This is a genomic window from uncultured Pseudokineococcus sp., assembly GCF_947499845.1.
GTDB lineage: Bacteria > Actinomycetota > Actinomycetes > Actinomycetales > Quadrisphaeraceae > Pseudokineococcus.
In genome coordinates, this window is sequence record NZ_CANMPM010000005.1 from 56,691 (window position 1) to 112,203 (window position 55,513).

59 protein-coding genes and 2 pseudogenes (2 of these 61 only partly in view) are annotated in these 55,513 nt (G+C 76.8%); 30 read left to right on the forward strand and 31 right to left on the reverse strand.

Going from position 1 to position 55,513, the window contains the following annotated elements:
* The 3 genes from Q0789_RS06725 to Q0789_RS06735 form a co-directional block, all read left to right on the forward strand.
* On the forward strand, positions 1 to 1,054 hold the 3' portion of the coding sequence (locus tag Q0789_RS06725) for a hypothetical protein (protein WP_298803422.1). Its footprint begins 530 nt before the window's first position; 1,054 of the gene's 1,584 nt are visible here — the last part of the coding sequence; the start codon falls outside the window, past its left edge; it ends in the stop codon at positions 1,052 to 1,054.
* 20 nt (positions 1,055 to 1,074) lie between these two features.
* Positions 1,075 to 1,266 (forward strand): hypothetical protein, encoded by a 192-nt coding sequence (locus Q0789_RS06730; protein ID WP_298803424.1) that lies wholly within the window; start codon positions 1,075 to 1,077, stop codon positions 1,264 to 1,266.
* A gap of 190 nt (positions 1,267 to 1,456) precedes the next feature.
* Positions 1,457 to 1,951, forward strand: a complete 495-nt coding sequence (locus tag Q0789_RS06735) for a hypothetical protein (RefSeq protein WP_298803426.1) — start codon at positions 1,457 to 1,459, stop codon at positions 1,949 to 1,951.
* A gap of 144 nt (positions 1,952 to 2,095) precedes the next feature.
* Here the strand turns inward: Q0789_RS06735 and Q0789_RS06740 are convergent, their stop codons facing one another.
* A complete protein-coding gene (locus Q0789_RS06740; RefSeq protein ID WP_298803428.1) occupies positions 2,096 to 2,383 on the reverse strand; it encodes a hypothetical protein in 288 nt (95 codons plus the stop codon).
* Positions 2,384 to 2,433: 50 nt separating this feature from the next.
* Positions 2,434 to 3,357: a hypothetical protein gene (locus Q0789_RS06745; protein WP_298803432.1), complete on the reverse strand. Its 924-nt coding sequence runs from the start codon at positions 3,355 to 3,357 to the stop codon at positions 2,434 to 2,436.
* A gap of 234 nt (positions 3,358 to 3,591) precedes the next feature.
* Here Q0789_RS06745 and Q0789_RS06750 point away from each other — a divergent pair, with 234 nt between their 5' ends.
* Entirely contained in the window at positions 3,592 to 4,755 is a 1,164-nt protein-coding gene (locus tag Q0789_RS06750) for a hypothetical protein (protein ID WP_298803434.1), read from the forward strand.
* Positions 4,756 to 4,795: 40 nt separating this feature from the next.
* On the opposite strand, the gene Q0789_RS06755 is transcribed toward Q0789_RS06750, so the two are convergent.
* On the reverse strand, positions 4,796 to 5,848 hold the full coding sequence (locus Q0789_RS06755; RefSeq protein ID WP_298803437.1) for a sigma-70 family RNA polymerase sigma factor: 1,053 nt from the start codon (positions 5,846 to 5,848) through the stop codon (positions 4,796 to 4,798).
* 273 nt (positions 5,849 to 6,121) lie between these two features.
* On the opposite strand from Q0789_RS06755, the gene Q0789_RS06760 reads away from it, so the two are divergent.
* A complete protein-coding gene (locus Q0789_RS06760; RefSeq protein ID WP_298803439.1) occupies positions 6,122 to 7,423 on the forward strand; it encodes a PP2C family protein-serine/threonine phosphatase in 1,302 nt (433 codons plus the stop codon).
* Positions 7,424 to 7,533: 110 nt separating this feature from the next.
* Positions 7,534 to 8,532 carry an endonuclease/exonuclease/phosphatase family protein gene (locus tag Q0789_RS06765; RefSeq protein WP_298803441.1) on the forward strand — a complete coding sequence of 333 codons (999 nt, stop codon included), beginning with the start codon at positions 7,534 to 7,536 and terminating at the stop codon, positions 8,530 to 8,532.
* A 66-nt stretch (positions 8,533 to 8,598) separates the two neighbouring features.
* Here Q0789_RS06765 and Q0789_RS06770 read toward each other — a convergent pair whose 3' ends face one another.
* Together Q0789_RS06770 and Q0789_RS06775 are read right to left on the reverse strand one after the other, a co-directional pair.
* Entirely contained in the window at positions 8,599 to 9,831 is a 1,233-nt protein-coding gene (locus Q0789_RS06770; RefSeq protein WP_366917668.1) for an ATP-binding protein, read from the reverse strand.
* A 212-nt stretch (positions 9,832 to 10,043) separates the two neighbouring features.
* Positions 10,044 to 11,750 (reverse strand): putative PEP-binding protein, encoded by a 1,707-nt coding sequence (locus Q0789_RS06775; RefSeq protein ID WP_366917670.1) that lies wholly within the window; start codon positions 11,748 to 11,750, stop codon positions 10,044 to 10,046.
* Between the two features lie 383 nt (positions 11,751 to 12,133).
* Between Q0789_RS06775 and Q0789_RS06780 the strand changes: the two genes are divergently transcribed.
* The 4 genes from Q0789_RS06780 to Q0789_RS06795 all read left to right on the forward strand — a co-directional run bounded on the left by Q0789_RS06780 (position 12,134) and on the right by Q0789_RS06795 (position 16,615).
* Entirely contained in the window at positions 12,134 to 12,928 is a 795-nt protein-coding gene (locus Q0789_RS06780; protein ID WP_298803448.1) for a DeoR/GlpR family DNA-binding transcription regulator, read from the forward strand.
* The gene (locus tag Q0789_RS06785) at positions 12,925 to 13,956 is read left to right on the forward strand and encodes a 1-phosphofructokinase family hexose kinase (protein WP_298803450.1); all 1,032 of its coding nucleotides are present in this window, start codon (positions 12,925 to 12,927) and stop codon (positions 13,954 to 13,956) included. Before Q0789_RS06780 ends, Q0789_RS06785 begins: the two co-directional genes overlap by 4 nt.
* A gap of 112 nt (positions 13,957 to 14,068) precedes the next feature.
* Positions 14,069 to 16,228 (forward strand): fructose-specific PTS transporter subunit EIIC, encoded by a 2,160-nt coding sequence (locus Q0789_RS06790; protein WP_298803452.1) that lies wholly within the window; start codon positions 14,069 to 14,071, stop codon positions 16,226 to 16,228.
* A 129-nt stretch (positions 16,229 to 16,357) separates the two neighbouring features.
* Entirely contained in the window at positions 16,358 to 16,615 is a 258-nt protein-coding gene (locus Q0789_RS06795) for an HPr family phosphocarrier protein (protein WP_298803453.1), read from the forward strand.
* Positions 16,616 to 16,703: 88 nt separating this feature from the next.
* Here the strand turns inward: Q0789_RS06795 and Q0789_RS06800 are convergent, their stop codons facing one another.
* The 8 genes from Q0789_RS06800 to Q0789_RS06835 form a co-directional block, all read right to left on the reverse strand.
* Positions 16,704 to 17,177 (reverse strand): Fur family transcriptional regulator, encoded by a 474-nt coding sequence (locus Q0789_RS06800; protein ID WP_298803455.1) that lies wholly within the window; start codon positions 17,175 to 17,177, stop codon positions 16,704 to 16,706.
* A gap of 65 nt (positions 17,178 to 17,242) precedes the next feature.
* A complete protein-coding gene (locus Q0789_RS06805) occupies positions 17,243 to 17,524 on the reverse strand; it encodes a ferredoxin (RefSeq protein WP_298803457.1) in 282 nt (93 codons plus the stop codon).
* Positions 17,521 to 18,738 (reverse strand): NADH-ubiquinone oxidoreductase-F iron-sulfur binding region domain-containing protein, encoded by a 1,218-nt coding sequence (locus Q0789_RS06810; RefSeq protein ID WP_298803459.1) that lies wholly within the window; start codon positions 18,736 to 18,738, stop codon positions 17,521 to 17,523. Before Q0789_RS06810 ends, Q0789_RS06805 begins: the two co-directional genes overlap by 4 nt.
* Positions 18,735 to 19,334, reverse strand: coding sequence for a ferric reductase-like transmembrane domain-containing protein (locus Q0789_RS06815; protein ID WP_298803461.1), 600 nt, complete (start codon positions 19,332 to 19,334; stop codon positions 18,735 to 18,737). The genes Q0789_RS06810 and Q0789_RS06815 overlap by 4 nt, the downstream gene beginning before the upstream one ends.
* Positions 19,325 to 20,374 (reverse strand): FAD:protein FMN transferase, encoded by a 1,050-nt coding sequence (locus Q0789_RS06820; protein ID WP_298803463.1) that lies wholly within the window; start codon positions 20,372 to 20,374, stop codon positions 19,325 to 19,327. The genes Q0789_RS06815 and Q0789_RS06820 overlap by 10 nt, the downstream gene beginning before the upstream one ends.
* On the reverse strand, positions 20,374 to 20,727 hold the full coding sequence (locus Q0789_RS06825; RefSeq protein ID WP_298803465.1) for a hypothetical protein: 354 nt from the start codon (positions 20,725 to 20,727) through the stop codon (positions 20,374 to 20,376). Before Q0789_RS06825 ends, Q0789_RS06820 begins: the two co-directional genes overlap by 1 nt.
* Before the next feature lie 131 nt (positions 20,728 to 20,858).
* On the reverse strand, positions 20,859 to 21,149 hold the full coding sequence (locus tag Q0789_RS06830; protein WP_298803467.1) for a type II toxin-antitoxin system RelE/ParE family toxin: 291 nt from the start codon (positions 21,147 to 21,149) through the stop codon (positions 20,859 to 20,861).
* The gene (locus Q0789_RS06835) at positions 21,146 to 21,430 is read right to left on the reverse strand and encodes a type II toxin-antitoxin system Phd/YefM family antitoxin (protein ID WP_298803469.1); all 285 of its coding nucleotides are present in this window, start codon (positions 21,428 to 21,430) and stop codon (positions 21,146 to 21,148) included. The genes Q0789_RS06830 and Q0789_RS06835 overlap by 4 nt, the downstream gene beginning before the upstream one ends.
* A gap of 121 nt (positions 21,431 to 21,551) precedes the next feature.
* Here Q0789_RS06835 and Q0789_RS06840 point away from each other — a divergent pair, with 121 nt between their 5' ends.
* From Q0789_RS06840 to Q0789_RS06850, 3 genes are all read left to right on the forward strand, one after another.
* Entirely contained in the window at positions 21,552 to 22,583 is a 1,032-nt protein-coding gene (locus Q0789_RS06840) for an energy-coupling factor ABC transporter permease (RefSeq protein ID WP_298803471.1), read from the forward strand.
* Positions 22,584 to 22,717: 134 nt separating this feature from the next.
* On the forward strand, positions 22,718 to 23,431 hold the full coding sequence (cbiQ, locus tag Q0789_RS06845) for a cobalt ECF transporter T component CbiQ (protein ID WP_298803473.1): 714 nt from the start codon (positions 22,718 to 22,720) through the stop codon (positions 23,429 to 23,431).
* Between the two features lie 32 nt (positions 23,432 to 23,463).
* The gene (locus Q0789_RS06850; protein WP_298803475.1) at positions 23,464 to 24,243 is read left to right on the forward strand and encodes an energy-coupling factor ABC transporter ATP-binding protein; all 780 of its coding nucleotides are present in this window, start codon (positions 23,464 to 23,466) and stop codon (positions 24,241 to 24,243) included.
* Positions 24,244 to 24,396: 153 nt separating this feature from the next.
* On the opposite strand, the gene Q0789_RS06855 is transcribed toward Q0789_RS06850, so the two are convergent.
* The 4 genes from Q0789_RS06855 to Q0789_RS06870 all read right to left on the reverse strand — a co-directional run bounded on the left by Q0789_RS06855 (position 24,397) and on the right by Q0789_RS06870 (position 26,836).
* On the reverse strand, positions 24,397 to 25,182 hold the full coding sequence (locus tag Q0789_RS06855; protein ID WP_298803477.1) for a YafY family protein: 786 nt from the start codon (positions 25,180 to 25,182) through the stop codon (positions 24,397 to 24,399).
* Positions 25,183 to 25,225: 43 nt separating this feature from the next.
* The gene (locus tag Q0789_RS06860) at positions 25,226 to 25,627 is read right to left on the reverse strand and encodes a nuclear transport factor 2 family protein (protein WP_298803479.1); all 402 of its coding nucleotides are present in this window, start codon (positions 25,625 to 25,627) and stop codon (positions 25,226 to 25,228) included.
* Positions 25,628 to 25,692: 65 nt separating this feature from the next.
* The gene (locus tag Q0789_RS06865) at positions 25,693 to 26,436 is read right to left on the reverse strand and encodes an aminoglycoside phosphotransferase family protein (protein WP_363326101.1); all 744 of its coding nucleotides are present in this window, start codon (positions 26,434 to 26,436) and stop codon (positions 25,693 to 25,695) included.
* Positions 26,437 to 26,482: 46 nt separating this feature from the next.
* The gene (locus Q0789_RS06870; RefSeq protein ID WP_298803484.1) at positions 26,483 to 26,836 is read right to left on the reverse strand and encodes a hypothetical protein; all 354 of its coding nucleotides are present in this window, start codon (positions 26,834 to 26,836) and stop codon (positions 26,483 to 26,485) included.
* A gap of 87 nt (positions 26,837 to 26,923) precedes the next feature.
* Here Q0789_RS06870 and Q0789_RS06875 point away from each other — a divergent pair, with 87 nt between their 5' ends.
* Together Q0789_RS06875 and Q0789_RS06880 are read left to right on the forward strand one after the other, a co-directional pair.
* Positions 26,924 to 27,100, forward strand: coding sequence for a hypothetical protein (locus Q0789_RS06875; protein ID WP_298803486.1), 177 nt, complete (start codon positions 26,924 to 26,926; stop codon positions 27,098 to 27,100).
* Between the two features lie 170 nt (positions 27,101 to 27,270).
* Entirely contained in the window at positions 27,271 to 27,504 is a 234-nt protein-coding gene (locus Q0789_RS06880) for a hypothetical protein (protein WP_298803488.1), read from the forward strand.
* A 43-nt stretch (positions 27,505 to 27,547) separates the two neighbouring features.
* Here the strand turns inward: Q0789_RS06880 and Q0789_RS06885 are convergent, their stop codons facing one another.
* From Q0789_RS06885 to Q0789_RS06905, 5 genes are all read right to left on the reverse strand, one after another.
* Positions 27,548 to 28,108, reverse strand: a complete 561-nt coding sequence (locus Q0789_RS06885) for a dihydrofolate reductase family protein (RefSeq protein WP_298803490.1) — start codon at positions 28,106 to 28,108, stop codon at positions 27,548 to 27,550.
* Positions 28,105 to 28,560 (reverse strand): SRPBCC family protein, encoded by a 456-nt coding sequence (locus Q0789_RS06890; RefSeq protein ID WP_298803492.1) that lies wholly within the window; start codon positions 28,558 to 28,560, stop codon positions 28,105 to 28,107. The genes Q0789_RS06885 and Q0789_RS06890 overlap by 4 nt, the downstream gene beginning before the upstream one ends.
* Positions 28,561 to 28,684: 124 nt before the next feature.
* Entirely contained in the window at positions 28,685 to 29,299 is a 615-nt protein-coding gene (locus Q0789_RS06895) for a hypothetical protein (protein WP_298803494.1), read from the reverse strand.
* Entirely contained in the window at positions 29,296 to 31,110 is a 1,815-nt protein-coding gene (locus Q0789_RS06900) for a PHP domain-containing protein (RefSeq protein WP_298803496.1), read from the reverse strand. The genes Q0789_RS06895 and Q0789_RS06900 overlap by 4 nt, the downstream gene beginning before the upstream one ends.
* 217 nt (positions 31,111 to 31,327) lie before the next feature.
* Positions 31,328 to 31,684: a metalloregulator ArsR/SmtB family transcription factor gene (locus Q0789_RS06905; RefSeq protein ID WP_298803498.1), complete on the reverse strand. Its 357-nt coding sequence runs from the start codon at positions 31,682 to 31,684 to the stop codon at positions 31,328 to 31,330.
* Positions 31,685 to 31,825: 141 nt separating this feature from the next.
* Here Q0789_RS06905 and arsB point away from each other — a divergent pair, with 141 nt between their 5' ends.
* On the forward strand, positions 31,826 to 32,965 hold the full coding sequence (gene arsB, locus Q0789_RS06910; RefSeq protein ID WP_298803500.1) for an ACR3 family arsenite efflux transporter: 1,140 nt from the start codon (positions 31,826 to 31,828) through the stop codon (positions 32,963 to 32,965).
* A pseudogene (locus Q0789_RS06915) lies at positions 32,962 to 33,360 on the forward strand (arsenate reductase ArsC); the annotation flags it as partial. The gene arsB and the pseudogene Q0789_RS06915, both read left to right, overlap by 4 nt.
* Before the next feature lie 268 nt (positions 33,361 to 33,628).
* Here Q0789_RS06915 and Q0789_RS06920 read toward each other — a convergent pair.
* A complete protein-coding gene (locus Q0789_RS06920; RefSeq protein ID WP_298803504.1) occupies positions 33,629 to 34,225 on the reverse strand; it encodes a biotin transporter BioY in 597 nt (198 codons plus the stop codon).
* 233 nt (positions 34,226 to 34,458) lie between these two features.
* Entirely contained in the window at positions 34,459 to 36,270 is a 1,812-nt protein-coding gene (locus tag Q0789_RS06925) for a choice-of-anchor I family protein (RefSeq protein ID WP_298803506.1), read from the reverse strand.
* A 144-nt stretch (positions 36,271 to 36,414) separates the two neighbouring features.
* Here Q0789_RS06925 and Q0789_RS06930 point away from each other — a divergent pair, with 144 nt between their 5' ends.
* Both Q0789_RS06930 and Q0789_RS06935 read left to right on the forward strand, forming a co-directional pair.
* Positions 36,415 to 37,236 (forward strand): HAD family hydrolase, encoded by an 822-nt coding sequence (locus Q0789_RS06930; RefSeq protein WP_298803508.1) that lies wholly within the window; start codon positions 36,415 to 36,417, stop codon positions 37,234 to 37,236.
* 159 nt (positions 37,237 to 37,395) lie between these two features.
* Complete coding sequence (locus Q0789_RS06935; RefSeq protein ID WP_298803510.1) at positions 37,396 to 40,467, forward strand: hypothetical protein; 3,072 nt, start codon at positions 37,396 to 37,398, stop codon at positions 40,465 to 40,467.
* A gap of 183 nt (positions 40,468 to 40,650) precedes the next feature.
* Here Q0789_RS06935 and Q0789_RS06940 read toward each other — a convergent pair whose 3' ends face one another.
* Positions 40,651 to 41,559, reverse strand: a complete 909-nt coding sequence (locus tag Q0789_RS06940; RefSeq protein ID WP_298803512.1) for an SDR family oxidoreductase — start codon at positions 41,557 to 41,559, stop codon at positions 40,651 to 40,653.
* Between the two features lie 78 nt (positions 41,560 to 41,637).
* Between Q0789_RS06940 and Q0789_RS06945 the strand changes: the two genes are divergently transcribed.
* A complete protein-coding gene (locus tag Q0789_RS06945; protein WP_298803514.1) occupies positions 41,638 to 42,474 on the forward strand; it encodes an HAD family hydrolase in 837 nt (278 codons plus the stop codon).
* 201 nt (positions 42,475 to 42,675) lie between these two features.
* The gene (locus tag Q0789_RS06950; protein WP_171201367.1) at positions 42,676 to 42,888 is read left to right on the forward strand and encodes a hypothetical protein; all 213 of its coding nucleotides are present in this window, start codon (positions 42,676 to 42,678) and stop codon (positions 42,886 to 42,888) included.
* 164 nt (positions 42,889 to 43,052) lie between these two features.
* Here the strand turns inward: Q0789_RS06950 and Q0789_RS06955 are convergent, their stop codons facing one another.
* The 5 genes from Q0789_RS06955 to Q0789_RS06975 all read right to left on the reverse strand — a co-directional run bounded on the left by Q0789_RS06955 (position 43,053) and on the right by Q0789_RS06975 (position 46,989).
* The gene (locus tag Q0789_RS06955) at positions 43,053 to 43,601 is read right to left on the reverse strand and encodes a hypothetical protein (RefSeq protein WP_298803522.1); all 549 of its coding nucleotides are present in this window, start codon (positions 43,599 to 43,601) and stop codon (positions 43,053 to 43,055) included.
* A 65-nt stretch (positions 43,602 to 43,666) separates the two neighbouring features.
* Positions 43,667 to 44,179, reverse strand: a complete 513-nt coding sequence (locus Q0789_RS06960; protein WP_366917671.1) for a bacterial proteasome activator family protein — start codon at positions 44,177 to 44,179, stop codon at positions 43,667 to 43,669.
* Positions 44,180 to 44,273: 94 nt separating this feature from the next.
* Complete coding sequence (locus tag Q0789_RS06965) at positions 44,274 to 45,335, reverse strand: NAD(P)H-quinone oxidoreductase (protein WP_298803525.1); 1,062 nt, start codon at positions 45,333 to 45,335, stop codon at positions 44,274 to 44,276.
* 46 nt (positions 45,336 to 45,381) lie between these two features.
* Positions 45,382 to 45,972: a molybdenum cofactor guanylyltransferase gene (locus Q0789_RS06970; protein ID WP_298803527.1), complete on the reverse strand. Its 591-nt coding sequence runs from the start codon at positions 45,970 to 45,972 to the stop codon at positions 45,382 to 45,384.
* A gap of 171 nt (positions 45,973 to 46,143) precedes the next feature.
* Positions 46,144 to 46,989 (reverse strand): aldo/keto reductase, encoded by an 846-nt coding sequence (locus tag Q0789_RS06975; protein ID WP_298803529.1) that lies wholly within the window; start codon positions 46,987 to 46,989, stop codon positions 46,144 to 46,146.
* Positions 46,990 to 47,330: 341 nt separating this feature from the next.
* On the opposite strand from Q0789_RS06975, the gene cysK reads away from it, so the two are divergent.
* The 7 genes and pseudogenes from cysK to Q0789_RS07005 all read left to right on the forward strand — a co-directional run bounded on the left by cysK (position 47,331) and on the right by Q0789_RS07005 (position 53,090).
* Positions 47,331 to 48,260, forward strand: coding sequence for a cysteine synthase A (cysK, locus tag Q0789_RS06980; protein WP_298803531.1), 930 nt, complete (start codon positions 47,331 to 47,333; stop codon positions 48,258 to 48,260).
* 125 nt (positions 48,261 to 48,385) lie between these two features.
* Positions 48,386 to 48,937 (forward strand): serine O-acetyltransferase EpsC, encoded by a 552-nt coding sequence (gene epsC, locus Q0789_RS06985; RefSeq protein ID WP_363326062.1) that lies wholly within the window; start codon positions 48,386 to 48,388, stop codon positions 48,935 to 48,937.
* A gap of 323 nt (positions 48,938 to 49,260) precedes the next feature.
* Positions 49,261 to 49,905 (forward strand): recombinase family protein, encoded by a 645-nt coding sequence (locus tag Q0789_RS06990; RefSeq protein ID WP_298803535.1) that lies wholly within the window; start codon positions 49,261 to 49,263, stop codon positions 49,903 to 49,905.
* A gap of 60 nt (positions 49,906 to 49,965) precedes the next feature.
* Entirely contained in the window at positions 49,966 to 50,811 is an 846-nt protein-coding gene (locus Q0789_RS06995; RefSeq protein WP_298803537.1) for a hypothetical protein, read from the forward strand.
* Between the two features lie 147 nt (positions 50,812 to 50,958).
* Positions 50,959 to 51,084, forward strand: a pseudogene (locus Q0789_RS16720) (AAA family ATPase); the annotation flags it as partial.
* Positions 51,085 to 51,495: 411 nt separating this feature from the next.
* Complete coding sequence (locus Q0789_RS07000) at positions 51,496 to 52,662, forward strand: ATP/GTP-binding protein (RefSeq protein ID WP_298803540.1); 1,167 nt, start codon at positions 51,496 to 51,498, stop codon at positions 52,660 to 52,662.
* 191 nt (positions 52,663 to 52,853) lie between these two features.
* On the forward strand, positions 52,854 to 53,090 hold the full coding sequence (locus tag Q0789_RS07005) for a hypothetical protein (RefSeq protein WP_298803542.1): 237 nt from the start codon (positions 52,854 to 52,856) through the stop codon (positions 53,088 to 53,090).
* Positions 53,091 to 53,308: 218 nt separating this feature from the next.
* Here Q0789_RS07005 and Q0789_RS07010 read toward each other — a convergent pair whose 3' ends face one another.
* A complete protein-coding gene (locus tag Q0789_RS07010) occupies positions 53,309 to 53,758 on the reverse strand; it encodes a MarR family winged helix-turn-helix transcriptional regulator (protein ID WP_298803544.1) in 450 nt (149 codons plus the stop codon).
* Positions 53,759 to 53,888: 130 nt separating this feature from the next.
* Here Q0789_RS07010 and Q0789_RS07015 point away from each other — a divergent pair, with 130 nt between their 5' ends.
* Positions 53,889 to 54,725: an alpha/beta hydrolase gene (locus Q0789_RS07015; RefSeq protein WP_298803546.1), complete on the forward strand. Its 837-nt coding sequence runs from the start codon at positions 53,889 to 53,891 to the stop codon at positions 54,723 to 54,725.
* 158 nt (positions 54,726 to 54,883) lie between these two features.
* Positions 54,884 to 55,513 carry the 5' portion of a response regulator transcription factor gene (locus Q0789_RS07020; RefSeq protein WP_298803548.1) on the forward strand. 57 nt of this gene lie beyond the right edge of the window, so 630 of the gene's 687 nt are visible here — the first part of the coding sequence; the start codon lies at positions 54,884 to 54,886; the stop codon falls past the right edge of the window.

The following is a 55,513-nucleotide window of genomic DNA, read 5'->3' on the forward strand; positions in this document are numbered from 1 at the left end:
CGTCTCGTGGGTGCTGCTGTCCGCGCTGCAGCCGCCGATGGAGCGGCTGCTTCCGGTGCCGCAGTGGTGGTTGGTGCTCGTGTGGCTCGCCCTCGTGCCGGCGCTCGCGGGCGTCGGCGCCCTCCTCGGGCGCCGCGGCGCGGACGTGCGCCCCGACCCGGTCGGCTGGTCGCGCGCCCCGGCGCGGGTGCCCTCGCGGGCGCTCGTCGCCGGCGCGGGTGCCGTCGCCGCGGCGGTCACCACCGGGACGCTGCTGTGGCTCGCCACCGGCGGGGGCGGGGGTGCGGGGCCCGACTGGGCCGTCAGCGCCCTCCTCTTCGTCGTGCTGCTGGCGCTCGCCGTCTGCGTCGCCAGCGCCGTCGCCCGGGCGTCTGCCCGTCCGCTGAGAGGCGCCGCCGCGGATGAGCTCGGGGATGTCGGGGCGTCGGGCGCCGCCGGGGGGCGACGCAGCGCGAGCCTCGCCCGCCGGGTGCGCGGGGACGCCGCGGTGGCGCTCCTCGCCGCTGCGCAGCGCCGCGGGGACCCCCTCGCGACGGGCACGGTCGCGGCCGTCCTCGCCGTCGCCGGGGTAGCCGTCGGCGTCGCCGTCGCCCTCTCCGTCTCGGTCCTGCGCGAGAGCACCTACGACGAGCTCGACGCAGCGTTCTACGTCGGCGGGGCGGCGCTGGCCGTGCGGGTGGCCCTGGCCGGCGGGCTCGTCGCCCTCGTCGCGCTGGCGCTCGCCCTCACGGACCACCTGCTCGTGGCTCGGCGTTCCGTCGCGGCGACGGCGGCGCTGGGGACGGAGCGTCGCCGCCTCGTCGCCGTCCAGGCGCGTGCCCTCTCGGCGACGGCCGTCCCCTCCCTCGGCCTGGGCTGCCTCGCCGGCGGGGTGCTGCTCGGGGCGCCCGTGGCGGCGTCGGACGCGGGAGCCCTCCCCGCGGTGCTCGGCGGCGTCGTCCTCGCGGCCGTGCTGGTGGCCCTGCTCGCCGCGCTCGTCTGCCGGCTCCTCGCCGCGGCGCTGGCCGGGCGCGTGCGGGCGGCGTCCTCCCTCGAGCACCTGCGGACGCCGTGACGCCGCCGACCGTTGTCCACGTGCCCGAGCGGCCCTCGGGGCCGGTGCTCGCCGCCCTCATCCGCGAGGTCCGCGCCGCGAGCGCCACGGGCGCCGTCGTCATCGACGCGAGCGCGGCGGCGGGCTGGCCGCCCGGCCCGCGCCTCGTCCTCGAGCGCCTCGAGGCGGTGGCCCGGCGCAGGGGGACGGGCCGCCCCTCGGGGACCTCCTGAGGGCGGGGACCCGCCGGCGGAGCCGTCCACGGGCGTGACCGTGCACGGTCACGCCCGTGGACGGCTCCGGCTCCGGCTCCGGCTCCGGCTCCGGCTCCGGCTCCGGCTCCGGCTCCGGCTCCGGCTCTGACCTCGACGGGGCGGGCTGCGCCGACGCCCGGCTGTCGGCGGCCGGCAGGAGGATGGCGGCGTGGAGGACGGCACTGGGGCGCTGGTCGGCGCGGTCATCACGGCGTCGGCGGCCGTCCTCGCCGTCGTCGTCGCCCAGCTCGCGACGGCGCGGCGGGAGCGCCGCCAACGCGTCTACGCGCGGGAGCGCGCGGCGCTGCTCGACGCCCAGGACGCCGCGCTCGTCGCCCGCACGGCCCTGCGCGCCGTCGGCACCGCGCTCGAGAGGGCGGCGCGGGAGGTGGCGCCGTCGGCGCACGTCGTCGTCGCCGTGCCGACGGACCTCGAGGCGGCCCGGTCGGAGGCCGAGGGGCGCCTGGACGTGCGGCTCGCGCGGGTCGCCACGCGCGACGTCGTGGACGCGGCGCGCGCCTGGCAGCAGCGCGCCCGCTGGGCCTTCCTCGGCGACGAGGACGTGACGGCGCGCGACGAGGACGACGCGTGGGGCGCGCTCAACGCCGCCGTGGCCGCGGCCCTCGACGACCGGGGCTGGTGGGAGCGCCGCCGCGGGCGGTAGCCGCGAGCGGTGAGCCCGAGCGGAGAGGGCGCGGCCGGCGCCGCGACGTCAGAGCTGCGCGCCGACGTCGCGGTGCACCGCGTCCTCGGCGCACCGCTCGTCGGGCACGCCGAATGGCGTCGGGGAGGGGGGCGGAGCGCCCGCTCAGGCGGTGGCGGGCTGGACGACGACGAGGCGCTCCTGCGCGCCCAGGCGGCGCGCCGCCTCGCGCAGGTGCTCGGCGAAGGCCGCTGGAGCCGCCTCGACCCGCAGCTCGGCCGCCCCGCCGCCGAGGACCCGGCTCACCAGCTGCGCCGCGAAGGACGGGCTCCCGGTGACGAGAGCGCGGCAGTCGAGGCGGACGACCGCACCGGACAGATCGCCCGCGAGGCCGTCGACGAGGGCGTCGGCCATGCCGCGCCCCGCGACCATGCTCGGCAGCTCGATGATCACCGCTCGTCCTCCCGCCGGCGCCGTCGTGCGTCGTCGTCCTGGCTCACCGGTCACGGTACGCGCCCGCCCGCGCCGACGCCCCCGTCGACACCTCGGCCGGCTCCTCCGTGACCCGCTCCGCCCACGCCTCCGCCCGTCCCCGCGTCCGTCCGCCCGGGTGCGCCGCGGACCCCCACGACGGCCTCGACGAGCGTCCCGCCGAAGGGGGAGCGCAGGACGCCGTCGGTGCGGACGGGCCGCCGCGCGCTCGGCGGCCGCGACGTGCGGACGGCCGCCGAGCCCGAGGCGAGGAAGAGCGACCCGCGCAGCCGGCCCACCTCGTGCACGACCGTGACGAGCCCGACGCCGCGGGTCGGGTCGTCGAGGCGGCTCGTGCCGTCGAGCGCCAGGTGCAGGGCGTGCCGGGCCCCGCGGGCGCCGCGCCCGGCGAGCGTGCTCCGCAGCCCGAGGCCGCCGTCGGCGACCGCGAAGCGCACGCAGCCGGCGGCGGGCAGGACCTGCGCCGCGACGTAGCCGGTGGCCTGCGCGTGGTCGGCGACGTTGGCGGCGAGCTCGGCGACGCCCGTGAAGAGCGCCTCGGCCGCCACCGGGTCACCGGGCGCCGTCCGGGCGTGCACGAGCCGGGCGAGCGCCAGCGCGTCGGCCTCGGTGGCGACGGGGCGCACCTCGAGGAGGTCGAGCGCGCGGTCGGCCTCGGGCACGACGTCGCGCAGGTCGTGCTCGACCCCCAGCTCGTCGAGGACGCGGCCCAGGTGCATCCGCGCCGCGTAGCGGCGCTGATCGGGCCGCGAGGGCCCCACGACGCGCAGGCGCGCGCCGGCGCCCGCGTGCCGGGCGGCGAGCGCCGCGACGCCGACGAGGTGCGCCGGGTCCACCCACCGGCAGCCCGAGAGGTCGACGACGTGGACCGAGCGCTCCCGGCAGCAGGTCAGGTGCCCCATGGCGGGCGGGCGCAGCGGAGAGCGGCTCGGCACCCGACCCCCTCCCGCGGGCGCGACACCCGCGCCGACGCCGCGACGCTAGGCGCCGGCACCGACAGCGCCCCGCACCGGCACCCCCCGCCGGGCAGCCCCCCGCCGGGCAGCCCCCCGCCGGGCAGCCCCCGCGGGCAGCCCCCGCGGGCAGGCCCCGCCTGCGCGAGCCCCGACGTCGGCGGCCCCGCCGGTGCCCGCCGTGCCGGACCCCGTGGCCGCTGCCACGCTGGAGCCGTGGACGCCCTCGAGCGCGCCCGCCGCATCCGCGGCGAGGTGCGGCACCCGCGAGACCTCCGCCGGCTCCTGACGACGGGGCGCTGGCCGCGCGGCGAGATGGCGCTCAAGGCGGCGGTCGCCGCCCTCCTGGCGTGGCAGGTGGCGCTGTGGCTGCCCTTCGCGCCCGCCGAGCAGTACCCCTACTACGCGCCGCTCGGCGCCGTCGTGGCGGCCTACCCCAGCGTGCGCTCCTCCACGGTGGAGTCGCTCTACAGCGTCGCCGCGATCATCGCGGGCGCCGCGCTCGCCGTCATCATCGAGGCGCTCATCCCGGCCCAGGTCCTGCTCGTCCCGGCCGTGGTCGGCGTGGGCATCGTCGTGGCGGGGCTGCCCGTCTTCGGGTCGGCGCGCTCGTGGGTGCCCATCGTCGCGCTGTTCACGCTCGTCATCGGGGCGACGGAGCCCCTCACCTACGCGCTCGCCTACACGGGGCTGACCCTCCTCGGCGCCACGCTCGCCGTGCTCCTCAACCTCCTGCTCCCGACGGTGCCGCTGGCCCAGAGCAGCTGGGCCATCGCCCAGCTCGCGACAACCCTGGCCGACCAGCTCGACGACCTCGCGGACGGCCTGGAGTCCGACGACCCGCCGACGAGCTCGCAGTGGCGCGACCGCGCCCGGTCGATCGACCCCGTCCTGCAGTCGGTCCGCGCCAGCGGCCTCGACGTGCGCCGCTCGCTGCGCGCCAACGCCCGCGCGCGGCGCGAGCGCGGCGTCGTCGACCGCCAGCGCAGCGAGGCGCTCGTCCTCGAGTCGGTCGCCACCCGCACGGCCGACCTCACCGACCTCCTCATCGACGTCCACGCCGAGGGCGAGACGGGCCTCGACGTCGAGGACGAGGTCCGCGAGCCCACCGCGCGGGCGCTGCGTGCCGCCGCCGCGGCCGTCCGCCCCCTGGGCGAGGAGCCCGCGCCCCGCGCCGCCGAGGTCGGGCTGCTGCGCCAGCGCGTCCGCGAGCTGTCGGAGGCGGTGGCCGAGGTCGAGGTGCCCGACCGCCGGGCCCGCGAGGCGACGGGCGCCGTCGTCACCGCGCTGCGCCGGCTCCTCGGCGGCCTCGCGAGCGGCCTCGAGGACCAGGCGGAGCGGGACGCCGAGGCGCAGGAGGCCGTCACCCCGACGTCCTGAGGCGCCGAGAACCCTCGTCCTCCGGGACCTCGCGAGGCTGTCAGCCCTCCAGGTGCTCCGGCAGCCCGAAGACCGCCGGGGTGCGGGTGTCGAGGAAGTTCGTGATCTCCCCGACCCGGCCGTCCCGGCTGCGCAGCACGTGCAGCGCCCAGAAGCGGCGCACGCCGGGTCGCTCCGGGTCCGGCTTGTACTGGGCCAGCGCGGGGGAGCCGTTGGCGTCGACGGGCACGAGCCGGGAGCCGCGGCACCCGCCGCCCGGGCCGACGTGCCACGCGACGACGTCCTCGGGCCCGCGCAGCCACAGCGCGTACGGCGGCATCGACTGCACCACCTCGGCGTGCAGCAGCTGCGCGAGCGCCTCCATGTCGTAGGCCTCGAAGGCGGCGACGTACGCCCGCAGCAGCTCCGCGTGCTCCGGGTCGAGCGCGTCGAGGGGGCTGCCCGGCCGGGGCTCGCGGGCCGCGATGGTGGCCCGCGCGCGCTGCAGGGCGCTGTTGACGGACGCCGTCGTCGTCCCGAGGAGGTCAGCGACCTCCTCGGCGGACCAGCGCAGCACCTCGCGGAGCAGGAGGACGGCGCGCTGGCGCGGCGGCAGGTGCTGCAGGACCGCGACGAAGGCCAGGCGCACCTGCTCGCGGGCGACCGCCACGTCGGCGGGGTCGCCCTCCGGCAGCACGCGGGCCGACGGCGCCGGCGTCAGCCAGACCGACTCCTCCAGCGGCGCGCCGAGGGACGAGGCGACGGGCTCGGACGGCGCCGCGGAGACGTCCACCGGCATCGCCCGCCGCTTCGCGCCGGCGAGCTCGTCGAGGCAGACGTTGGTGGCGATGCGGTACAGCCACGTGCGCAGGCTGGCCCGCCCGTCGAAGCGGTCGAGGCCGCGCCAGGCCCGCACCAGCGTCTGCTGGACGGCGTCCTCGGCGTCGACCGCGGAGCCGAGCATCCGGTAGCAGTGGGCCGTGAGCTCGCGGCGGTGGGCCTCGAGGTCGGCGTGGTCGTGCCGGGGCCGCTCCTGGACGGTCGGGGGCGCGGTCGGCGCCGCCGCCGTGCTCGTGCCGGTCGGCGGTGCGGTCGTCGCCTGCGCGTCCCCCACGGCGCCGGACGGTAGTCCCGCGCGCGCCCGCGCGGTAGGTCCCCGCCGGGACGGCGCCCCCGGCCGTCCTCGCGGGCGAGGCACGCCTCACCCGACGGCGCGAGCGCGACGCGCCGGTCGTGCCGCGCACTGCTCCGTCCGGGGGAACGGGTGCCCCGGGCCCCTTCCAGGGCTGGAGCTGGTGCGGTAGCGGGTGCCACCCTCTTCCCCGTCGGAGGAACCGCCCAGACCGAGGTGGTCCGCTCCGCGCGTGCTCCGGGGGGAGGTGTCGTCGTGGTCCGTCCCGTCGTGCTCCCCGCCGCGCCGGCCGTGCCCGTGCCGCGGGCGCCGGTCGCCGGCGACGAGCTGCCCGCCACGGGGCCGCTGCCCGCGCGGCCCGACCCGGCCTTCGACCGCTTCGCCCGCCTCGTGCGCTCGGGGCTCGAGGTGCCGATCTCGCTCGTGTCCCTCGTCTCCCGCGAGGGCCAGGCCGTGCCGGGCGCCTCGGGGCTGCCGGCCGGCCAGGAGGACGACCGTCGCCACGACCTCCGCCACTCGATCTGCCGCTCGGTCGTCCGCGCCGGCCGGACGGTCGTGCACCCCGACGTCCGGCTCGTGCCCGAGCTCGACGGCGTGCCCGCGCCGGGCCTCGGGATCGTCGCCTACCTCGGCACCCCGCTGCGCGACGTGACCGGCCGGGTCGTCGGGGCCCTGTGCGCCCTGGACACCCGCCCGCGCGACTGGGCGGACGACGAGGTCGCCGTCCTCGAGGAGCTGGCCGCCGCCGCGGCGTCCGAGCTGGCGCTGCGCCAGCTGCTGCAGGAGCGCCGCACGGTCGTCCGCACCCTGCAGGAGGGCCTGACCGACCGCGTCGTCAGCCCTCCGGGGCTCGAGGTGCGCGTGCGGTCGCTCCCGGGCCTGGACGGCGAGCGCGCGGGCGGGGACTGGTGCGACGTCGTCGTCCGCGGCGACCGCGGCGACGCCGGAGCGGGCGCCGCGGGCCCGGTGCTCGTGCTCGGCGACGTCATGGGGCACGACGCTCGGGCGTCCGCCGTCATGGGGCAGCTGCGGGTCATGGCGCGCACCACGGCCTGGTCCTTCCCCGAGGACGGGCCGGCGCAGGTGCTCGGTCGCGTCGACCGCGCCATGGCGGGGCTCGGCGTCGCGAGCATGGCGACGTGCGTCGTCGCCCGCGTCGAGACGGTGCCCGGCACCTGTCCGGGGGCACCGGTCCGGCACCGCCTGCGCTGGACGAGCGCCGGCCACCCGCCCCCGCTCCTCGTGCGCGCCGACGGGTCGGCGGAGCTGCTCGGGCAGCAGCCCGGCGTCCCGCTGGGCGTCGCGCCGGACGTCGAGCGCACCGAGGCGGTCGTCGACCTGCCGCCGGGCGCCACGGTGCTGCTCTACTCCGACGGGCTCGTCGAGCGCCGCGACGCGTGCCTCGGGGCACGGCTGCGGCACCTCGCCCGGGCGGCGGGGCGCCGCGCGGGCGCCCCGCTGGCCGAGCTCGTCGACGCGGTCGTCGCCGAGATGCTCGACGACGACGCCGGGTGCGCCCGCGACGACGTCGCGCTCCTCGCCGTCCGCGCGCGCTGACCGACCGCGAGCACCCCGGCGCCGGTCCGGTCCCGCTCCTCCGCGACCGCTCCTCCGCGACCGCTCTGCCGCGACCGCTCTGCCGTCGCGGGCCGTGGCAGGGTGCGGCCGTGCGAGCCCTCTGCGTGGTGGCGGCCGTGGTGCTCGCGACCGCCGCCGTCGTCACCTGCGCGCCGCTCCCGCTGGGGCTCTCGACGACGCCGGGCGTCACGCAGGCGGTGGCCCTGCGCGGGGCGGGTGCCCTGGCGCTGCTCGTCCTCGGGCTCGTCATCGGGCTGGCCGCCGTGGCGCTCCGACGGCGCCGGCGGCCGCTGGTGGCCGGGGCGCTCGCGGTCGTCCTCCTGGCCTGCGCGGCCGGCCACGTCGGCGTCCTCGCCGCGCGCGGGTGGGGCGGAGGGGGAGAGGCGCCGGCGCCCGACCTCGTCGTCGTCGCGCTCAACACCGAGGTCGACGGGGTGGCGCCCGAGGAGCTCGCCGCGCTCGTGGAGGAGACCAGGGCCGACGTCGTCGCCCTGCCCGAGACGTCGGAGGTCGCCGCGGAGGCCATGGCCGCGGCGGTGGAGCGGCGCACGGGCTCGGGCTTCGCCGTGCTCGCCGAGCAGGTCGACGACCGGCCGATCGCGGCCACGAGCCTGCTCGTGCACGAGCGCCTGGGCCCGCACGAGCGCGCCGACGCTCCGGCCCTCGACCTCTCCGCCGTCGCCGCGGCGCCGGTCGACGGCGACGGCCCGGTCCTCGTCGCGGTGCACCCGCCGCCGCCGATCCCCGGGGCCTTCCCGCGGGAGCGGTGGGTGGAGCAGGTGGCCACCGCGGCCGCGGCGTGCACCGCCGCGCCGGGCGCCGTCGTCGCGGGGGACCTCAACGCGACGCTCGACCACGCCCCGCTCGCCGACGCCCTCGACGCCGGCCCCTGCGTGGACGCGGCGGCCGCCGCGGGTGCTGCGGCCTGGGGGACCTGGCCCGCGGCGGTGCCCGCCGTGCTCGGCGCGCCCATCGACCACGTGCTCGTCGACGGGCGCGCCTGGCAGCCGCTCTCGGCGCGGGTCGAGCGCGTGGGCGCGACCGACCACCGCGCGCTCGTCGTCGCGCTCGCCCGTCGGGACGGCTAGGTGGCCGGAGCGCCCCTCGATCTCTCGGCGTCGCCGCTCCGGAGTGCACCGCGACGAGAGCTGCGTCTAGCCGACAGCCGGCCAGTCGCTCGTGAGGAACGCCTCGACCGCCCGGTGGCGGAACGAGTAGGGCTTCCCCCGGTCGATGATGCCGCGCACGGTGTCCAACCGCTGGGAGGTGGGACCGGCGGCGGAAGCCGAGGGGAAACCAGCCCGCTCGGCGATGCGCGTCAGCGTCCGATCCGCCGGAGGCAGCTGCGCCATGGCTTCGACGAGCTCGCGCTCGCGCGGCGGCAGCCGCCCGATGATGCGTTCGACGTGAGCGGCCGCCTCGCGCTGCGCGGTCCTCCAACCCGCCCTCACCTGGTCCGCGGTGATGACGGCCTCCTCGCCGGCGTACCAGGCCTGCTGCCCGGCGAGCTGGAACAGGAAGGGTTCGCCGCGACACAGGTCGACGAGCACGGCGACCGCGTCCTGTGTCATGCGGACTGCTGTCATACCTCCCTGCTCGTCGGGTACTTCCCATCCTGGGATGACGAAGTCCTGCAGCGCGAGCACGAGGTCGTCGTCGTCGATCGCCTGGAGCACCGTCGTCGCGAACCGGCGGGCGAAGGTCGCTCCCTTCTGCGCTCCGGCTCGGTCCTCGAACTCCGGCAACCCGGTGAGGTAGACCGCGATCGGGAGCGACTGCTCGATGTGCAGGCCCCCGGGGGCTCGGAAGCTCGTGCGGTGCGTCATGGCGTCGCCGAGCGCGATGAGGAGCTGCGAGAGCGCCCGCTCGTCGGTGATGTTCTGCACCTCGTCGACATGGACCAGGCATGCGACCTTCCTCGCCATGGCCGCCTGACCGATCTCCACGAGCAGCTCGCTGAGCACCACGTGCGGCTCCGGTCCGGTGCGCTCCCGCAGGCTCAGTGAGACGCCGCTGGCGGCGACCGACTCGACGCGGCCGAGCAGGTCCGCGAGGCGCTTCTCCCGCTGGGAGGCCAGTCCTGCGTCCTGTGCGAGGACGAGCAGCGCGCGGGCGACGAGCTTGAGCGGGTCGGACCCGGAGGGCACCCGGATCTGGGGCGTCACCCAGTCGCCTGCCTCCGCAGCTTCTGCCGCGATCCTGCGAACGAGGGCGGACTTGCCCAGGCCGGGTTCGCCGAGGATGGTCCGGCCGCGCTCCGGCAACCCGTGCACCAGCCGAGGCCGCAGGACCGCTCGCCAGTCGACCAGTTGAGCGGTGCGCCCCGCCCACACCCGCGGCACGACGTCGGAACCGGGGTTGAAGGGGTTGTTCACGGGCGATCGCATGAAGATAAAGTTACCGCACGTCGGCTGGCGAGATAAGCTTATGCCCGGGCCGCCTCGGTCCCGCGCCCTGGGCATGCTCGATCTGGCCGGAGGGGGGCGTCGCGGGCGAGAAGTCGTCCGACGCACTGGCGGGCTGGGGGGTGACGGCATGGCGCGTCCGGGACGCCGACACGGTCGACGCTCCGGACAGTGGGACGGCGCCCGCGTCCGACTCAGCCCAGCTCGGCCAGGGCCGCGGCGCGCGCCGCGGCGGGGTCCGGCGCCGCGAGGGCCGCGGACGCCGCCGCCCGGCACCGCTCGGGGGTGGCCGTCTGCAGGCGCGCGCCCACGGCGGGCAGCGCGGCGGCCGCCGCCGACAGCGAGGTGACGCCGAGCCCCACGAGCACGCAGGCGAGCAGCGGGTCGGCGGCGGCCTCGCCGCAGACGCCCACGGGCTTGCCCGCCCGCTGCCCGGCGAGCGCCGTCATGGCCACGAGCGCGAGGACGGCGGGCTGCCAGGGGTCGTTGAGGTCGGCCAGGTCGCTCGAGAGGCGGTCGGCCGCCATGGCGTACTGCGTGAGGTCGTTGGTGCCGATCGACAGGAAGTCGACGTGGTGGAGGAACCGCGCGGCCAGCAGCGCGACCGACGGCACCTCGACCATGACGCCGGGCACGAGCCCGCGGGCGCGCACCGCGGCGGCGAAGCCCTTGGCCTCGGCCTCCGTGGCGACCATCGGCGCCATCACCCAGGGCCGCAGGCCCGTGCGCTCGGCGGCCAGGGCGACGGCGTCGAGCTGGCGCTCGAGCAGCCCCGGGTCGCGGCGCACGACCCGCAGCCCGCGGACGCCGAGCGACGGGTTCTCCTCGTGCTCCGGCGTCGCGTAGGCGATGGGCTTGTCGGACCCGGCGTCGAGGGTGCGCAGGACGAGCTTGACGTCGACCAGCCCGTCGTCGCCCGAGCCGGCCGCCGCTCGGGCCCGCTCGGCGAACGGCGCGAGCACCTCGGCGTAGACGGCGGCCTGCGCCTCGACGTCCGGCTCGACCGCGGTGCCGAGGAAGCACAGCTCGGTGCGGAAGAGGCCGACGCCCTCGGCGGGGCCGGCGGCGGCGGCGCGGGCGGCGGGGCCGTCGGCCACGTTGGCCAGCAGCGGGAACGGCGTGCCGTCGCCGAGGCGGCCCGGGCCCCGCCAGGCGGCCGCGGCGGCGCGGGCCGCGCGGTCGGCCTCGACGCGGCCCGCGGCGTGCTCTAGGTCGGGGTCGACCTGCACGGTGCCGGTGGTGCCGTCCACGAGCACCATGTCGCCCTCGGCGAGGGCCTGCGCGCCCTCGACGGCGACGACGCAGGGGATGCCCAGCTGCCGGGCGATGATCGCCGTGTGGCCCGTCGGGCCGCCGCCGCGCGTCACGAGCGCGCGCACGCGCAGCGGGTCGAGGCCGGCCGTGTCGGCGGGGGCGAGGTCCTCGGCCACGAGGACGCTGGCCACGTCGGGCCGGGGGACGCCGGGCTGCGGCTGGCCCGTGAGGTCGGCGACGACGCGGTCGCGCACGTCGTGCAGGTCGGTGACGCGGTCGGCCATGAGGCCGCCCATGGCCGCGAACATCCGCGCGAACTTCTCGGCCGCGCCGGTGACGGCGACGTCGGCGGCAGCACCGGCCCGCGTGCGCTTGCGCACCTCGCCGAGGAAGCCGCGGTCGGCGGCCAGCTGGGCCGTCGCCTGGAGCACGGCGGCGGCGTCCCCCTCCGTGGCCTCCGCGCGGACCCGCAGGCGCTCGGCGACGGCGGCCGCCGACGCCCGGGCGCGCTCGAGCTCGGCGTCGCGCGCGTCCTCGGGGACGACGCCGGCGCCGCCGTCGGCCGGCACCTCCGGCAGCGCCGGGCGCGGCGCGGGGCGCACGACCGGGCCGACGGCGACGCCCGGGACCACGGGCGTGCCCCGCAGCGGTGCGCTCGTCCCGGCCGCGCCGGCCCCCGGCTCGGCGGACCGGTCGGCGGCGGGGTCGGCGAGGGCGCCGGCGCGCCCGGCCGGCGAGCCGTGGCCGGAGGGCTGCGGGGTGGTGGTCGAGGTCACGTGGGGCTCCCGTCGTCGTCGACGGAGCGGGTGGGGACCCGCGCCGGTGGGGATCGTGGCGCGGTGCCCGGCGGAGCGCCCGACCGGGCGTCCGCCGGTCCGGCCGGCTCCTCGGGACGCTAGGCACGACCCCTTGACATGTCAAGGCAACCGGGCGTAGAACCAACCAACGCAACATCGGAACCACACGAAGCCACATCCGCCCGGTCGCGCCTCCCGCGGGCCGCCCGGGCCGACTCACGAGGGAGTGAGCCGTGTACCCACCTGAGCGCCAGGCGGCCATCGCCGCCCGCGTGGCCCGCGAGTCCCGCGTCTCCGTCACCGACCTCGCCCTCGAGCACGCCGTCACCACCGAGACCGTGCGTCGCGACCTCGCCGTCCTCGAGCGCGGCGGCGCCCTCCGGCGCGTGCACGGCGGCGCCGTCGCGCCCTCGGCGCTCGCGGCGCCGGAGACCCGCGTCGAGGAGCGCGATCGCGTGGCCCCCGAGGCGAAGGACCGCATCGCGGCCGCCGCGCTCGCGCAGCTGCCGCCCGGCACGTCGAGCGTCGCCCTCGACGCCGGCTCGACGACGGGCCGCCTCGCCGGCCTGCTCGCCACGTCGACGGGCGCGCTCGTCGAGGGCAGCTCGCTCGTCGTCGTCACCCACGCCGTGCACCTGGCCGCCCGCCTCGTCGGCGTCCCCGGGGTGGAGCTGCACCTCGTCGGGGGCCGGGTCCGGCCGATGACCGAGGCGGCCGTGGGCGCCGACACGGTGCGGGCCCTGGAGGACCTGCGCGTCGACGTCACCGTCCTCGGCGCCAACGGCTTCTCGGCCGAGGCGGGCTTCACGACGCCGGACGCCGAGGAGGCCGCCGTCAAGCGCGCGCTCGTGCGGGCCGCGCGCCGGGTCGTCGTCCTCGCGGACGCCACCAAGGCCGGCCGCCAGGACCTGCACCGCTTCGCCCGCCTCGAGGAGGTCGACGTGCTCGTGACGGACGCGGCCCCCGCCGCGTCCGGCGGGGAGATCGCCGCCCTCGGGGCCGCCGGCGTCGACGTGGTGACGGCGTGAGCGCCCCCACGCCCGCGACCGCCGCGGGCGCGGTCGAGGTCGTCACCCTCACCGCCGCACCCAGCCTCGACCGCACGGTCGAGGTCGGCGGGCCGCTGCGCCGCGGCGCCGTGCAGCGCGCCACCGGCTCCGTCGTGGAGCCGGGCGGCAAGGGCGTCAACGTGGCGCGCGTGCTCGCGGCGGCCGGCCGCGGCGTCGTCGCGGTGCTCCCCGCGGACGCCGGCGACCCGCTGCTCGCGGCGCTCGCCGACGCCGGCCTGCCCGCCCGCCCGACGCCCGCCGGCGGGCCCGTGCGCACGAACACCGCCGTCACTGAGCCGGACGGGACGACGACGAAGGTCAACGAGGCCGGCCCCGAGCTCACCGCCGCCCGTGGCGCGGCGCTGCGCGAGGCCGTCCTCGACGCCGCCGAGGGGTCCCGCTGGGCCGTCCTGTCCGGCTCGCTGCCCCCGGGCGCCCCGGCCTCGCTCTACGCCGACCTCGTGGCGCCGCTGCGGGCGCGGGGCTGCGCCGTCGCCGTCGACACCTCCGGGCCCGCGCTGGCGGCGCTGCTGGGGCCGGGGGCCGACCCGGCGACCGCGCCCGACGTCGTCAAGCCCAACGGCGAGGAGCTCGGCGAGCTCGTCGGTGAGGACGGCGACGCCCTCGAGGCCGACCCCCGCTCCGCCGCGCGCGCGGCCCGCGCCCTTGTCGCCCGCGGGGTCGGCGCCGTCCTCGTGACCCTCGGCGCCCGCGGCGCCGTCCTCGTCACGGCCGAGGGCGCGTGGAGCGCGCTGCCGCCGCCGGTCGCGCCGCGCAGCACCGTCGGCGCGGGCGACTCCGCGCTCGCGGGCTACGTCCTCGCCGACCTGCGCGGCCTCGGGGCGGCTGAGCGCCTGCGCCTCGCCGTCGCCCACGGCTCCGCCGCCGCGGCGCTGCCCGGCTCGGCGCTGCCGCGGCCCGAGCAGGTGCGCGCCGACCTCGTCGAGGTCGCGCCGCTGGACCTCGAGCCCCTCCACCTCGACCCGGTGCCCGCCGGGCCGTCCTGACCCGCCCCTGCCTCACCACCCCGACCAGCACCTCACCGAGCACCAGCCCCGCACCACGTCGCGCACCGCCCGTCCCCCCGCACCGTCACCGACGACGACCCGAGAGGCACCGATGAGCCACAGCACCGCAGAGACCAGCGCAGCGAGCGCGTCCAGGGGCGAGGACCTCCTCGTCCCCGCCCTCGTCGCGCTCGACGCCGACCTCGGCGCCACGAGCGAGGACGTCGTCCGCCGCCTCGCGGCCATGGTCGGCGACGCCGGCCGCACCGCCGACGCCGACGGCACCGAGGACCTCGCCCGGGCGGCCCTCGCCCGCGAGGCCTCGTCGCCGACGGGCCTGCCCAACGGCATCGCCATCCCGCACGCCCGCACGGCCGGGGTGGTCCGGGCGTCGCTGGCCTTCGCCCGCCTCGAGCGGGAGGTCGACTTCGGCGCCCCCGACGGGCCCGCCGACCTCGTCTTCCTCATCGCCGCGCCCGAGGGCGCCGGCAGCCAGCACCTCAAGCTGCTGAGCAAGCTCGCCCGCGCGCTCGTGCGGCCGGCCTTCACGGCGTCGCTGCGCGAGGCGTCGTCCGCGGAGGACGTCGTGCGCCTCGTCGACGAGGTGCTGGCCCCGGCCCAGCCGAAGGCCCCGGCCGCCCCGGCGGCGGGCGCGGGCACCGCCGACGGCGTCGCGGCCCCCGCAGGCGCGTCCGGTGCCGTGGCCGCCGACGCCCCCGCGACCGTCGACCAGGAGGCGCCCGTCGCGTCCGCCACCGGCGCCCGCCGCATCGTCGCCGTCACGGCCTGCCCCACGGGCATCGCCCACACCTACATGGCCGCCGACTCCCTCGTCGCCGCCGGCGAGCGCGCGGGCGTGGAGGTCGTCGTCGAGACGCAAGGCTCCTCGGGCGCGACGCCGCTGCCCGCCGACGTCATCGCCGGGGCAAGTGCCGTCATCTTCGCCGTCGACGTCGGCGTGCGGGAGCGCGGCCGCTTCGCCGGCAAGCCGCTCGTCTCCTCCGGCGTCAAGCGCGCCATCAACGAGCCCGACGCGATGGTGGCCGAGGCGCTGCGCGCCGTCGACGACCCCCGCGCCGAGCGGGTCGCCGGGGACGGCGGGGCGGGCGCGGCCGCGGCCGGCGCCGGGGCGCGCTCGGGCGGTGCGGGCTTCGGCGGCGAGCTGCGCCGCTGGCTGCTCACCGGCGTCAGCTACATGATCCCCTTCGTCGCGGCGGGCGGCCTGCTCATCGCGCTGGGCTTCCTGCTGGGCGGCTACGAGATCGTCAACGCGGCACCCGGCGACCCGGACGGCCGCGCGCTCAACACGCTCATCGTCCAGGACTTCAGCCTCACCGACCTGCCCGACGGCGGTCTGCTGCAGTACCTCGGTGCGGTCCTGTCCTCCCTCGGCCAGCTGGCCTTCGGCCTCCTCGTGCCGGCGCTCGCGGGGTACATCGCCTACGCGATGGCGGACCGGCCGGGCATCGCGCCCGGCTTCGTCGCCGGCCTCGTCGCCGGCGCCACGGGCGCCGGCTTCATCGGCGGCCTCGTCGGCGGTCTGCTCGCCGGTGCCGTCGCCCTCGCGATCAGCAAGATCTCCGTCCCGCAGTGGGCGCGCGGCCTCATGCCGGTCGTCATCATCCCGCTCTTCGCGACGCTCATCACGGGCTTCCTCATGTTCGCCCTGCTCGCGCGTCCGCTGGCCGCGGTGACGACGGGTCTGGCCGACTTCCTCAACGGCCTCTCGGGCGGCTCCGCCGTCCTGCTCGGGATCGTCCTCGGCCTGATGATGGCCTTCGACATGGGCGGGCCCCTCAACAAGACCGCCTACGCCTTCGCCGCCGCGGGCCTGGGGGCGGCCACGGCCACCGACACCGCGCCGCTGACGATCATGGCGGCCGTCATGGCGGCGGGCATGGTGCCGCCGCTGGCGCTCGCGCTGGCCACCGTCGTCCGCCGGAAGCTCTTCACGGCGCCCGAGCGGGAGAACGGCAAGGCCGCGTGGCTCCTCGGCGCCGCCTTCATCACCGAGGGGGCCATCCCCTTCGCGGCGGCCGACCCGCTGCGCGTCATCCCCTCGATCATGCTCGGCTCGGCCACGACCGGGGCCATCGTCATGGCGACGGGCGTCCAGCTGCGCGCCCCCCACGGCGGGATCTTCGTCTTCTTCGCCATCGACGGGGTCGTCGCCTTCGTCCTCGCGATCCTCGCGGGCATGGTCGTCAGCGCCGTCGCCGTCATCGTGGCCAAGAGCCTCGGCCGCTCGAAGGCCGACCTCGTCGCCGCCTGAGGAAGCACCACCAGACCCCTCCCGGCCCGGCCGCGCGGCACGCCGTCCGGGCCGGGAGGATCACGCCCCACCGCACCAGCCACCGCTCCGTCAGGGCCTCGTCCCGCCCCGTCCCCCCAGGAGGCAACCGTGCCCAGCACCACCGTCGCCGTCGGCTCGTCCGTCGGCCTCCACGCCCGCCCCGCCGCCGTCATCGCCGCCCGCGCTGCCGAGCTCGGCAGCGACATCACCCTCGCCGTCGAGGGCGAGGAGCCCGTCGACGCCGGCTCCGCGCTCATGATCATGACGCTCGGCGCCGAGCAGGGCACCGAGGTCACCGTCGAGGGCGACGACGAGGCGCACGTCGCCGAGATCGCGGGCCTCGTCGCCCAGGACCTCGACGCCTGAGGTCCGACCACCGCGCCGACGGCCCCCGCCCGCTCCGGGCGGGGGCCGTCGGCGTCCCGGGCCCGCACGGCGGGTGGTGGGGCGGCTCTCAGGCAGCGGCGCAGGCCCGGCAGGTGCCGGACAGGGCGACGTGCCCCGGGTCGAGCGCGAAGCCCACCTCGCGCGCCAGCCGCGCGCCGGCGTCGTCGAGCAGGTCGGCGGGGACGTCCTCCACCCGGCCGCAGCGCTGGCACCGCGCGTGCAGGTGGGCGCGCCCGGGCCCCGCCGCGAGGTGGTGGACGACGGGGCCGCGGTCGAGGTGCACGTGCTCGACGACGCCGAGGCCGGCGAGCGACTCGAGCGTCCGGTAGACGGTGGCGCGGTGGACACCGGGCGCCGAGGCCTCGACGCGGGCGGCGACGTCGTCGGCCGACAGGTGCGCGTCGGTCCCCGCGAGCACGGCGACGACGGCGCGCCGGGCCGTCGTCACGCGACCGCCGCGGTGGCGGAGCAGCTCCAGCGCCGAGGCGCTGCGCTCCCGCGCCACCTCCTCGACGGGGACGCCGCCGTCCTGCTCGTCCACGGCGCCGACGGTAGCGAGCGGGCACGACGGGCGGACGCCTCACGCCCGGCCATCACGCCCGGCCGTCACGCCCGCCGCCGGGCGTCCTCCTCGAGCCGCAGCGCCAGGCGGGGGCACATCCTCACGGCGCGGCGGGCGTCGGCGACGGACGCCGGGGCGACGGGCAGGCCGTCGCGACGGGGCCAGGGGCGGGGGGTGCCGTCCGGGCCGGGGCCGGCGGGCAGCGGGTAGCCCCACGGGTCGGTGGTGAGGACCTCGGGCAGCAGTTCGGCGCACACGCCGCGCCCCTCGCACGCCGTCCAGTCCACGGTCAGGCGCGCGTCGGCGGCGGGCCGCCGGCCGCTCACGGCCGCACCTCCGCGCACCGGCCGGCGAGGTGGGCGGCGACGTCGTCGGGGACGGCGGCCAGTGCGCTGGCGACGGTGCTGGCGGCGCCGTCGGGGTGGGCGCAGGCCCCGCGGCCCACGACGAGACCCACCGCCTCCCGCAGCCGGGCCAGGCCTTCCGGCCCGCCGCGGCCGGCGGCGAGCTCCTCGACCAGCCCCGCGAGGTGCGGCAGGCCCCGCCAGCAGGGGCCGCACTGGCGGGCCGAGGAGTCGGCGAGGTAGCGGACGACGGCGGCCGTCGTCGCCAGCACGCACGTGCCGGTGGTCGCCGCGAGGAGGACGCCCGCGCCGGGGGAGGCGCCGACCGGCGCGAGGCCCTCGGGCGAGAGCTCCCGGTCGAGGGCGGCGTCGGCGGTGAGCCACGTGCCGGCGTAGCCGCCGACGAGGACGGCGCGGGTGCGGCCCGGCAGGTCGGCGTCCGCGGCGGCGAGGGCGTCGCGCACCCGGGCGCCGGGCCGCAGCTCGAGCGCCCGCGGAGGCAGGTCGGGGGCGCTGACGGTGACGAGCGGGCCCGGCGCGGGCAGCCCGCGGACGGTGAGGGCCAGGCGGGCGAGGGTCTCGACGTTGAGGACGAGCGCCGGCGCCCCGGCGACCTCGGCGGGGGCGCCGTCGCGCGGGCGCGGGCGGGGCAGGGCGGGTCCGCCCTCGGCGGCGCGGGCCACGGCGGTCTCCTGCCCGGCGACGTAGGCCCGGGGGACGGCGACCAGCCGCACCGGCACGGGGTCGTGCGGCGCGCGCTCGGCGGCCGCGGCGGCGAGGGCGTCGAGCGCCGGGCCGGGGTGGCCGTGGACGACGGCGTGCTCGGCGCCGACCGCCCGGGCGGCCAACTGCAGGCCGTCGAGGACGAGGTGCGGGCTCGCGGTCGCCAGGGCCGCGTCCTTGCCGCTGGCGGGCTCGCCCTCGGCGGCGTTCGCGGCGACGAGCGGGGCTCGCCCTGGGCGGGCGGCGCGGGCGCGGGCGGCCCGGGCGCGCACGGCGTCCATCTTCGCGGCGGTGGAGCGCCAGGCCCCGCCGCGCCCGCGCAGACCGCCGGCGCGGACGACGTCGAGGACGGCGTCGGCGGCCGGCAGCGGCACGGGGCCGAGGCGGGCGACGTGGTCGGCGAGCCGCGGGGCGGGCGTCGGCAGGAGCAGGAGCGCCCCCGTGGGGGCGGGCGCGGGGGGCAGGAGGGTCATCGGGGGGCTCCGGCGGGGGTGAGCGGTCGGCGGGGGGCGGTGGCGTCGGCCTCGGCGCGGCGCGCGGCCCGGGTGGCCGTGCGCACGCCGAGCGCGGCGAGGAGCAGTGCGGCGCAGGCGGCGTCCAAGCCGAGGAGCCAGGGCGAGGTGCCGTCGGTGCCGGCGCCGAGGCCGTGGACGACGGCCAGGGGCCAGGTGGCGTAGGCGAGCAGGTGGACGGCGCGCCAGGCCCGCTGGCCGAGCCGGGCCCGCAGGAGGGAGGTGACGACGAGCGCGAGGAGCAGGTCGAGCGCCAGGGCGCCCAGCCCCACCCACACCGGCGCGTAGCCCGAGGTGAAGGGGACGAGCGCGGCGAGCGGGCCGACGTCGACGTAGCCGTCGGCGACGACCGTGCCCACGTGGACGACGAGCAGGGCGAGCGCCAGCAGGGCGGCGTCGCGGTGCAGCAGCTGGACGGCGAAGCGCGGCACCCGGGCGAGGCGCAGCCCCGCGGACGTGGCGACGCCCAGGGACAGCACGAGCGTGAGGAGCACGAGCAGGACGACGCCGGTCGCGCGGGCCAGCACCCACAGCGGCGAGGCGGCGATCAGGTCCACGGCGCACCTCCCTCGTCGGTCTCGCCCTCGTCGCCTGCCTCGCGGACGGCCCTCCGGTGCACGGGCTCGTCGTGCTCGTCCGGCCAGCCGCCGAGCAGCTCGACGCGGCCGCCGTCGTCGACCAGGCGTGCGGGCACGCGCAGCGCGGCGAGCCAGGCGGCGCCGGCGCGGCCGCGGACGAGGGCCGCCGTCGTCGCCGTGCCGGCCTCGACGCAGCTGGCCGCGGCGACGGACGCGGTGGCCCAGACGGTCTCGACCGGCAGGCCGCTGCGGGGGTCGAGCAGGTGGTGGGCGTGCCGGGTGCCGGTGGTCCAGGTGCGCGACCGGGTCGAGGAGGTGGCGAGCGCGCCGCCCGCGCCGAGGCGGACGGTCGTCGCCGGACCCGGTCCGCGCGGGCCGTCGTCCTGCACGCGCACCCGCCAGCCGCCCTCGGGCGCGGGTCCGGCGGTGGCGACGTCGCCGCCGAGGGCGACGAGGACGCCGACGCCGAGCGCCGCGGCGACGTCGGCCGCGGCCAGGTCGGCGGCGCGCTCCTTGGCGGTGGCGCCGAGGTCGAGCCGCACGCCGGACGGGACGCGGAGGACGCGGCCGTCGAGCTCGACGTCGCGCCACCCGCGCGTCGGGCGCGCGCCCGAGGTCTGCGTCGGGACGCGGACCGGCACGCCGGCGCTCGTGCCCACCAGGGACCAGTCCCGGTCGTAGCCCAGCGCGTCGAGCGCCGCGGCGAGCGTCGGGTCGACGTCGCCGTCGGTGCGGCGGGCCGCCTCGAGGGCGGTGGCGACGAGGTCGGCCAGCAGCGGGCTCACCTCGACCGGGCCGCCGGTGGCCTCGGCCCGTGCGAGCTCGCTGTCGGCGCGGAAGCGGCTGCACGCGGCGTCCACGGCCGCGAGCCGCGCGGCCACGAGCGCCGCCGCTCGGTCCGGCGCGCCGGGGTCGGCGTCGGCGTCCTCCCCGCGCAGGACGACGCGGGCGGTCGTCGACCACACCGACCACTGGCGGACGGCGGCCGTGACGGGCAGCCGCTCCACGAGCGGAGACATCAGGAGCCGCCCGACGTCGCGCCGGCGCCGCCGCCGGACCCGCCGCCCGAGCCGAGCGACGTCCCGCCGGGCGCCCAGGTCGACCCCGAGCCGCCGCGCACGGAGCTGCTCCCCTGGTCGCTGGTGGACCCGCCCGAGGAGGTGGTGCCCGTCCCGGTGGACGACGAGGTCGCCGTCGCGCCGCCGGCGTCCGAGGACGCCGTCCCCCCGCCGGTCGTGGCGACCGCAGCGGCGCCGACGGCGCTGCCGACGACGACGGCGGCCGCCAGCCCGGCCGTGGCCCGGCGCGCCCACCGCAGGCCCTCGGCCCGCTCCCGGACCGGGCCCGTCCGGTCCCCTCGTCCTCCGCCCACCGCGCTGCCCTCCTCCCGGGCGGGATCCGGTCCCGCCGACGCGAGGAGCCTCCGCCGGTCCTCGTGGAGGAGGCCGTGGTCGACCTGTGCGCCGGCTATGGATCTCCGGGCGACACGGAAGGGCTGCGGACCTAGCGGTGGTAGGCGTCGCGGCGGTGGACCACCGAGACGACCTCGACGACGAGAAGGCGGTCGACGATCCGGTAGAGGATCCGGTACTCCCCGCGACGTGCAGACCACAAGGGGGCGAGCGGTTCGCGCAGCGGCTTTCCGACGCGGTGGGGCTCGGCGACCAACGGGCCGGCGATGAACTCGAAGGCCGCCGCGGCGACGGCTTCGGGCAGCTCCTCCTCCAGCGCTCGCCGCGCGCTGCGGGTGAGGACGACCTCGTACCGGGGCTCCTCGTCGTGCGGCTGGGTCACGACCGGAGGCGTCCACGCCGCTGCATCGCGGCGCGCACGTCGTCCAAGGACGAGGTGAGGCCTGCGTCGAGGTCGTCGAGGCCGGCCCGCAGCGCCTGCACCTCATCGGCGCGACTGAGGACGTCGACGGTCTCCAGCAGGGCGTCGTAGTCCTCGGCACTGAGCAGGACGGCGGCGCGGTCGCCGTTCCGGGTGACCTCGAAGCGCTCGTGGGTGGTCACCGCGGACTCCACGAGCCTCGACAGGTTGGCCCGCGCCTCGGCCAGCGGGAGCGTCGTCATGTACAGGATCCTAGCGTCCGTGGACATCGCCGGTTCGAGGCCCGGGTCGACACCGATCGGTCACCCGACGTCCACCCCCCGCTTCTTGCGACGTCGTCGCACCTAGGACGACCATGCGCGGGTGCACGTCCCCGACGGCTTCCTCGACCTCACCACCTCCGTGGCGACCGCGGGCGTCAGCGCCGGCGCCGTCGGCGTCGCGCTGCGGCGGGCGCGCCACGACGTCGAGGAGTCCCCGGCGCTGCCCGGCCTCGTCTCGGCCTTCGTCTTCGCCGTCCAGATGGTCAACTTCCCGGTCGGCGCGGGCACCAGCGGCCACCTCATGGGCGGCGCGCTGGCCGCGGCCCTCGTCGGCCCCGCGACGGCGGTGGTGTGCCTCACGGTCGTCCTGCTGGTCCAGGCCCTGCTCTTCGCCGACGGCGGGCTGACGGCGCTCGGGACCAACGTGCTGCTCATCGCCGTGGTCACCGTCGTCGTCGGCCACCTCGTGACGCGCGGCGCGCTGGCCGTGCTGCCCCGGCGCCCGTCGTCCGTCGTCCCGGCGGCGGCTCTCGGCGGCCTCGTCTCCGTCCCGGCGGCGGCGCTCGTCTTCGTCGGGCTCTACGCCCTCGGCGGGGCCGTGCCCGTGGACCTCGGCTCGCTCGCCGCGGCGATGCTCGGCTGGCACGCCCTCATCGGCGTCGGCGAGGCGCTCATCACCGGCGCCGTCCTCGCCGCCGTCGTGGCCGCGCGCCCCGACCTCGTGCGCGCGGCGGCGCCCGCGCGGCGCGAGCTCGTCCTCGTCGGCGCGGACGGGCGGCGCACCAGCGTGCCCGCCGCCCCGCGCGAGCCCGACGCCCCGTCCGCCGGCGGCGCCCGGCGCCGTCCCCTCGTCGTCGCGCTGCTGGCCTGCCTCGTCGTCGCGGGCGGCGTGAGCCTCCTCGCCAGCGGCAGCCCCGACGGGCTCGAGCACGTCGCCGGCCTCGTCGGCTTCGACGGCGCGGCGAGCGACTCGGCCGTCGCCGCCGGCCCCTTCGCCGACTACGCCGCGGCCGGTGTGCCGGGGGCGCTCGCCGTCACGCTGGCGGGGCTCGCCGGCGTCGTCGTGACGGCCCTCCTCGCGGCGGGCGCGCTGGGGCTCGTGGCGCGCCGCCGGCGCCGCGCGACGGCGTGACGACGACGGCGGAGCGTCCCGCCGCCCTCGGCCCGGCGGAGCGCGGCGGCGCGTCGGGACGGGTCGTGCTGGACCTCCCACGGAGCGGCGACGGGGCCGGTGCTGGGTCCGGCGGGCGTGCGACGCCCTCGCCCGTGCACCGCCTCCCCGCCCAGACGAAGGTCGTGGCGCTCACCGCGCTGGCGGCCGCGGTCGTGGCCGTGCCGGTGGGCGCCTGGTGGGCGCTGGCCGTGTGCGCGGTGCTCGTGCTCGGGGTCGTGGTGGCCGCGCGCCTGCCCGCGGGTCTCGTGGCGCGACGGATGCTCGTCGAGCTGCCCGTCGTCGTCTTCTGCCTGCTGCTGCCGGTGGTCGCCACGGGCCCGCGGGTGGAGGTCCTCGGCCTCTCCCTGTCGCGGGCGGGGCTCGAGGGCGGCGCCACCCTCCTCGCGAAGGCGACGCTGGGCGTCCTCGCCGCCGTCGTGCTGGCCTCGACGACGCCGGCCCGCGACCTCCTCGGCGGCCTCGAGCGCCTGCGGCTGCCGCGCTCGATGGTGCTCGTGCTCGCCTTCGCCGTCCGCTACTCCGTGGTCCTCGTCGGCGAGGCGCGCCGCCTGCAGACGGCCGTGGCCCTGCGCGGCGGCGGACGGCGACTGCGCCACCTGCCCGCGGTCGCGGGCGCGGCGGGGGCGCTCTTCGTCCGCGGCTACGAGCGCGGCGAGCGCGTGCAGCGCGCCATGCTCCTGCGCGGCTGGTCCGGCGCCGTGCCGGGCCTCGGGGGCGGGGCCGCGAGCGCGGCCCAGTGGGCGGTGGCCTGCGCGGTGCCAGCAGCGGCCGCCGTCGTCGCCGTGACCGCGCGGGTCGTGGGGTGAGCCCGGGTCGTGGGGTGAGCCCGGGTCGTGGGGTGAGCGCTGACGTCGAGCGCGCGCCGTCGCTGCTCGTCGAGGGCCTCGCCTTCGCCTACCCCGACGGGCGCCAGGTGCTCTTCGGCGTCGACCTCGCGGTCGCCCCCGGCGAGCGGGTCGCGCTGCTCGGCCCCAACGGCGCGGGGAAGACGACGCTCGTCCTGCACCTCGTCGGCGTCCTCGGCGCGGTGGCGGGCGGCACGGGCGCCGGGCGGGTCGTCGTCGGCGGTCTCGAGCTGGCCCGCCGCACGCTGCCCGAGGTGCGCCGACGGGTCGGCGTCGTGCTGCAGGACCCGGACGACCAGCTCTTCCTGCCGACCGTCGGGGACGACGTCGCCTTCGGCCCCGCCAACGCGGGCCTGCGGGGCGAGGACCTGCGCGCCCGCGTCGACCGCGCGCTCGCCGCCGTGGCGCTCGGCGACGTCGCCGACCGAGCGCCGCACCACCTGTCCCAGGGCCAGCGGCGCCGGGCGGCGCTCGCGACCGTGCTGGCCACCGACCCCGAGGTGCTCGTGCTCGACGAGCCGACGGCCAACCTCGACCCGGCGGGCCGACGTGAGCTCGCCGACGTCCTCGCCGGCCTGGCGACGACGCAGCTCGTCGTCACCCACGACCTCTCCTTCGCCCTGCAGATGTGCCCGCGCGCGGTGCTCCTCGACGAGGGCCGCGTCGTCGCCGACGGCCGGACGCGCGACCTGCTCGCCGACGAGGCGCTCCTGCGCGACCACCGCCTCGAGCTGCCGTTCGGGCTGGACCCGCGCGCGCTGCCGCCGGGCTGAGGCTCCGCGCCCTCAGGTGGCGCGCCGAGTCCGACGTCCGAGCTCGGGTCCGACGACGCGCAGGTCCGTGGGCGGCATGGACGCGCACGACGTCGGACTGGACGCGCGACGTCGGAGTCGGCGCGAGGAGGCGGCTTCCGCGAGGCGTCGGGCTCACCGGCGGGGCGCGTCGGACCGCGGCGACGCCCGTCGCGCCCGTGGGCTCGCGGCCGGCGGGCGGACGTCGTCGAGGCACCGGACCGGCCACCGGGCGAGGTCCGCCTCGAGGAGAGCGGGGTCGCGGCGCGGCGGCACCTCGTCGAGGACGTCCAGCCGCGTGATCCGCTCGAGGCGGAAGCCGCGGATCGCGGAGCGCAGGCGGCACCAGCCCGCCAAGAGCCAGGCGTCGCCGGCGCGCAGGAGGCCCATGGTCTCGACGTCACGGGTGGTCGTGGCGGTCGGGTCCGGGCCCCCGTCCGGGGCCTCGCCGACGTAGGTGAGCCGCACGACGCGACGCGCGGCCACGACGTCGGAGAGCAGGTCCACCGGGACGACGTCGTCGGTCGCGGCCACGGCGTCGATGACCCGGAGCCTGCCGAGCACCTCGTGGACGGGCGCGTGGTGCCGCTCGTCCATGACGGGGGTGACCTTGTCGTGCGCGCGGCGGGCGGCCCGTCGGTACGGCGAGGAGTCCAGGAGCGCGAGCCCGGCGAGGACGGCCAGGGACTCCTCGGCCGTGAGGGCGAGCGGCGGCAGGGAGTGCTCGCGCAGGACCGAGTAGCCGCCTGAGGCGCCGTGGTCGGCGTAGATCGGGATCCCGGCGACCTGCAGCGACTCGACGTCCCTCTCGATCGTGCGCGAGGAGACGCCGAACTCGGCCGCGAGCCGAGCGGCCGACCACGGCCGACGCGCTCCGCGGAGCAGGTCGACGAGGGCGTACTGCCGCTCGGCTCGCTTCATGCGCCAGGTGTACCGGGGGTGGGCCGACGGGAACGGTGCCCGGTCAGCTGCGCATGCTCCGCCGGCCGCCGACGGACCACACCCGTCGGACCCGGCCGTCGGCGTCGAAGTCGAAGACGTCCACCCCACCGACGACCGTGCCGGCCACCTCCATGTCCCACAGCAGGCGCCCGTGCCCGCCGTCGACCGCGTCGGCGACGCGGGAGAAGACGACGCCGGGGTGCTCGGCGTGCCACCAGCGCAGGTACCGGTGGAAGTCCTCGGCGGTGCGGATGTCGTCGGCGGGGGTCGACCCGTCGGCCTCGGTGACGGCGAGGTGGATGCGGTAGTCGTCGGCGCAGACCTGCAGGGCGATGTCGGCGTCACCGTTCCACATGGTCAGCCACCGGTCGAGCGAGTCCTGGGCGGAGGAAGCGGTCGTGGTGGTGCTCGAGCTCTCGGTCATGGGCCCACCCTCGGACCTCCTCGCGACAGCGGTGTGTCGGTGTTCGCGCGCGCTCCCGCGCCCGGTCAGCGGGCGGCCGCGAGGAGGACGGCCGTCTCGGGGTAGGCGCCGGGCGGGCCGAACCCGTGCTCGGCCAGCCACGGGACCGCCGTGAGGCAGCGGTACGCCCACCACGCCCGGACGACGTCGAGGTCGACGCCCCCGCCGTACCCGGAGACCACGTCGTCCAGGTGCTCGGGGTGCCCGAGCGTGAGGACGGCGAGGTCGAGCAGCGGGTCCCCGACCCCGGCGCCGGACCAGTCGATGACCCCGGTGACGACGTCGTCCTCGACGAAGACGTGGTCGGGCTGCAGGTCGCCGTGCGTGAAGCACGCGGGGCGCGGGCGCAGCGCCAGGAGCGCCAGCTCGCGGTTCCGCCGGACGACGTCGGCGGGGACGACGTCGTGGGCGAGGAACCACGCGCAGGCCTCCTCGAGGCGCCGCGCGAGCCCGTCGGCCGGCGAGGCGGCGGCTCCGGCCGGCAGCGGGGTCCGGTGCACGGACCGGACGGCGGCCCCGGCCGCGACCCATGAGGCGGGGCCGACGGGCGAGGGCCGGCCGAAGGTGCCCAGCGCCGCGCCGGGGACGCGCTCGATCGCCAGCACCGGGTGCCGCCGCCACAGGACTCGCGGGGTGGGGACGGCGACCGCGGCCATCGCGGCGACCTCGGCGTCGATGCCCGCGCGATCGGGGTCGACCTTGAGGAAGACGTCGCCGACCCGCAGCGTCGCGCGCGCCCGGTGCGCGACGACGACCTGCACGTCCGGCAGGGCGTCGCCGTCGTCGAAGGCTCGCGCCCCGTCCATCGGCGGGCCGTCAGCGCCGCAGCGCGGCCGTGCCCGCGGTCTCGCGGTGCGCCCGGCGCAGCCGGCGCTCGGAGAGGAAGGCGGTCACGCACCGGGACCAGTAGCCCTCTCCGGCGAGGAGCGGGCTGTCCCGCCACACATGGCCCCCGGCGAGGAACGTGCCGAGGCCCAGGCAGAGGGCCGCCCCGGCGAGGACGCCTCCGCCGGTGAGCGAGCCGGAGAGCGTCAGGAGGACGACCGCCCCCGCCTGCACCGCGGCCGCGGCCCACAGCAGCCACCCGCCGCCCGGCCCCCGGGCGTGGGCGAGGACGACGCCGACGGTCAGCCCCCAGAGCAGGACCCAGGCCTCCGGTGCGACGTCCACGCGGCCATGGTGCCCCGGGCGTGCGCGCCCGCGTCGGCCTTCGCCGGATCCACGACCGCCTGCGGCGGCGGTCCCTAGGCTCCGGCGATGACGGACATCACCGGCTACGTGGACCTGGCGCTGCTCGTCGGCGCCATCGGCGTCGTCATCAGCCTGCTCGGCAAGGTCGAGCGCATCGCGACCGTCCTCGAGGAGCTGGCCGAGGACCGGCGCCGCGCGCCGGACGACGGGACGTCACACCGGTCCGATCCCCACGCGGGCTGAGAGCCGCCCGGGCGGGTCGCCCTCCGACCAGGCGGGGACGGGCGTCCACCCGGTGTCTGGCGTCCGAGGCCCGGGAGGACCGGACCCGAGCACGACGACGCGGCCCACCGTCGAGGCGGAGTCTTGCAGGACGTCGCCGGACCACCGGCGGCCCGTCCCGAGGAGCTGTCGTGATCGCCACCGTGTGCGTCGTCGTCGCCGTCCTGCTCGTGGCCCTGCTCGCCCTCACGCCCGTTCTCGCGCGCGGCGTGCCCGCCGACGTCGTCGCCCCGCCCCGCGCGGGCCGCGGCGGTGCGCCGCTGGTGCACCTGTTCGAGATGGCCGCGCGCCGCGCGGCCGAGGACCCCGCCGCTGCCCCCGTCCCGGCCGCCGACCACGCCGACGCCCACGACCTCGCGGCGTGAGCCCCGGGCCGTCGACGCCGACGGCAGGACCAGGTCGGCGAGGTCAGCGCCGGACCCGGTAGCGGAGGAAGACCAGGCCCCCCGGCAGGCGGCGCTCCTCCTCGAGCGCCAGGTCCAGGCGCAGGCCGGGTGCGAGGGCCGGCGTCCCGCCGCCCACGACGACCGGGTGCACGACGAGGCCGACCTCGTCGACGAGCCCGGCGCGCAGGGCGACGGCGGCGAGCTCGGCGCCGCCGATGCTCATGTCCCGGTCAGCCCGCTCCTTGCGCCGCGCGACGTCGCCCGCGTCGAGGTCGCGCACGAGCTCGGTCCGCGCCGTGCCCACCTCGGTGAGGGTGCGGGAGAAGACGACCTTGTCGGCGGCCCGCCAGATGCGCCCGTACTCCTCCTCGACCGGCGACTGGTCGGCCTGCTCGTGGGCCGTCTCCCAGAAGCTCATCGTCTCGTAGAGCCGGCGCCCGTACAGGTGGGTGCCGATCGCCCGCTCCTGCTCGTTGTAGAAGGCGTGGACCTCGGCGTCCGGCTCGCTCCAGTCGAAGCGTCCCTCGGTGTCCGCGATGAAGCCGTCGAGCGAGGCGTTGATCCAGTAGCGCAGCAGCGTCATGCCGGAGGAGACCGCCGGCGACGGGGCCAGTCATCGGCGGGGGCGCGTCTGGCTAAGCCCTCCTCGAGGAGGTCCCGCAGCCTCTCGAGGTCCGCGAGGACGGCTCGGCAGTCGCTCTCGAGCTCCTCGTCGCCCATGCCCTCGCGGTGCCGGACGGTGAAGACGACCTCGCAGCCGTCGCCGTCGGGGAGCACGCGCATCGGGTTGAGCACCTCCTCGCCGTCGGGGAGCGTGACGACGTGGTCGAGCACCCCGAGGTCGTTGGGCCGGGCGAAGGCGATGCGCACGCGCCCCATGGGTGACTCGGCGACCCAGTGGCCGTCCACCCGCTCGACCGTGCTGCGGGCCAGGCCGGCCGCCCACGCGGGGAGGTGCGTCGGATCGACGGCGTAGGCGTAGACCCGCTCCGCGGGTGCGGCGATCCCGACGCTGACGTGGCGCGAGGGCGTCATGCCGGGTGACCGTAGGGCCGGCCACCGACAGCGGGCCCGGCTCTCGTCCGAGAGGAGGGCTGTGCGCCGAGGACGCGGCGCACCGCGTCCTCGGCGCACAGCTCTCGGCCCGTGCCCCCGCCCGTCAGTGCGCGCTGCAGCAGGAGTGCTGGACGGGCGGCTCGAACGGCACCCACCGGCCGCCGCGGGAGGGCTGGACGTCGAGGACGAGCCGGCCGTCCGCCAGCCGGGGGCGGACGTGGGCGCGGGTGTCCACGACGGCGTCCGCCGGGAGGGCGAGGCCGCCGAGCCCGACGAGCGCCTCCACCGCGCTCGCGGCCAGGAGGTCACGCGCCGCGAGCACCCCGACGAGGTGCTCCCGCCCGGGGAAGACGGCGACGCGGTCGACCACCCCCGAGGTCGCCCGCTCGGCCACGTGCGTCCCGGCCCCGTCGGCGCCCGCGGCCGTCGCCACGGCGAGCGCCACCTCCTCGGGCAGGGGCGAGGGCGTGAGGACGACGAGACCGAGGTGCTGCGGGGCGCCCGGCACCAGCGTGCTCCCCACCAGGGCGCCGGTCGGCAGCCCGGGCACCGCGGCGACGAGCGCGGCGGCGTGGTCCACCTCGGCCGGTCGGCGCAGGTGCGGCGTCAGCAGGCCGAGGACGTGGCGCGCCGGCCCCTCGTCCCCGGCGTCGTCGGACGGCCGAGCGCCCGGCGCCCCCGCAGGAGGGGACGCCGGGCGCGTGCTGGTCGTCGTCACCGGCGCCCGCGCGGCCGGCCCTCGGGCACGACGAAGACCGGGTTCGTGTAGAACCACAGGTCCTCCCACGGGTCCGCGTCGCCCTCGACGTCGAGAGCCGGACCCTGCGGGTCCACGGCCGCGCCGTAGATGCCGACCTGCGAGCGCTTGCCGTCGGTGCCGCGGAAGCGGACGTAGAAGGGGCCGCCGACGTCGCGCACCGTGTAGGTGAACGACGCCGTGCCGCCCTGGGCCCGCACGCCGGTGGTGTCGAAGGACTGGACGACGCGCGTGGTCGGCGTCGTGAAGACGTCGCGGTCCGTGACCGCCCCGGTGACCTGGCCGACGATGAGGTCGACCCGTGCCAGCTCGGGCCGGAAGGTCGCCCAGTTCGGGCCGGAGGCCAGGGCCACGGTGATGGTCACCTCGACGTCGTCGCCCTGCCGGACGCGCAGCGAGCCGCCGAGCGTCGACTCCCGCGACGTCGCCGTCACCGCGCGCACGCGCACGTCGACGGCGTCGACGAGCCTGCCGTGGTCGACCCACACCCGGCCGTCACGCATGGCCGCCATCACCTGGCGGTAGCCGGCGCGGGGCACGCCGACGTGGGTGCGGCTGTAGAAGCCGGGCCAGAAGTCGCCCCTGCCCGTCTGGATCTGCCCGCCGTAGACCGGGTCGCTGTAGAGGCCGTCGACCTCGAAGACGCGCCCGTCGGGGCCCGTCGCGGTCCGGTCGTTGCCGGTGGGGTTGACCGACCAGTCGCCGTAGACGGAGTGGCTGTCGGAGTTCGCCGTGACCCACCACGGCAGGCCCTCGGCGAGCAGGCTGTCCCACAGGCCGCCGACCGTCGACGTCATCCAGTCGAAGCCGCCCCACGTGCGGTAGCTCTCCAGCGGGTACCCCGCGAAGCTGTTCGCGCTGGGGGAGTTGCCGTAGTAGCCGCGCGCCGAGCCGGGGCCGAGCGCGTCGGCGGGGATGCCGGCGGCCTGGTGGCCGGGAGCGCCCTCCATGCCGATCGCGATGCGGCCCGGGGCGTCGCGCCAGCCGCGGATCTCGTGGGGGGAGTCGACGCCGTTGCGCGCCGGGTGGTTGGCGAGCATGAGCGCGTCCGGCGTCCGCCCGTCGCGCACCTGCTGGGCGAGGAAGGTGAGCCCGGCGACGGCGAGCGCCTCGTTGGCCGGCGAGCTGCTGCTCGCGCCGCGGACGCTGCCGTCGTAGCCCTGCTCGAACTGCTGGAGGACGGAGACCTCGTTCGGCCCCGGCGCGACGAAGACGGTGCCGTGCTCGGCCGAGGGGATGTTCCACTCCAGGCCCTGGAAGACGAGGACGTCGGGGTTGGCCTGCCGCGCCGCCCGGATGTCCGGGTTCGTCTTCTCGACCCCGATGCGGGCGTGCGTCTCGCCGCCGTGGTCGGTGATGACCATCCAGTCCAGGCCGTACTGGTTCGCGGCGCGCACCTGGTCGCTGACCCGGTACATCGCGTCGGGGCTGTACTGCGTGTGGATGTGGTGGTCGCCGGCGAGCCACTGGTAGCGCTCGCCGGGGCGGTCCCCGCCGGGACGGCCGACGGCGGCGGCCGGGCTCGCGGCACCGACCGCGCCGGCGGCGGACAGCCCCGCACCGAGCAGGCCGGCGCCGCGCAGGACGCCGCGGCGGCTCAGCGCGGCCGGGCTCAGCTCGGCGTCCGGGACGGTGAGGTCGACGGCCTCGCCGAGGACGCCGCCCTCGACCGGCGTCGCCTCGTGGGTGTGGGGGTGGCCGTGCTGGTGCGGGTGGTCGTGGGCGTGGTCGCCGTGCGAGTGGCTGTGGGCGCCGTGGTGCGATCCGGACATGGGTCCTCCGCTGTGCGCTGGGTGCCCGGCCGTCGGCGTCGCAGGACCAGGGGGGCGCGCGGCGGCGGGGCGGATGCGACGGCAGCGTCGTCCTCGCGCGGTGGACGTCGGGCGGGCAGTGGGCGGGCGCCGGGCGACGACCTGGCGAACACGTGGCTCCGGGTACCGGACCCGCCGACGGACCGCTCGCGGGGACCCCGCCGCGACGACCGCGCGCTCAGCGACCGGGGTGCTGCAGGGCGCCGGCGACGGCGTCGAGGGCGCCCGGCACGAGCGCGTAGAAGGCCCACGAGCCGCGCCGCTCGCGCGTCAGGAGGCCGGCGTCGACGAGCGTCTTGAGGTGGTGGCTGACCGTCGGCTGGCTCAGCCCGACGGGCTCGGTGAGGTCGCACACGCAGGCCTCGGCGCCGTCGGCGGCGGCGACGAGCGAGAGCAGCCGCAGGCGCGCGGGGTCGGCCAGGGCCTTGAGGACGTGCGCCAGGCGGGCGGCCTCGTCGGCGTCCAGCGGCGCGGCCGTCAGCGGTGCGGCGCAGCAGGTCGCGGCGTCGCGGACCGGCGCGGCTGTCGTGCTCACCGCCGGAGGCTAGCCCGCGGCATCGACGGGTGTCGATGTTGACGCCGGTCGCCCTCGCCCGGCAGCATCGACGTCGGTCGATCCTGCTGGTCGACCGCGCCGACCCGCCGCCGGCCACCCGGCCCGACCCCGGAGCTGCCCGTGAGCGACGCCGTCGCCGAGACCGTCCGACCCGCGCCGCCGGACGCCCCGGTCGTCGCGCGCCTGTCCGTCCTCGACCGCTTCCTGCCCGTGTGGATCGTGCTCGCCATGGCCCTCGGCCTGCTGCTGGGGCGGCTCGCGCCGGGCGTCGGCGACGCCCTCCAGGCGGTGACGGTCGGCGAGGTCAGCCTCCCGATCGCGGTCGGCCTGCTGCTCATGATGTACCCGGTGCTGGCGAAGGTCCGGTACTCCGAGACCGCCCGCGTCACCAGGGACCGGCGCCTGCTCGTGGCGTCGCTCGTCCTCAACTGGGTGGTCGGCCCCGCGCTGATGTTCGCCCTGGCCTGGCTCCTGCTGCCCGACCAGCCCGAGCTGCGCACGGGCCTCGTCGTCGTGGGCCTGGCGCGGTGCATCGCCATGGTCCTCATCTGGAACGACCTGTCGTGCGGGGACCGCGAGGCCGCCGCGGTGCTCGTCGCGATCAACTCGGTCTTCCAGGTCCTCGCCTTCGCCGGCCTGGGCTGGTTCTACCTGCAGGTCCTGCCGGGCTGGCTCGGCCTGGGGACGGCGTCCGCGGAGTTCTCCGTGGGGGCGATCGTCGTCTCGGTGCTCGTCTTCCTCGGCGTCCCGCTCGTCGCGGGCTTCCTCACGCGGACGCTGGGCGAGCGCGCGAAGGGGCGCGACTGGTACGAGGGCCGCTTCCTCCCGCGCATCGGGCCGGTCGCCCTCTACGGGCTGCTCTTCACGATCGTCGTGCTCTTCGCCCTGCAGGGGGAGGCCGTGACGTCGGCCCTGCTCGACGTCGCGCGGGTGGCCCTGCCGCTGCTCGCCTACTTCGTGCTGATGTTCGCCGGGGCGTTCCTGCTGGGGATGCGCCTGCGGTTGGGCTACGCGAAGACGTCGACGCTCGCCTTCACCGCGAGCGGCAACAACTTCGAGCTCGCCATCGCCGTGGCCATCGGCACCTTCGGCGCCACCTCGGGGCAGGCGCTCGCGGGCGTCGTCGGCCCCCTCATCGAGGTGCCCGTGCTCGTCGCCCTCGTCTACGTCGCCCTGTGGGCGGGGCGGCGCTTCTTCCCCGGCGACCCGACCGCCCCCGCCGGAGCCACCAGCCGACCCCGAGCCGAGGAGACCCGATGAGCGAGCGCCCCAGCGTCCTGTACGTCTGCGTCCACAACGCCGGCCGCAGCCAGATGGCGGCGGGCTTCACCACCGCCCTGTCCGGCGGCGCCGTCGAGGTCCGGTCCGCCGGCTCGATGCCCGCCGAGCAGATCAACCCGACCGCCGTGGAGGCCATGGCCGAGGTCGGCGTCGACATCACCGCCGAGCGGCCGAAGGTCCTCACCACCGAGGCGGTGCAGGCCTCCGACGCCGTCATCACCATGGGGTGCGGCGACGCGTGCCCGGTCTTCCCGGGCAAGCGCTACGAGGACTGGGCCCTCGATGACCCGGCGGGCCAGGGCATCGAGGCCGTCCGGCCCATCCGCGACGAGATCCGCCGCCGCGTCGAGGCGCTGCTCGCCGACCTGCTGCCGCCGTCGGCCGAGGCGGCAGCGGTGGACGGAGGGCGGGGCTGGCCGCGCCGCGGGTCCACCGCCGGCCTGCTCCGGGGCGGTGACGCCGGCGGCCTGTGAGCGAGGTCACCCCCGGTCGGCTCTTCCCTCCTCGGTGGACGGGGAGTAGACAGGAGGTGTCGGGTCCGCCCCGCCGACGGCGTCGGAGCGGACCCGCGACGAGACCCGCACCACGCGCGAGAGGCCGCCACCCGAGCTCGGGTGGCGGCCTCTCGCGCGTGCAGCGGCGTCAGCGACGGCCGACGAGCCTCCACAGGCCCGGCAGGACGGCGCCGGCGACGGCGGCCTTGACGGCGCCGCCGAGGAGGAACGGGACGAAGCCGGCGGCGAGGGCCTCCGACGCGCTCATCCCCGTCGTCACCGCGAGCCACGGCACGCCGACGGCGAAGACGACGAGCTGGCCGGCGACGAAGAGCGGCAGCGCGCGCAGGAAGCGGCGGTCCGCGCCGTGGCGCGCCGCGAGCCCGACGAGGTAGGCCGCCGGCACGAAGCCGACGACGTAGCCGCCCGTCGCGCCGACGACGGCCTCGTAGCCGCCGCTCGCCTCGGAGTAGAAGGGCAGGCCGACGAGGGCGGCGAGGATGTAGACGCCCATGACGGACACGGCGCGCACGGGGCCGAGGGCGGCCGCGACGAGCACGAGCCCGAGGGTCTGGCCGGTGATCGGCACGGGCGAGCCGGGCACGGGCACGGCCACCTGGGCCATGAGCGCCATGCCGAGCACGCCGCCGACGACGAGCGCGACGTCGCGGGTGCGGGCGCCGGGCAGCAGGTCGGCGAGGACGAGGCCGGGGCGGGCGCCGGCGGGGAGGGCGGCGGAGGACACGGGCGGCTCCAGCGGTCGGCCGGCGGGTCGGGGCGCCGGCGGCGGGTCGGACAGGCGCCGATCCTGGCAGAGGCCGGGCCGCCCTCCGCCCCCGCGCAGCCCTCGACCCCGGACAGCCGCCACCTCCGAACAGCGGAAGACGTCCACGAGCGTGACCGTGCACGGTCACGCTCGTGGACGGCTCCGCCGTCGTCGTCCATGGACGGCTCCGCCGTCGGCGCCCGCCGCGCGCCTCAGCCCGTGACGTCGAGGCGCAGGAGCGTCGTCGTGCCCGAGACCTCGTTGCCGACGACGAGCAGCGGCACCCCGGGCAGCGGGCTGTCCTCGGCGGCGACGAAGGCCAGGCCCTCGGGGCCGAAGTCGCCGGCGGCCTCCCAGCCGGCGGGCGGCTGGTCGTCGTCGTCGAGCTCGGTGTCCACGGTGAGGTCGCGCGGGTTGAGGTACTGCACGAAGCGGACGTCGCGGGGGTCGGTCACGTCGCCGACGACGACGCCGCCGACCCGCTCGAGGCCGACGAACGCGTAGACGCGCTCCTCGCCCGACGCCGTCGTCACCCGCCCGACCGTGACGCCCTCGGGCTCCGGCCCCTTGTTGTCGCTGCGACCGTCGAAGGTCGCCTCCTCGTGGTCCGCGTTGAAGTGGTCCGGCAGGGCCTGCGCGACGAGGCGCTCCAGCTGGTCGCCCGAGTCCCACACCCTGCGGCCGTCGGCGTCGAGCACCGACACCGAGCGCGAGCCGAAGGCGTGCAGGTCCTGGACGCAGGACCCGTCGGCGGACAGGCCGTCGGGCCAGGAGACCGTCAGGCGGCCGAGGTCGGCGTCGCCGAGGCGCCCCGCGGCGGGGGAGGTCGCGCACAGCGGCGGCAGGCCGTCCTCGCCGAGGTCCTTCGCGCGGGCCTCGTCGGAGAAGCCGCCGGTCTCGCGCCAGGTGTCCTCGTCACCCCAGCCGCGACCGTCCCCCTCGTTCGCCGTGACGACGTAGGTCTCGCCGTCGGCGGCCGTGTAGGAGGCGATGCCGTCGGGCATCTGCAGGCCCGTGACCGGCACGGGGCGGACGTCGGCGACGCCGTCCCGGTCGGAGGGGTCGATGCCGTGGCCGGGGCGGGAGTGGTCGACGCGCTCGAGGGGTAGGACGTCGGTGATCCGGCCGCGGACGACGTCGAGCCGCGCGAGGGCGTTGTTCTCCTGCAGCGCGACCCAGGCCGTCCGGCCGTCGTCGGCCACGGTGACGTACTCGGGCTCCAGGTTCCGTGCCAGCCGCAGCGACGCGGCGTCGGGGCCGGTGAGCCGCAGGCCGGCGGCCACGAGCTCGTCGCGGCGGGCCTCGAAGCGCTCGAAGCCGGCGGTGCGGGCGCGCACGCGGAGCCGGTCGAGGTCGCCGCCGCGGGCGACGACGTCGACGACGCTCACCGAGCCCACCGGGTCGGCGGCGTAGCCGGGCCGCTCCGGGGCGTCCTCCAACCCGTCGTCGCCCGGCGCCGCGGGCTCGCCCTCGTTCGCGACGAGCGCGGTCCGCCCGTCCGGCGTCCACGTGACCATGTCGGGCAGGGCGCCGACGCGCACCGACCCCACCTGGCGCGGCTGCTCGGCGCGGCCGTCGAGGAGCACCAGGCGGCCCCGGTCGGTCTTCCGCGGCGCCTCGACGGCGACGGCGACGAGGCCGTCGTCGCGCACGTCGACCGAGTTGGGCACCTCGCCGGCCGCGAAGGCGACGGTCGTTTCGAGCACGGGTGCCGCCGGGTCCGAGGCGTCGAGCACGTCGAGCCGACCGTTCAGCGCGTTGACGACGAAGACGCGGTGCGTGCCCGGGTCGTGCGCCACGATCTCGGCGGCCGACTGCGCGAAGGCGCCGGAGGAGTACCGGCCCAGCACGGACAGGTGCACCTCGGCGCCGGGGGCCCGGACGTCGGCGGCGACGGGACCGAGGGGTGCGCCGGCGTCGGGCGCGGCGGCGGCGGCCGGCACCCCGAGGAGGAGCGGGCCGGCGGCGGCGCCGCAGGCGAGGGCGGCGAGGGTGCGGCGGCGGGAGGGGGAGCGGGTCGGCATGCGCGCGACCCCACCGCCCGCAGGTGGCCGACCGGCGACGGGCGCGTGGCGCGGGGGTGGCCCCGCGGCGACGGCTCGGCGGGCCCCCGCGCCCCACCCGGACGGCCCCCGCGGGCGGCGAGGGCGCCGACGTACTGTCGAGACATGCGCTGGCTCGTGGCCCTGGACGTCGACGGCACCCTCATCGACCACGACGAGGTGCTGTCGCCGGCCGTCCGCGACGCCGTGCAGGACGTCGTCGCCGCCGGCCACCACGTCGTCGTCGCGACGGGGCGCTCGCTCGACAGCGCCTTCCCGGTGCTCGGCTGGCTGGGCCTCACCGGCTCGGGCGACGCCGCCGCGAAGCCCTACGTCTCGCCGATGGTGTGCAGCAACGGGGCCGTCATCGTGAAGGTCGACCCCGAGCTGCCGGGTGGCCACGAGCTCACCGACGTCGTCACCTTCGACGTCGCCCCCGTGCTGCGGCTGCTCGTCGAGGACCTGCCCGAGGCGGCGTTCGCCGTCGAGGACGTCGGCGTCGGCTTCAAGGTGGCCGGGCGCTTCCCGGAGCACGAGCTCACCGGGCGCATCACGCAGGTGCCCTTCGAGGAGCTGCTGCACGCGCCGGCGTCCCGCGTCGTCGTCCGCAGCCCCGAGCACACGCCCGAGGACTTCCTCGAGATCACCTCGCGCCTCGGCCTGAAGGGCGTCAACTACTCCGTCGGCTGGACGGCGTGGCTGGACCTCGCGCCCGAGGGCGTGAGCAAGGCCAGCGCCCTGGAGGTCGTGCGGGGGCGCCTCGGCGTCGACCGCGCCCACACCCTCGCCATGGGCGACGGGCGCAACGACCTCGAGATGCTCCGCTGGGCGGCCCGCGGCGTCGCCATGGGCCAGGCGCCCGCCGAGGTGCGCGAGGCGGCCGACGAGGTCACCGGCTCGGTGCTCGAGGACGGCGCCGCCGCCGTGCTCGCGACGCTGCCGCGCTGAGCCGAGCGGGGCGCCCGCGTCCTCCGACCGGGGGACGCGCCCCGCGGAGGCTCCTGCCCCTCGCCCGGGGAGACGACGAGCGGGTGTGGACCCCGCCCGTCGCGCTGCGCCCGCCGCCCCGCGCCGCCCGCCCTCCGACCCCTGAGGGCCGCCCTCGCCGTGGCCGCCCTCACGGCGCTCGTGGCGCTCCTGCCGGGCGGTGGCTCCTCCGAGCCGTCGGCCGGCTCCGTCGCCCCGGGCCCTCCCGGGGTCCCGGTGGCGCTCGGGCCCACCGAGCTCGTGCTCGGCGAGGTCCTCTTCCCCCCGGGCATGCCCCGCGGGGTGGCCCTCACCCCCACGGACAGGGCCCTCGTCGTCCGGTGGGACGCCGTCACGACCGGCAGCACGCTGCGGGAGTACCGCGTCTACCTCGACGGGAACCTCGCCGCGACGGTGCCGGCGGGCACGACCACGACGCGCCTCAGCGGGCTCGTCAACGGCCGCTCGTACTCCGTGGCCGTCAGCGCGCGCGGCACGAACGGCCTGGAGTCCATGCGCTCGGGGGCGGTGACGGGCGTGCCGGTCGACGACGCGCCGCCGCCGGTGCCGACCGGGCTGGTCGCCGTCCGCGGCGACTCCCAGGTGTCCCTGGCCTGGCACGCGGCGTCCGACACGGACCGGACGGCCGTGGAGGTGCTGCGCGACGGCGTCCGCGTCACCGTGCTGCCCGCCGCGGTGACCAGCTGGACCGACACGGGGCTCGTCAACGACCGGACGTACCGCTACTCCCTCGTCGCCGTCGACGCGGCCGGCAACCGCTCCGCGGCGTCGTCGCCCGCGGTGGGCGCGACCCCGACCGACCTCACCGCGCCGGCGGTGCCCACCGGGCTGCGCGGCGTCGCGGGCGACGAGAGCGCCTCGCTCACGTGGGACCCGGGGACCGACGTCGACCTCGCGGCCGTGCGCGTGCTGCAGGACGGGGTCGTCGTCGCGGTGCTGCCGGCCGGCACGACGTCGTGGACGGCGACGGGGCTCGAGGTCGGGCGCACCTACCGCTACGCCCTCGTCGCGGTCGACGGGCACGGCAACGCCTCGGCCGCCTCCTCGCCGCCGGTCGAGGTCGTCCCGCTCGACCTCACCCCGCCCGGCGCCGTCGACGGCGTGGTCGCCCGCCCCGGCGACCGCTCCGCCGAGCTGTCGTGGGAGCCCGTGACCGACCGCGCGCTCGCCGGCTACGAGGTCGTCGACGCGGACGGCGTCGTCGTCGCCCGCGTCGACGCGCCCGCGACCACGGTGCGCCTGACCGACCTCGCCGACGACGTCGAGGTGACCTACCGCGTGGTCGCGGTGGACCGCGCGGGCGACCGCTCGACGCCCAGCGCGCCCGTCGCCGTCACCCCGCACGACGACGTCCCGCCCGCGGTCGTCGAGGGCGTCGCCGTCGCCGAGCTCGACCGGGCCCTCGAGGTCACCTGGTCGCCCGTGGGCGACGCGGTGGTCTACCGCGTCGTGCTCGACGGCGTCCTCGCCGCGGAGGTGCCGGCCGGGTCGCCGCTGCGCGCCCGCCTCGAGGACCTCCAGCCCGGCGTGGAGCGCTCGGTGGTCGTCCTCGCCGTCGACGCGGCCGGCAACGTCTCCGCCGCGCACCAGCCGGTCACCGGCACGCCCCGGGACCTCGCGCCGTCCGCGCCGTCGGGGGTCGTGGCCGTCCCCGGCGAGCGGCCCGGTGAGGTCGCCGTCTCGTGGGCCGCGCCGCTCGAGGACGACGTCGTGGAGCACCGCGTCCTCGTCGACGGCGAGCTCGTGGCCCTCGTGCCGGGGGCGACCGAGGTCCTCCTCACCGGGCTCGCGGAGGGCGCGGAGGTCGAGGTCGTCGTCGTGGCCGTCGACGCGGCGGGCAGCGCCTCGCCGACCAGTGCGGTCGTGCGGGTGCGCGTCCCGTCCTCCGTGCCGCCCTACCTGCCCCTCGTCCCGCCGACCGAGGGCTCGGGCACCGCCACGGGCGCGGGGCTCGCGGCCACCCGCGACGGCCGCTGGGTCGTCGTCAGCACCGCCGCCCGGCTCGAGGCGGGCGACACCAACGCCGCCCCCGAGCTCCACCTGCTCGACCGGGCCCGCGGCACGAGCCGGCGCGTGGCGCCGCTGCCGGCCTCGTGGGGCTCGGCGTCGACGGACAGCACCAACGCGAGCGCCGTCGTGATCTCGGAGGACGGCCGCTACCTCGCGCTGTCGACGACGGCGCGCCTCGTGCCGGAGGACCGCAACAGCCTCCTGGACGCCTACTGCCTCGACCTGCGGACGGGCGAGTGGGTGCTGGTGCTCGTCAGCGCCCCGGCCGCCGGCGGTGCGTCGTCCTCGACGGCCGGCGTGCTGCTGCCGACCGGCTCGTCGGTCGACGCGCGGAGCCCGGGCCTGGCCATGACGGCGGACGGCTCAACCGTGCTCTTCCTGTCCGCCCGCCCCGACCTCGTGCCCGACGACCGCAACGGCGTCGCCGACGTCTTCGCCAAGGACCTGACGACCGGGCAGGTGCGGCGCGTGTCGACGTCGTCGACCGGCGGGGAGACGCCGCTGCGCGCCACCGGCCCGGCGCTCGAGGTGACCCCCGACGGCCGGTACGCCGTCTTCCCCGCGCAGGCCTCGGGGCGCCCGCTCGTCCTCGTGCGCAAGGACCTCGTCACGGGGGAGCTGCTCGTGGCGTCCACCGCGCCGCGGGCCGGTTCGACGCCCGTCGAGGTGTCGGTCTTCCGCGACACGGGCGACGTGGCCGTGAGCGACGACGGTCGCTACGTCGCCTTCAGCACGGCGGCCGAGCCGGCGGCGCCGACGACGTCGTGGTCGACCGGGCTCGCCTACCGCAAGGACCTCGTGACCGGGGACCTCGACCCGCTCGGCACCGGCCAGACGGCGGCCTGGGAGCACCAGCTCGGGCTCGACCCCACGGGGCGCTACGGCTTCGTCGCGACGGCGGCGCCCCTGCTGGCCGAGGACGGCAACCGCCGCACCGACCACTACCGCCGCGACCTCACGACCGGCGAGCTGCGCCTCGTCACCTCGCGGGCCGACGGCTCGGTGGCGCCCTCGACGTCGGGCTCGGTCACACCGGCGGAGTACGGCCGCGTGCTCGTGCTCGGCGCCGACCGGGTGCTCGTCGGCACGGTGCTGCCGCTCGTCGACGGCGACGCCAACGGCCTGCTCGACGTCTACGGCCGCGACCTCGCGCGGCGCGAGGCCGGCGCCGTCGTCGGGTGACCTGGCCTCGGGGAGGGCACGTCGTCGGCACATCGCCGCGAGAGAGCGCCCCTGAGGGGCGTTTCGTCGACGAAGTGCGGGGAGAGTGTGCGCCGGGCGTCGATCTGTCGACAGAATGCGGGAACGACAGCGCCGGTCGACCCCTGAGGGGCCGACCGGCGCGTCGTGGTGCGGGGTGGGAGGTCAGGGCGTGGGCATGCCGCCCGTGCTCGAGTACGTCGAGCCCGTGGTGTAGCTCGACTCGGGGCACGCGAGGTGCACGTAGGCCGCGGCGAGCTCGGCCGGCTGGCCGGCGCGCGCGAGCGGCGTCTGCGCGCCGAACTCCGGCCGCGCCTCCGGCGGCTGGCCGCCCGAGACCTGCAGCGGCGTCCAGAACGGCCCCGGCGCCACGGCGTTGACGCGGATGCCCTTGGGCGCCAGCTGCCCCGCGAGCGCCTTCGTGTAGGCGTTGATCGCGGCCTTCGTGGGCGCGTAGTCGAGGAGGTTCGGCGAGGGCTGGTAGGCCTGCACCGACGACGTCGTGATGATGCTGGAGCCCGGCTCCATGTGCGGCACAGCGGCCTTCGTCACCCAGAACAGGGCGTGCACGTTGGTGCGGAAGGTCTCGTCGAACTGCTCGGTCGTGAGGTCGGCGATGTCGTCGACCGCCGTCTGCTTGCCCGCGACGACGGTGAGGACGTCGATGCGACCCAGCTCGGCGACGGCGCGCTCGACGAGCTCGGTGTTCGCCGCCTCCTGCGACAGGTCACCGGGGACGGCGACGGCGCGCCGGCCGGCGGCCTCGACGAGGCGGACGACCTCCTGCGCGTCCTCCTCCTCCGACGGCAGGTACGACAGGACGACGTCGGCGCCCTCGCGGGCGTAGGCGATGGCGGCGGCGCGGCCGATGCCCGAGTCGGCGCCCGTGACGACGGCGACCCGGTCGGTGAGGCGGCCGTAGCCGACGTAGGTGTCCTCGCCGTGGTCGGGCTTCGGGCCCATGTCGCGGGCGAGACCCGGCGCCGCCTGGTCCTGCTGGGGCTGCTCGGGCTGCGGGTAGGCGGTCGTCGGGTCGCGGAAGGTGTTCTGGGTGGTCTGGGGGGTCTCGGCCATGTCTCCACCCTGGGGTCGCGGGCGCGGTGCGGCGACCCGGACGGTGGCCCGCGAGCCGGCCACGGCAGGATGCGGGCCGTGGCGACGGCGACGGGTGCGGGACCGGCGCCGACCGGGCGGGTGCGGCTCGTCGCCAGCGACCTCGACGGGACCCTGCTGGGCCCGGGCGGCCTGGCCTCGCCGCGGACCCTCGCGATGATCTCGGCCTGCCGGGCCGCGGGCGTCCACGTCGTCTTCGTCACCGGGCGCCCCGTCGTCTGGCTGGACCCGGTGGCCGAGCAGACCGGGCACACCGGCACGGCCATCTGCGCGAACGGCGCGCTCGTCTACGACGCCGGGGCGCGCCGCGTCCTGTCGGCCACCGGGCTCGCCCCCGCGGACGCGCTCGAGGCGGTGGCCCGCCTCCGGCGCCGCCTCGACGGCCTCGCCGTGGCGGTCGAGACGCTCGCCGGCTTCCGGCGCGAGCCCGGCTACCTGGTGCGCTTCGACGGCGGCCGGGAGGTCGAGGTCGGCGAGCTGCCCGAGCTGCTCGACCCCGACCCCGTCGTCCTCAAGGTGCTCGTCCGCCGGGAGGCCGGCACCTCCGAGGAGCTGCTCGCGGTGGCGCGCGAGGAGCTCGGCGGCCTGGCCCACCCCACGCACTCGAGCCCGGACAGCCCGCTCATCGAGGTGAGCGCCGTCGGCGTCAGCAAGGCGGTCGCGCTCGCCGCCCACGCGGCGTCGCTCGGCGTCGCCCGCGAGGACGTCGTCGCGTTCGGCGACATGCCCAACGACGTCGAGATGCTCCGCTGGGCCGGCCGCGGCTACGCGATGGCGGGCGGTCACCCCGAGGCGGTCGCCGCCGCCGCGGCGACGGCGCCGCCGTGCGCGGAGGACGGCGTCGCCCGCGTCGTCGAGGAGCTCCTCGGGGTCTGACCGCGAGCGCGCCGCTGGACCCCGGCCGGCCACCAGGCCCGGCGCGACCCGGTCCGGGGGTGGGTGCCCCGGGCGACCGGTGGCAGCCCCCGGTGGGCGGTGCTCCACTGAGGGTCCGGCCCTGCTCCCGCCGGCCCGGCGTGCCGCACCGGCTCGACGCGCCGCGGCACGCAGCCTGCCGGACGCGCGATGGAGGCCACCATGACCACGACGGGACCCGCGAGGCCCAGGCTCCGCGACCGGGCGCTCGGCGCCCTCACCTTCTTCTACGGGCCCGCGGACCACCGCGAGCTTCCCGACGACCCGCGCCGCACCACGGGGCGCGTCGGCGAGGACGTCGGCGACGGGCTGCGCCGCCGCGGCGAGCCCGGCCGCTACTACGCGCAGCGCGACGACGACGGCGCCGCCCGCTGACGTCCCCGCCGGGCCCCGGCCCGCGCCGCGCGCCCGCAGGGCGACATGGCCACAGGTCGCCGTCTGGTCAGCGACGTGGGCGAGATGGCCACGCGCCCTCGCCACGCCGTAAGGGGCGACATGGCCGCACGTCGCCGTGGGGGCGGACAGCGTCGTGCGTGGCCTCAGGCCCCGCCGTCCCCGGACGGCGGGGCCTGCTCCACGCCGAGGTGACGGCGCGCCGTCACGGCCGCGCGCGCCGCGGCACCGGCGCGCTCCAGGGCGACGTCGGGCCGCGCGCCGCGGAGGCTGACCCGCGCCATCGTGGCGGCCTCCGCGGCGGTGGCCACGGCGGTGCCGACGCGCGAGAGCCTGCGGTGCAGCTCGTCCGGGAGTCCCGCCGACGCGGGCACGGCCGGGACGTCGAGGCCCTGGCTCGGGGCAGCCCGCTGCGCCGCCAGCGCGAGGTCGCGCACCTCGTCGAGGACGGCGACCAGCTCGGTGCCCGTGCCCGCCAGGGCCTGCGCCACCCGGGCACCGGGGTCGTCGGCGCCGTCGGCGGCCACGCCGTCGAGGACCTGGTGGTAGCGGTCGACGGAGCGGTGCACGCGGTCGTGGGCCCGGCGCCACACGCCCTCGCCGAGCGCGGCCTCGAGGGTTCGCTCCTCGCGGCGCCGCACGAGCCCGGGCGCCAGGCGCCCCCACCACGGCGACGAGCGCTCCCCGGCGCTCACGCGCGTCGCCTGTCGGCGCTCACGCGCGTCGCCTGTCGGCGCTCACGCGGCTCCGCCCGCCGCCGTCAGAGGTACTGACCGGTGCCCGGCTGGCCGGGCTGCGCGCCCGGCTGCCCCTGCGCCACCGGGGGGACGGGCCCACCGGGGCGGGCGCCCTGGCCGCCCTGGCCGCCGGGGAGCGCGCGCCGCATCTGCTCGAGCTGCGCCCGCGCCGCCATCTGCTGGGCGAAGACGGCGGTCTGGATGCCGTGGAAGAGGCCCTCCAGCCAGCCGACGAGCTGGGCCTGGGCGATGCGGAGCTCGGCGTCGCTGGGCGCCTCGTCGGGGGAGAAGGGCAGCGAGATGCGCCGCAGCTCCTCGACGAGGTCGGGGGCCAGGCCGTCCTCCAGCTCGGCGAGGGAGCGCTGGTGCACCTCCGCGAGGCGGGCGCGGCCCTTGTCGTCGAGCGGCGCGCTGCGCACCTCGTCGAGCAGCTGCTTGACCATGCTGCCGATGCGCATGACCTTGTCGGGCCGCTCGACCTGCTCGGCCGGGTTGGGCGCGTCGCCGCCGGCGACGCCCATGCCCTGCTGCGTCATGACGACGACGGGGTGCTGGTCCTGCCCCTGCTGGTCGGGGCCGGGGCGCTGCCCCTGGCCGTCCTGCGGTCCCTGGGTCATGCCCTGCCTCCGCTCATGAGGTGCTCCCGAGGTCGTGGTCGTCGAGGGCGCCGCCGCCCGTGCCGGAGCCGTCCGCGCCGTCCGGGGCGTCGTCCGGGCGCGCCAGCAGCAGCACCTTGCCGATGTGCGAGGACTCCTCGAGCACGGCGTGGGCGCGGGCGGCGTCGTCGAGCGGCATCCGCTCGTGGACGACGGGGCGCACCCGCCCCTCCTCGACGAGGGGCCACACGTGCTCGCGGACCGAGGCGACGATCGCGGCCTTCTCCTCGCGGGGCCGCGCCCGCAGCGACGTCGCCATCACGGCGGCGCGCTTGGCCAGCAGCGCCCCGAGGTCGAGCTCGGCGCGCCGGCCGCCCTGCATGCCGATGACGACGAGGCGCCCGTTCGGCGCGAGCACCGCGACGTTGCGCTCGAGGTACGTCGCACCCACGACGTCGAGGACGACGTCGGCGCCGCGGCCGTCGGTGGCGGCGCGCACCTCCTCGACGAAGTCCTGCTGCGTGTAGTCGACGAGCACCTCGGCGCCGAGCTCGCGGCACGCGTCGAGCTTGCGGGCGCTGCCCGCCGTCACGGCCACGCGCGCCCCCCAGGCCCGAGCCAGCTGGACGGCGAAGGTGCCGATGCCGCTGCCGCCGCCGTGCACGAGGAGGAGCTCGCCCTCGCGCAGGCCGGCGGAGATGAAGACGTTGGACCAGACGGTGCAGGCGACCTCCGGCAGCGCGGCCGCGTCGACGAGGGAGACGCCCCGCGGGACGGGCAGCAGCTGGCCGGCGGGGACGACGACGCGCTCGGCGTAGCCGCCCCCCGCGAGCAGCGCGCACACCTCGTCGCCGACGGACCACCCCTCGACGCCCTCGCCGAGCTCGGCGACGGTGCCGGAGCACTCCAGGCCCAGGGTCTCGGGCTCGCCGGGCGGCGGCGGGTAGTGGCCCTGGCGCTGCATGACGTCGGCCCGGTTGACGCCGGCGGCGGCCACCTCGACGACGACCTCGCCGGGGCCGGGCGAGGGGTCGGCGACCTCGGTGACCTCGATGGCGTCGGGCCCACCGGGCTCGCGGACGACGGCTGCTCGCACGTCCGCCACCCTCGCACGGGGGTCCGACGGCCACACCCGGGCGGGGCTACCGGGGGAGGCGCCGCCGGGCGCGCTCCAGCGCCGCCGGGTCGTCGACGTCCAGGGCGACCGCGTCGCCCACCCGGACCTCCACCACGTGGAGGCCGTGGACCAGGGCCCGCGCGGGCGCCCCGACGAGCGCCGGCGCGTCGAGAGCGGTCAGGTGCGCGGCGCGGACGGCGAGGAGGAGGTGCTGGCGGCGGCCGTCGGGGGTGACGGCGACGGCGGCGCCCGCCGCCGGGTCGTCCAGGGCGGCGAGGAGGAGCGGCAGGGCCTCGCCCGCCCACGGGGCGTCGCCGGGGACGACGGCGACGACGTCCGGGGCCGCGGTCATCGCCAGGTGACGCGCGCCTGCGACGACGCCCGCCGCCGGGCCGGAGCCGGGCGGGTCCTCGAGGACGACGTCCGCTCCGCCCGCCCCGTCACGCCGCGACGGCGGTCCGACGACGACGACCGGCGCCCCCGGCAGCGCCGCGGCGACGCCGTCGAGGCACCGGGCCAGCACCGGTCGTCCGCCGAGGTCGGCGGCGAGCTTGTCGGCCCCGAAGCGCCGCGACGCGCCTCCCGCGAGGACGACGACGCCCACCCCTGCCTGCACCCGCCCAGCCTGCCCGAGGGGGCGCAGACGCGGACGAGGGCGGGACCGCGCGTGCGGTCCCGCCCTCGTCGTCGTGCTGCCGGACCTGTCCGCCGCTGGTGAGGCGTGCGCAGCCACCAGCGACGAGCAGGTCGTCCCGGGCGGCGCGCCGCCCGGGACCTCACCCGGTCGTCAGCTCGGGATCATGTCGAACGTGTCGGGGTTCGGGCCCGTGCGGCCGTCCTCGCCCTTGTCGAGCGCGGTGATGCGGCGGACGTCCTCCTCCGTGAGGCCGACGTCGAAGATGTCGAAGTTGGCGCGCACGCGCTCGGGCGTCACCGACTTCGGGAAGATGATGTCGCCGCGGGCGATGTGCCACGCGAGCGTCACCTGCGCGGTGCTCTTGCCCACGCGCTCGGCGATCTCGCTGATGACCGGGTCCTTCAGCACCCCGCCCTGCGCGATGGGCGACCAGGCCTCGGTCGCGATGCCGTGCTCGTTGCCGTAGGCGCGCACCGCCTCGTTGGTGAAGTACGGGTGCACCTCGATCTGGTTGACCGCGGGGACGACGTCGCACTCGCGGGCCAGGCGCTCGAGGTGGTCGACCTGGAAGTTCGACACGCCGATCGAGCGGGCGCGGCCGTCGGCCTTGAACTTCTCCAGGGCCTTCCACGTCGACACGTAGTCGCCGTCGTACTGCGTCGGCAGCGGCCAGTGGATGAGGAAGAGGTCCACGTGGTCGGTGCCGAGGTCGGCGAGGGTCCGGTCCATCGCCCGCTCCGCGTCGTCCGGGCGGTGGAAGCCGTTGTTGAGCTTGCTCGTGATCCACACGTCCGAGCGGTCGAGGTCGGAGGACGCGACGGCCGCGCCGACCTCCTTCTCGTTGCCGTACATCTCCGCCGTGTCGATGTGGCGGTAGCCCGCCTCGAAGGCGGTGAGGACGGCCTGCTCGGTGTTCTCCGGCTCGATCTGGAAGACGCCGAAGCCCAGCTGGGGGATGGCGCGCCCGTCGTTCAGCGTGATGGTGGGGACAGCCACAGGGGTGCTCCTTCTCGCTCGTCGTGCTCGTCTCCCGCGCGCCGGCGCAGCGGGCCGGGCGCGGGCTGCCGGTCGAGCCTGGCGCAGCCGGGGCGGTGCGGCCCGTCGAGGGCCGGCCGCGCCGTGACCGCGCCGTGACCGGCGCACCCCCGCCCCAACAGCCCTCGCCCCGCGGTGTTCCCGCGCCCCCCGACCGGGCGAGAGGTGTCCCAGCCCGTGAGACGAGCGGCGTCCCGGGGACGCCGTCCGCCCCCTCGTGCGTTTGCATCCACCGAGCAGCACCGTCCCGGTCGGGAAGCATCGGGACGGGACCTGACCCCGACCTGCCGAGGAGCCCTCCGGTGCCCATCTACGACGACGTCACGCAGCTCGTGGGCGGCACGCCCCTCGTGCGCCTCAACCGCATCACCGACGGCGCCCGCGCGACCGTGGCGGCCAAGCTCGAGTTCTACAACCCCTCGAGCAGCGTCAAGGACCGCATCGGCATCGCGATGGTCGACGCCGCCGAGCGCTCGGGCGAGCTCAAGCCGGGCGGCCGGATCGTCGAGGCGACGAGCGGCAACACGGGCATCGCGCTGGCCATGACGGGCGCCGCCCGCGGCTACCAGGTCGTGCTCGCCATGCCCGAGACGATGTCGAAGGAGCGCCGCGCCCTGCTGCGCGCCTACGGCGCCGAGCTCGTGCTCACCCCGGGCAGCGAGGGCATGCGCGGCGCCGTCGCCAAGGCCGAGGAGCTGGCGGCCGAGGACGGCTCGGTGCTCGCGCGACAGTTCGAGAACGAGGCCAACCCGGAGATCCACCGGCAGACCACCGCCGAGGAGATCTGGAAGGACACCGACGGCGAGGTCGACGTCGTCGTCGCGGGGATCGGCACGGGCGGCACCATCACCGGCATCGGCCAGGTCCTCAAGGCGCGCAAGCCGGGCCTGCGGGTCGTCGGCGTGGAGCCGGCGGAGTCGCCGATCCTCAACGGCGGCCAGCCCGGGCCGCACAAGATCCAGGGCATCGGCGCCAACTTCGTGCCGGGGATCCTCGACACCGACGTCTACGACGAGGTCGTCGACGTCGACGCGGAGACCTCGGTGCGCTGGGCCCGCCGCGCCGCCGCGGAGGAGGGCATCCTCGCCGGCATCTCCTCCGGCTCGGCGCTCTACGCCGCCGTCGAGGTGGCCAAGCGCCCCGAGATGGAGGGCAAGACGATCGTCGTGATCATCCCGTCCTTCGGCGAGCGCTACCTCTCGACCATCCTCTACTCCGACCTCATGGAGTGAGCCGCCCCGTGACGACGACCTCCGACCGCCGGGGCGCCCGCCGCGTCCCGGCGGTCGCCGGCGTCCAGGGCGCGCCCGCCCCGGCGCCGCACGTCCCCGACGACCGGCTCACCTGGCGCGAGCGGCTGCGCGAGGACCTGGACACGGCCGCCCGGCGCGACCCGGCCGCCCGTGGCCGGGCGGAGCTCTTCCTCGCCTACCCCGGGCTGCACGCCGTCTGGGTGCACCGGCTGTCGCACCGGCTCTGGCAGCACCCCGGCGGGCGGCTGCCCGCGCGCGTCCTCAGCCACGTCTCGCGCTCGGTGACGGGCGTGGAGATCCACCCCGGCGCGACGATCGGGCGCCGCTTCTTCGTCGACCACGGGATGGGCGTCGTCATCGGCGAGACCGCCGAGGTGGGCGACGACGTGATGATGTACCACGGCGTGACGCTGGGCGGCCGCAGCCTCCAGCGGGGCAAGCGCCACCCGACGGTCCACGACGGCGTGACGCTCGGCGCGGGGGCGCGCGTCCTCGGCGCCGTCGTCGTCGGCGCGGGCGCCCAGGTGGGCGCCAACGCCGTCGTCGTGCGCGACGTGCCGGCCGGTGCCGTGGTCGTCGGCGTCCCCGGGCGGGTCGTCGAGCGGGCGCCCGCGGCTGCGGCCCACGACGACGTCGACCCGGCCATCTGGATCTGACGGATCCAGCCGCTCGTCGCGCCCTCCGGCCTGCCGTCGCGGGTCCGGCCGGGACGGCTCGTCCCTTTTGGCGTCGATCCCGCCGCCCGTCGCGCCAGCGATACCGCCCGCGCCGCCATCGCCGACGATCGACCTCACCTGCAAGTTCCAAGGTCCTGCCTCAGTGGTCGCGGCAACAGCCCCTCACTCTGCGGCTTGTTCCATCGTTTGAGCGACAGCTGCGCCGGCCGGGCGACATGCCGGGGGAGTGGCGTCCAGAACTCGTGTCCGAAACCTCTGTGTCGCGCAACCCATGTCGGGGGGTTTCCGTACGCTCCCGAGCCATGGGACACGCCCTCGGCTACGCCTGGGTCTCGACCACCGCGCAAGACCCCTCGATGCAGACCGACGCTCTGATCGCGGCCGGGTGCGCGCAGGTCTGGGCCGACGTCGCCTCCGGTGGCCGTGACGACCGGCCCGAGCTCGCCCGGCTCCTCGAGCGGCTGCTGCCGGGGGACACCCTCGTGGTCTGGCGCCTGGACCGCCTCGGCCGGTCGCTGCCGCACTTGCTCGCAACGATCACCGAGCTCGAGGGCAGGGGAGTGGGCTTCCGTTCTGTGACCGAGTCCATCGACACCACCACCGCCGGCGGGCGCCTGGTCTTCTCGATCTTCGGTGCCTTGGCTGACTTTGAGCGCCAGCTCATCCGCGACCGCACCCTCGCCGGCCTCGAGGCCGCCCGCGCCCGCGGCCGCGTCGGAGGCCGACCCACCGTCATGACCCCGGCGCGGGTCGAGGCCGCCCGGGCGCTGCTCGCCCGCCCCGGCGCCACGGTCACCTCGGTCGCCAAGGACCTCGGCGTCAGCAGGGCCACCCTCTACCGCACCGTCCTGGCCGACGGAGTCGAGCCACCGCCCCGGCCGACAGACGAGGTCGGCGATGCGGTCCCGGATCGAGGAGCGGGCGGCCGCGGCGACGCGAAGGTATGAACCTCGCGGAGCGGCCGAGTCATGCACTCTGTGCTGAGGATGTCTCAAAAGGAGGTCAACGTGGACCCTGCGCTCACAGGCGGCATGGTGGTGGCCAAGGCGGTAGGTAAGGAGGTCAGTGACACGAAGGTGCTGACCCGGCTGTTCGGCCCTCTGGCAGACGAGGTGGGCGCGAACTGGTCAGAGGCTTATCGACGTCACAATGCCGCCAAGGTGGCTAGAAAAGCAGCGAAGCGGCTCGGGAGCCAACTTGACCAGCCAGCTGTTGTGAACGCGCGGGTGGCCTACCGCCTGTTGCAAGACGGCTCCTTCATCAACGACGACGTGATGCAGGAGTACTTGGCAGGACTGTTGGCCGGATCGCGGACGCAAGCGGGCGACGACGACCGAGCCTCGTACTACGTCGATCTGGTAGCACGCCTGCCTTTTAGCCAGATACGATTGCACCACGCTGTTTATGCGGCGCTAGGAACTTCAGGCGCCAGCGACGACTACGGCGAGTCGACGTACCTCCAGTTGCGCACGCTCTTCGCGCCGTTACCTTCGGCTGCCGAGGTGCTGCAGCACCCCACGGACATTGACCCGGTGAATGCTCTGGGTGAAGCATTGACTGGATTGGCACGCGAGGGGCTGATCAGCGACTTCACTGTGGCGGAAAGGGCCCGCTTTGTGTATCAGCCTTATGGTCGGGCAGCCGACGACCCAGTTGTGGACAATCTAGTCATGATCGTGCCAAGTCAGGTGGGATGCATGCTCGCCTTGTGGTCTCACGGCATTCGTGATGCCGATGTCGGGCGCCTGCCTGAAACAGTCGAGTGCAACTTCGACACGCCCGGGCCGATCTTCGCGGAGTGGCGCTTTAAGCATGGGGGGGTTATCACCGGACTGGCAAAGCCATTGATCTAGGACCGCGCCGGTTCGGCGCACCTGCGCTCACAGCAGTCCTTCGATCATGTAGGGCTTGACTGTCGGGTCCATTGAGCGCCGCGGGGCATTAGCGCGGCCGATTGAGGATGACGTTCACGGCCACCCGTGCATGGAAAGAGGTTACCAATGCTGACCAGCGTTCAGGTGCAGCGATTTAAGTCTCTTAGTGATATTACGTTGCCGCTGGGAAAACTGACTGTGCTCGTGGGACCGAATAACGCAGGTAAGAGTAGTGCGTTACAGGCGACCCAGTTCCTGACCTCCGTGTGTCAGAGCCTTTCTATCGATGGGGTCTCACCCTGGAAGGGGGACGACCGGAGCGGCACTCTCTCGTCGCAGCAGCTCATCTACACCCCACTAAGAGACGTGCACGCCCTTGCGGCCGGTGGAAGCCTGAGGCAGGAGACCGCTACTTCAATACAGATTAGTCTCATTGATGACGTCCTGGGCGATACGAAGTTGTCCGTTAGTCGCGGTAAAAATAAGAACATCTCCATTCGCCTCTCGGGTCGGCGGTTGGGTACAGAACTAGAACGACTCGACCGTCCCTTCAGCGTTGTGGCACCGGGGCTGGCGGGTATCCCCTCCGTCGAGGAGTACAGGGCGCCAGGGATCGTCCGGAGAGCGGCAGCAAGGGGGGACGCGAACAGTGTCTTTCGAAACGTGCTTTGGACCCTGAAGCAGGACGTCTCGGGCTGGGCCTCATTCCTCGAGTCGCTTGAGCGGGTCTTTCATGACCTGTCCCTAGACATCTCCTACGACCATTCGACTGACGAGTACATTACGGTCCGAATGCACCGAGGAGAGCAGTACTGGCTGCCCATTGACTCTGCGGGTACGGGTGTACTCCAAGCTATGCAGGTACTTTCCTACGTGGGGGTCTACCGGCCGAAATTGCTCATCCTCGATGAACCGGACTCCCATCTGCATCCAGACAATCAACGGAGGCTCGCCCGACTGCTGGCGGATCTCACTGATAGTGGTGACATGCAGGTGCTGCTGTCCACGCACTCGCGCCACCTCCTGGACGAATTCTCCAAGCTGGATGCCGTTATCCACTGGATCAGCGGGGGAATTTTGCAGGAGCAGCCCTACGACCGAGTCAGTGGGTTGCTAGACCTTGGTGCGCTCGATGCCGGCGATCGACTACGTGGTGGCGCTACGGCGCTAGTTGTTATCACTGAGGACAAGAAGACGGAATTGCTACGGACGCTTTTGGCGTCCTCAGGGCTTAGGGAGGAGAACTTCCAAGTCTGGTCCTACGCCGGTTCCAGTAAAACGGAAGCGGCTCTTCTGCTTGGACGTTTCATCATGGATGCTGCACCAGGCACAAAGGTTCTTGTGCATCGGGATAGGGACTACCTGTCAGACGGCGACGTTGCTGCTTTCGTCGGGGCGCTTCAACGAGAAGGCATGCATGCGTTTGTTACGGTCGGCACAGACGTCGAGAGCCACTTCCTGGATATCGACTACCTCGAGTCGGTGACAGGGTTGGCCCGTGACGAGGTTGAGCGGCTCGTTGAGCAGGCGACAAAGAATGCACGGGAAAAGTCCCTCGAGGTCATGATCAACGAACGCGTCGCGGCTGCCAACCGTGCCAGAACGCGAGGTGATGGTGGACAGCCAAACGTTGGTCGACTGAGCAGGGAGGCCGCTGCTGAACTAGATGACATGCCTGCCCGATTCCGTCACGGCAAGGCGACGCTAGGTCAACTTCGCGAGGCTCTGCAGGCGCGAGGTGGTCGCCAGGTCAAGATCGGAGAAGACGCGAACCCGAGATTGTCGGTGCCGACTATCGCGTCCATTTTTGAGCGCATTAAACGTGATTAGGCGGATTCGCGCGATGCCGCCGATAATCTGTGTTATGACGGATGCTTGATCCGGGCGGGTCTCGGTGCTCCCCGTGGCCGGCGGCGGCGTGTTCTGATCCCGCTCGACGCCGAGGTGGAGCGCCGGCGGGTCCATGTTCAGCCTCCTCGAGCGGCCGGCCGCCTCGCGCGGCTGGCGCGGAGGATGCGGCGGTGGACGTCTACTGGCAGGCGACGGTCGCCGGCGCCGCCGTCGTGACGCTGGGCGTCGTGGTCCTGCGCTTCTCCGGTCACATGGGTCGGGCGCTCGTCTCGGCGTGGCGGCGTCGGGGCGTGGAGGCTGACTCGGACCTCGCCCGGTCGAGCGCCATGCTCGTCGGCTACGGGGCCTGCCTCATCGGCGTCGTCGCGGTCGTCGTCTCGATCGTGGCTCCCGAGTCCTTCGGGTGAGGTCAACCCAGCTGGCTCCGGAGGGTGGCGTCGACCCCTCGGGCGGCCACTGCTCCGCCCCGTCCGCTGCCGAGGGGTGCCGCTCGACGCCGCCGGCGGCGCTGACATGCCCCGAGGTCGCGACAGGGTGACGACGGTTGCGCTCTCGGCGGTGGTGAGCGCACCTCCGCCAGTCGAGCGCGGGCGGTCGAGTGAGCCTCGTGCTCTCGGCGTGGTCGTCAGCGGTCGGTGGCGGCCTGCAGCGCCCCGGCGAGGTCGTGGAGGCGGACCACGAGGTCGTCCTGCTCGCCCTCGGTCAGCCCCGAGGCGGCGGTGACCCGGGCCGGCACGTCGGCCAGCTCCTCCGCGAGCCCGCGCCCCGCCGCCGTGAGCGCGACGAGCACCGTGCGCTCGTCCTGCGCACCCCGGTCCCGCGTGAGCAGGCCCTGGGCCTCGAGCCGCTTGAGCAGCGGCGAGACGGTGTTCGACGAGAGCCCCAGGCGCCGGGCCAGCGCCATCACCGGGGCCGGGCCGTCCTGCCGCAGCACCGACAGCACCGTGTACTGCGGGTAGGTGAGGCCGGAGCCTGCGAGGAGCGCCCGGTAGGTGGCGTCCATGGCGTGGGCCGCCCGGTACAGCGCGAGGCACAGGCGCTCGTCGACCGGGACCTCGCTCTCCGCTGCTGCCACCTGCGGAGGGTAGTGCGACCCCCGTCGCGTCCGGGTTCCTGTCGTGCGCGACACAGTCGCCCTCGTTAGCGTCGTGCGCGACACACCACCCGCTCCCGCAGCGGGTCCGTCAAGCGAGGGGACGCGCACCATGGCCGAGGTCACCGCCCACCACGGGCTCTTCAAGGACACGCACCTCCACGTCGACGACACGGGCGGCACCGGTCGCCCGGTCGTCCTGATCCACGGCTGGCCGCTGTCGGGCGAGTCGTGGTCCGAGCAGGTCCCCGCGCTCGAGGCCGCCGGCTACCGCGTCGTCACCTACGACCGCCGCGGCTTCGGGCGCAGCGACAAGACCCGCAGCGGCTACGACTACGACACGCTCGCTGACGACCTGCAGGCGCTGCTCACCGAGCTCGACCTCACCGACGTCACCCTCGTGGGGTTCTCCATGGGCGGCGGCGAGGTGGCGCGCTACGTGTCCCGCCACGGCCAGGACCGCCTGCGCAGCGTCGTCTTCGCGGCCGCCGTCCCGCCGTACATGGCGCAGTCGGACGACAACCCCGAGGGCCCGCTCGACGACGCCACGGCGCAGCAGTTCGAGGACGGCCTCAAGAGCGACCGCTCGGCCTTCTTCGACCAGTTCACGACCCAGTTCTTCTCCGTCGGTGACGACCTCAAGGTCACGGAGGCGCAGCGCCAGCAGGCGATCGCGCTGTGCGAGCAGTCCGACGAGAAGGCGACGCTCGAGTGCATGGAGGCCTTCGCCACCACCGACTTCCGCGGTGACCTGCCGTCGGTCACGGTGCCGACGCTCGTCCTCCACGGCGGCGGCGACGGCGTCGTGCCCTTCGAGGGCTCCGGGAAGCGCACGCACGAGGCGATCGCCGGCAGCGAGGTGCACGTCGTCGACGACGCGCCGCACGGCTTCAACGTGAGTCACGCGCGGGAGTTCAACGCGGCCCTGCTGGACTTCCTCGCCCGCTGACGCCGGCCGGGGCGCTCGTCCGCGACGTCGCCGCCCGACCGCGCAGGGCCCGGATCCGCCACCGGCGGGGCCGGGCCCTGCGCCGTCCCGGCCCCGACTGCTTCGGCCCGGCGACCACGCCCCGTGCCGCCCGCGGGCCCTCCGGGCAGGATGCGTGCGTGGACGGGGTGCGGGTGCTCGTGGTCGAGGACGACCGGGTCCTGCGCCCCTCCCTGGAGCGCCTCCTGCGGCAGGCCGGCGCGAAGGTCGTCACCGCCGCCACCGGCGCCGAGGCGCTGCGCGCCGTCGGCCCGGGCCCCGCGGCGCCCTTCGACGTCGTCGTCCTCGACATCGGGCTCCCCGACTCGGACGGGCGCGACGTGTGCCAGGCGGTGCGCGCCCGCGGCGTCGAGGTGCCGGTGCTCTTCCTCACCGCCCGCGAGGGCAAGCACGACCTGCTGTCCGGCTACGCCGCCGGGGGCGACGAGTACCTCGCCAAGCCCTTCCACGCCGGCGAGCTGCTGGCCCGCCTCGGCGCGCTCGTCCGCCGGTCGATGCCGCGCCGGCCCCCCGCCCCGACGAGTCTCGTGCTCGACCCGGCCGGCCACGCCATCACCGGCCCCGGGGGCGAGCAGGCGCTGACGCCCACGGAGTACCGGCTCCTCGCGGCCCTCCTCGCGGCCGCCGGGCAGGTCGTGCGACGGCACGAGCTCGTGCGGGCGGGGTGGCCCGACGGTGCGCACGTGGCCGAGAACACCCTCGACCAGTACGTCGCCCGCCTGCGCCGGCGCACGGCCGCGGTGGGCGGC

Bases quoted from the DNA above. Each gene is read 5' to 3' on its own strand.
- Q0789_RS06770 (WP_366917668.1), bottom strand. From the start codon at position 9,831: ATGCGATCGCCCGTGAACAACCCCTTCAACCCCGGTTCCGACGTCGTG.
- Q0789_RS06790 (WP_298803452.1), top strand. From the start codon at position 14,069: ATGAGCCACAGCACCGCAGAGACCAGCGCAGCGAGCGCGTCCAGGGGC.
- Q0789_RS06810 (WP_298803459.1), bottom strand. From the start codon at position 18,738: ATGACCCTCCTGCCCCCCGCGCCCGCCCCCACGGGGGCGCTCCTGCTC.
- Q0789_RS06820 (WP_298803463.1), bottom strand. From the start codon at position 20,374: ATGTCTCCGCTCGTGGAGCGGCTGCCCGTCACGGCCGCCGTCCGCCAG.
- Q0789_RS06835 (WP_298803469.1), bottom strand. From the start codon at position 21,430: ATGACGACGCTCCCGCTGGCCGAGGCGCGGGCCAACCTGTCGAGGCTC.
- Q0789_RS06855 (WP_298803477.1), bottom strand. From the start codon at position 25,182: ATGAAGCGAGCCGAGCGGCAGTACGCCCTCGTCGACCTGCTCCGCGGA.
- Q0789_RS06860 (WP_298803479.1), bottom strand. From the start codon at position 25,627: ATGACCGAGAGCTCGAGCACCACCACGACCGCTTCCTCCGCCCAGGAC.
- Q0789_RS06875 (WP_298803486.1), top strand. From the start codon at position 26,924: ATGACGGACATCACCGGCTACGTGGACCTGGCGCTGCTCGTCGGCGCC.
- Q0789_RS06885 (WP_298803490.1), bottom strand. From the start codon at position 28,108: ATGACGCTGCTGCGCTACTGGATCAACGCCTCGCTCGACGGCTTCATC.
- Q0789_RS06890 (WP_298803492.1), bottom strand. From the start codon at position 28,560: ATGACGCCCTCGCGCCACGTCAGCGTCGGGATCGCCGCACCCGCGGAG.
- Q0789_RS06900 (WP_298803496.1), bottom strand. From the start codon at position 31,110: ATGTCCGGATCGCACCACGGCGCCCACAGCCACTCGCACGGCGACCAC.
- Q0789_RS06925 (WP_298803506.1), bottom strand. From the start codon at position 36,270: ATGCCGACCCGCTCCCCCTCCCGCCGCCGCACCCTCGCCGCCCTCGCC.
- Q0789_RS06930 (WP_298803508.1), top strand. From the start codon at position 36,415: ATGCGCTGGCTCGTGGCCCTGGACGTCGACGGCACCCTCATCGACCAC.
- Q0789_RS06940 (WP_298803512.1), bottom strand. From the start codon at position 41,559: ATGGCCGAGACCCCCCAGACCACCCAGAACACCTTCCGCGACCCGACG.
- Q0789_RS06950 (WP_171201367.1), top strand. From the start codon at position 42,676: ATGACCACGACGGGACCCGCGAGGCCCAGGCTCCGCGACCGGGCGCTC.
- Q0789_RS06960 (WP_366917671.1), bottom strand. From the start codon at position 44,179: ATGACGCAGCAGGGCATGGGCGTCGCCGGCGGCGACGCGCCCAACCCG.
- Q0789_RS06990 (WP_298803535.1), top strand. From the start codon at position 49,261: ATGGGACACGCCCTCGGCTACGCCTGGGTCTCGACCACCGCGCAAGAC.
- Q0789_RS07015 (WP_298803546.1), top strand. From the start codon at position 53,889: ATGGCCGAGGTCACCGCCCACCACGGGCTCTTCAAGGACACGCACCTC.